At 42.4% G+C, this 45,770-nt stretch carries 40 protein-coding genes and 1 riboswitch (1 of these 41 cut by a window edge); of the genes, 16 read left to right on the top strand and 24 right to left on the bottom strand.

Going from position 1 to position 45,770, the window contains the following annotated elements; genetic code table 11:
• Window positions 1–146: 146 nt before the first annotated feature.
• Window positions 147–1,334 carry an LL-diaminopimelate aminotransferase gene (locus ACQKL6_RS14745; RefSeq protein WP_427651383.1) on the bottom strand — a complete coding sequence of 396 codons (1,188 nt, stop codon included), beginning with the start codon at window positions 1,332–1,334 and terminating at the stop codon, window positions 147–149.
• Between the two features lie 336 nt (window positions 1,335–1,670).
• On the opposite strand from ACQKL6_RS14745, the gene ACQKL6_RS14740 reads away from it, so the two are divergent.
• Both ACQKL6_RS14740 and ACQKL6_RS14735 read left to right on the top strand, forming a co-directional pair.
• Window positions 1,671–2,741 (top strand): SPFH domain-containing protein, encoded by a 1,071-nt coding sequence (locus ACQKL6_RS14740; protein ID WP_427651382.1) that lies wholly within the window; start codon window positions 1,671–1,673, stop codon window positions 2,739–2,741.
• Window positions 2,738–3,652 carry a TIM44-like domain-containing protein gene (locus ACQKL6_RS14735; RefSeq protein WP_427651381.1) on the top strand — a complete coding sequence of 305 codons (915 nt, stop codon included), beginning with the start codon at window positions 2,738–2,740 and terminating at the stop codon, window positions 3,650–3,652. The genes ACQKL6_RS14740 and ACQKL6_RS14735 overlap by 4 nt, the downstream gene beginning before the upstream one ends.
• 48 nt (window positions 3,653–3,700) lie before the next feature.
• Here ACQKL6_RS14735 and ACQKL6_RS14730 read toward each other — a convergent pair whose 3' ends face one another.
• From ACQKL6_RS14730 to ACQKL6_RS14715, 4 genes are all read right to left on the bottom strand, one after another.
• Window positions 3,701–4,870 carry an MFS transporter gene (locus ACQKL6_RS14730; protein ID WP_427651380.1) on the bottom strand — a complete coding sequence of 390 codons (1,170 nt, stop codon included), beginning with the start codon at window positions 4,868–4,870 and terminating at the stop codon, window positions 3,701–3,703.
• 255 nt (window positions 4,871–5,125) lie between these two features.
• Entirely contained in the window at window positions 5,126–6,190 is a 1,065-nt protein-coding gene (locus ACQKL6_RS14725) for a C45 family autoproteolytic acyltransferase/hydolase (protein ID WP_427651379.1), read from the bottom strand.
• A gap of 304 nt (window positions 6,191–6,494) precedes the next feature.
• Complete coding sequence (locus tag ACQKL6_RS14720; protein WP_427651378.1) at window positions 6,495–6,647, bottom strand: hypothetical protein; 153 nt, start codon at window positions 6,645–6,647, stop codon at window positions 6,495–6,497.
• A 30-nt stretch (window positions 6,648–6,677) separates the two neighbouring features.
• A complete protein-coding gene (locus tag ACQKL6_RS14715) occupies window positions 6,678–9,761 on the bottom strand; it encodes an efflux RND transporter permease subunit (protein WP_427651377.1) in 3,084 nt (1,027 codons plus the stop codon).
• A gap of 95 nt (window positions 9,762–9,856) precedes the next feature.
• Here ACQKL6_RS14715 and ACQKL6_RS14710 point away from each other — a divergent pair, with 95 nt between their 5' ends.
• From ACQKL6_RS14710 to ACQKL6_RS14695, 4 genes are all read left to right on the top strand, one after another.
• Window positions 9,857–10,687 (top strand): TetR/AcrR family transcriptional regulator, encoded by an 831-nt coding sequence (locus tag ACQKL6_RS14710; protein ID WP_427651376.1) that lies wholly within the window; start codon window positions 9,857–9,859, stop codon window positions 10,685–10,687.
• Between the two features lie 271 nt (window positions 10,688–10,958).
• Entirely contained in the window at window positions 10,959–12,359 is a 1,401-nt protein-coding gene (locus ACQKL6_RS14705; RefSeq protein ID WP_427651375.1) for a hypothetical protein, read from the top strand.
• A 140-nt stretch (window positions 12,360–12,499) separates the two neighbouring features.
• Window positions 12,500–13,090 (top strand): TetR/AcrR family transcriptional regulator, encoded by a 591-nt coding sequence (locus tag ACQKL6_RS14700; RefSeq protein WP_402959052.1) that lies wholly within the window; start codon window positions 12,500–12,502, stop codon window positions 13,088–13,090.
• 138 nt (window positions 13,091–13,228) lie between these two features.
• A complete protein-coding gene (locus ACQKL6_RS14695) occupies window positions 13,229–14,449 on the top strand; it encodes an MFS transporter (protein ID WP_402959050.1) in 1,221 nt (406 codons plus the stop codon).
• A gap of 45 nt (window positions 14,450–14,494) precedes the next feature.
• Here ACQKL6_RS14695 and ACQKL6_RS14690 read toward each other — a convergent pair whose 3' ends face one another.
• Window positions 14,495–15,055, bottom strand: coding sequence for a thioredoxin family protein (locus tag ACQKL6_RS14690; RefSeq protein ID WP_402871568.1), 561 nt, complete (start codon window positions 15,053–15,055; stop codon window positions 14,495–14,497).
• A 208-nt stretch (window positions 15,056–15,263) separates the two neighbouring features.
• On the opposite strand from ACQKL6_RS14690, the gene ACQKL6_RS14685 reads away from it, so the two are divergent.
• Together ACQKL6_RS14685 and ACQKL6_RS14680 are read left to right on the top strand one after the other, a co-directional pair.
• Window positions 15,264–16,115, top strand: coding sequence for a GRP family sugar transporter (locus tag ACQKL6_RS14685; RefSeq protein WP_427651374.1), 852 nt, complete (start codon window positions 15,264–15,266; stop codon window positions 16,113–16,115).
• A 19-nt stretch (window positions 16,116–16,134) separates the two neighbouring features.
• Window positions 16,135–16,920, top strand: coding sequence for a glucose-1-dehydrogenase (locus ACQKL6_RS14680; protein WP_402988958.1), 786 nt, complete (start codon window positions 16,135–16,137; stop codon window positions 16,918–16,920).
• A gap of 42 nt (window positions 16,921–16,962) precedes the next feature.
• Here the strand turns inward: ACQKL6_RS14680 and ACQKL6_RS14675 are convergent, their stop codons facing one another.
• The 4 genes from ACQKL6_RS14675 to ACQKL6_RS14660 all read right to left on the bottom strand — a co-directional run bounded on the left by ACQKL6_RS14675 (window position 16,963) and on the right by ACQKL6_RS14660 (window position 21,207).
• Complete coding sequence (locus ACQKL6_RS14675) at window positions 16,963–17,898, bottom strand: SDR family NAD(P)-dependent oxidoreductase (RefSeq protein WP_427651373.1); 936 nt, start codon at window positions 17,896–17,898, stop codon at window positions 16,963–16,965.
• 53 nt (window positions 17,899–17,951) lie between these two features.
• Window positions 17,952–18,521: a TetR/AcrR family transcriptional regulator gene (locus ACQKL6_RS14670; RefSeq protein ID WP_427651372.1), complete on the bottom strand. Its 570-nt coding sequence runs from the start codon at window positions 18,519–18,521 to the stop codon at window positions 17,952–17,954.
• A 122-nt stretch (window positions 18,522–18,643) separates the two neighbouring features.
• Window positions 18,644–19,603 carry a hypothetical protein gene (locus ACQKL6_RS14665; RefSeq protein ID WP_427651371.1) on the bottom strand — a complete coding sequence of 320 codons (960 nt, stop codon included), beginning with the start codon at window positions 19,601–19,603 and terminating at the stop codon, window positions 18,644–18,646.
• 215 nt (window positions 19,604–19,818) lie between these two features.
• The gene (locus tag ACQKL6_RS14660) at window positions 19,819–21,207 is read right to left on the bottom strand and encodes an amino acid permease (RefSeq protein ID WP_427651369.1); all 1,389 of its coding nucleotides are present in this window, start codon (window positions 21,205–21,207) and stop codon (window positions 19,819–19,821) included.
• A 290-nt stretch (window positions 21,208–21,497) separates the two neighbouring features.
• Between ACQKL6_RS14660 and ACQKL6_RS14655 the strand changes: the two genes are divergently transcribed.
• The 4 genes from ACQKL6_RS14655 (at window position 21,498) to ACQKL6_RS14640 (ending at window position 25,762) form a co-directional block, all read left to right on the top strand.
• Entirely contained in the window at window positions 21,498–22,040 is a 543-nt protein-coding gene (locus ACQKL6_RS14655) for a GNAT family N-acetyltransferase (RefSeq protein WP_427651393.1), read from the top strand.
• Between the two features lie 223 nt (window positions 22,041–22,263).
• A riboswitch (glycine riboswitch) is annotated at window positions 22,264–22,343 on the top strand.
• Between the two features lie 193 nt (window positions 22,344–22,536).
• Window positions 22,537–23,874: an amino acid permease gene (locus ACQKL6_RS14650; RefSeq protein WP_403079902.1), complete on the top strand. Its 1,338-nt coding sequence runs from the start codon at window positions 22,537–22,539 to the stop codon at window positions 23,872–23,874.
• A 209-nt stretch (window positions 23,875–24,083) separates the two neighbouring features.
• Window positions 24,084–24,284 carry a DUF3311 domain-containing protein gene (locus ACQKL6_RS14645; protein ID WP_402871609.1) on the top strand — a complete coding sequence of 67 codons (201 nt, stop codon included), beginning with the start codon at window positions 24,084–24,086 and terminating at the stop codon, window positions 24,282–24,284.
• The gene (locus ACQKL6_RS14640; protein ID WP_403079904.1) at window positions 24,281–25,762 is read left to right on the top strand and encodes a sodium:solute symporter family protein; all 1,482 of its coding nucleotides are present in this window, start codon (window positions 24,281–24,283) and stop codon (window positions 25,760–25,762) included. The genes ACQKL6_RS14645 and ACQKL6_RS14640 overlap by 4 nt, the downstream gene beginning before the upstream one ends.
• 77 nt (window positions 25,763–25,839) lie before the next feature.
• Here the strand turns inward: ACQKL6_RS14640 and chbG are convergent, their stop codons facing one another.
• The 5 genes from chbG to ACQKL6_RS14615 are packed head-to-tail and all read right to left on the bottom strand — an operon-like array spanning window position 25,840 to window position 29,915.
• Window positions 25,840–26,547, bottom strand: coding sequence for a chitin disaccharide deacetylase (gene chbG / locus ACQKL6_RS14635; protein WP_427651368.1), 708 nt, complete (start codon window positions 26,545–26,547; stop codon window positions 25,840–25,842).
• The gene (locus ACQKL6_RS14630; protein WP_427651367.1) at window positions 26,540–27,886 is read right to left on the bottom strand and encodes a 6-phospho-beta-glucosidase; all 1,347 of its coding nucleotides are present in this window, start codon (window positions 27,884–27,886) and stop codon (window positions 26,540–26,542) included. The genes chbG and ACQKL6_RS14630 overlap by 8 nt, the downstream gene beginning before the upstream one ends.
• Entirely contained in the window at window positions 27,883–28,230 is a 348-nt protein-coding gene (locus ACQKL6_RS14625) for a PTS lactose/cellobiose transporter subunit IIA (RefSeq protein WP_402871619.1), read from the bottom strand. The genes ACQKL6_RS14630 and ACQKL6_RS14625 overlap by 4 nt, the downstream gene beginning before the upstream one ends.
• 16 nt (window positions 28,231–28,246) lie before the next feature.
• On the bottom strand, window positions 28,247–29,602 hold the full coding sequence (locus ACQKL6_RS14620; protein WP_402871622.1) for a PTS sugar transporter subunit IIC: 1,356 nt from the start codon (window positions 29,600–29,602) through the stop codon (window positions 28,247–28,249).
• A 4-nt stretch (window positions 29,603–29,606) separates the two neighbouring features.
• On the bottom strand, window positions 29,607–29,915 hold the full coding sequence (locus ACQKL6_RS14615) for a PTS sugar transporter subunit IIB (RefSeq protein ID WP_402988978.1): 309 nt from the start codon (window positions 29,913–29,915) through the stop codon (window positions 29,607–29,609).
• 261 nt (window positions 29,916–30,176) lie between these two features.
• Between ACQKL6_RS14615 and ACQKL6_RS14610 the strand changes: the two genes are divergently transcribed.
• Entirely contained in the window at window positions 30,177–30,905 is a 729-nt protein-coding gene (locus tag ACQKL6_RS14610; protein ID WP_402871628.1) for a GntR family transcriptional regulator, read from the top strand.
• Between the two features lie 141 nt (window positions 30,906–31,046).
• On the opposite strand, the gene ACQKL6_RS14605 is transcribed toward ACQKL6_RS14610, so the two are convergent.
• The 3 genes from ACQKL6_RS14605 to ACQKL6_RS14595 form a co-directional block, all read right to left on the bottom strand.
• Window positions 31,047–31,583 (bottom strand): TetR/AcrR family transcriptional regulator, encoded by a 537-nt coding sequence (locus ACQKL6_RS14605; protein WP_427651366.1) that lies wholly within the window; start codon window positions 31,581–31,583, stop codon window positions 31,047–31,049.
• A gap of 151 nt (window positions 31,584–31,734) precedes the next feature.
• Entirely contained in the window at window positions 31,735–32,373 is a 639-nt protein-coding gene (locus tag ACQKL6_RS14600) for an FMN-dependent NADH-azoreductase (RefSeq protein WP_427651365.1), read from the bottom strand.
• A 284-nt stretch (window positions 32,374–32,657) separates the two neighbouring features.
• The gene (locus ACQKL6_RS14595; RefSeq protein WP_427651364.1) at window positions 32,658–33,257 is read right to left on the bottom strand and encodes a hypothetical protein; all 600 of its coding nucleotides are present in this window, start codon (window positions 33,255–33,257) and stop codon (window positions 32,658–32,660) included.
• A 619-nt stretch (window positions 33,258–33,876) separates the two neighbouring features.
• Here ACQKL6_RS14595 and exaC point away from each other — a divergent pair.
• Window positions 33,877–35,397 (top strand): acetaldehyde dehydrogenase ExaC, encoded by a 1,521-nt coding sequence (gene exaC / locus ACQKL6_RS14590; protein WP_402871640.1) that lies wholly within the window; start codon window positions 33,877–33,879, stop codon window positions 35,395–35,397.
• Between the two features lie 21 nt (window positions 35,398–35,418).
• Window positions 35,419–35,781, top strand: a complete 363-nt coding sequence (locus ACQKL6_RS14585) for a DUF779 domain-containing protein (protein ID WP_402871643.1) — start codon at window positions 35,419–35,421, stop codon at window positions 35,779–35,781.
• A gap of 300 nt (window positions 35,782–36,081) precedes the next feature.
• Here the strand turns inward: ACQKL6_RS14585 and ACQKL6_RS14580 are convergent, their stop codons facing one another.
• On the bottom strand, window positions 36,082–37,671 hold the full coding sequence (locus tag ACQKL6_RS14580; RefSeq protein WP_427651363.1) for an Ig-like domain-containing protein: 1,590 nt from the start codon (window positions 37,669–37,671) through the stop codon (window positions 36,082–36,084).
• A 420-nt stretch (window positions 37,672–38,091) separates the two neighbouring features.
• Window positions 38,092–39,555 (bottom strand): protein adenylyltransferase SelO, encoded by a 1,464-nt coding sequence (locus tag ACQKL6_RS14575; RefSeq protein WP_427651361.1) that lies wholly within the window; start codon window positions 39,553–39,555, stop codon window positions 38,092–38,094.
• Between the two features lie 240 nt (window positions 39,556–39,795).
• Between ACQKL6_RS14575 and ACQKL6_RS14570 the strand changes: the two genes are divergently transcribed.
• A complete protein-coding gene (locus tag ACQKL6_RS14570; protein WP_427651360.1) occupies window positions 39,796–41,217 on the top strand; it encodes a LysM peptidoglycan-binding domain-containing protein in 1,422 nt (473 codons plus the stop codon).
• A gap of 76 nt (window positions 41,218–41,293) precedes the next feature.
• On the opposite strand, the gene ACQKL6_RS14565 is transcribed toward ACQKL6_RS14570, so the two are convergent.
• The 4 genes from ACQKL6_RS14565 to ACQKL6_RS14550 all read right to left on the bottom strand — a co-directional run.
• The gene (locus tag ACQKL6_RS14565) at window positions 41,294–41,803 is read right to left on the bottom strand and encodes a YfiT family bacillithiol transferase (protein ID WP_427651359.1); all 510 of its coding nucleotides are present in this window, start codon (window positions 41,801–41,803) and stop codon (window positions 41,294–41,296) included.
• 219 nt (window positions 41,804–42,022) lie between these two features.
• Complete coding sequence (locus ACQKL6_RS14560; RefSeq protein ID WP_402871656.1) at window positions 42,023–43,684, bottom strand: catalase; 1,662 nt, start codon at window positions 43,682–43,684, stop codon at window positions 42,023–42,025.
• 450 nt (window positions 43,685–44,134) lie between these two features.
• Window positions 44,135–44,860 carry a 3-ketoacyl-ACP reductase gene (locus ACQKL6_RS14555; RefSeq protein WP_427651358.1) on the bottom strand — a complete coding sequence of 242 codons (726 nt, stop codon included), beginning with the start codon at window positions 44,858–44,860 and terminating at the stop codon, window positions 44,135–44,137.
• A gap of 717 nt (window positions 44,861–45,577) precedes the next feature.
• Window positions 45,578–45,770: the final stretch of a cytochrome P450 gene (locus tag ACQKL6_RS14550; RefSeq protein WP_407407152.1), read on the bottom strand. The gene runs 1,040 nt beyond the window's last position; only the last 193 of its 1,233 coding nucleotides appear in the window; the start codon falls outside the window, past its right edge — the gene reads right to left on this strand; it ends in the stop codon at window positions 45,578–45,580.

The following is a 45,770-nucleotide window of genomic DNA, read 5'->3' as shown; positions in this document are numbered from 1 at the left end:
TTCAGTAAATTATTATAGAAATAGAAAAACAGGTGGAGAAAAACAACTCGTTTTTCTCCACCTGTTTTATTTTAGGGACTTATTAGACAGCCCCTGGAAATACCTAATCCGAAATAACAAATGACATTAGGCTTAGGATCTTCCATCTAATCCTGCGCCACTATTTGATAGTCTATCAAAAACGCCCCTATCCGTTCGGCCGCTTCTGTCAATCTCTCAACCGGCTGGACAAGGGCCATTCGAACATATCCTTCACCCTGTTTTCCAAAAGCATCTCCTGGGACCACGGTTACACCCGCCTTTTCAATCAGTTTATAGGCAAAGTCGCGTGACTTCCATCCAGCCGGAATGCGGGCCCAAATGAACATTGTCGCAGCAGTTTTCGGCACGTGCCAACCGGATTTTGCGAGACCCGATACCAAGGCGTCACGACGGGCTTCATATACGTTCACCTGATCGGACAACAAGGAAAGGTTGGAGGTAAGTGCCATCTCGGCCGCCTTTTGAATCGGGTAAAAGACCCCATAATCGATATGGGACTTCAAAGTCCCTAAGATGTTCAGTACCTCTTGATTTCCGACTGCATACCCAATACGGCAGCCGGCCATATTGAACGTTTTTGAAAGCGAATTGAACTCGATCCCAACCTCCTTTGCACCCGGGATGGATAGGAAGCTGATCTGAGGATGATCATCGAAAATCAGTTCTGAATAGGCAAAGTCATGTACGACCAGAATGTCGTTCCTGTTTGCAAAGGAGACGACCTCGGCAAAAAAGATTTCATCCGCAAGGGCCGTGACTGGATTTCCTGGATAACTAAGGATCATCAGCTTCGTCTTGGCCAAGATATCTGCCGGAATATCACTCAGCTGGGGCAGAAAATGATTCTCTTGCGTAAGCGGCATCGGATAGATCACGCCACCTGCAAGATTCACACTTGCTTCATATATCGGATAGCCCGGATCGGGCACCAACACATAATCGCCCGGGTCAATCATCGCAGTCGCCAAATGGGCAAGTCCATCCTGCGATCCCATCAGCTGCAATACTTCCGTATCCGGCTCAAGATGCACCCCGTAACGCTGTTCATAAAAAGAACAAACAGCATCATGGAATTCCGGTATTCCCTTCAACGTATACCCGTATGCAGTTGGATCTTTTGCATACTTTACAAGTGTATCTCTTACAAAGTCCGGCGGAGGCATATCCGGACTTCCGACACTCAAATCAATAACATCCTTGCCTTCCCTCAACGCCTTTTGTTTACGGTTCGCCAGCTCCGAAAAGATTCCCGTTTCGAAATTCCCTACTTTTGCAGATGGAGTAATTTTCATGATAAGTCCCCTTCACCTCGTGTTTTTTATCTAGTGCTTTAGTAAATGTCCTGTTCCTAGCTTGTCAACTTTATAGGTGGAATTTGTTCTTTACATTATCTAAACAGTTCGTGGTTTCGTTCACGAATCCCTCCAAAACCTTCATTATAAAAGGATATCTTGAATATTGAATAAACCAACAGGTAGACTCATAGATTCCCCTTAATCATTTACACCATTTACCATTTATTATAAAATGTAATGGGAAATATTATCAATATATGAATATATATAGAAATGCGATCGGGACGTACTACATGTTGAAATGAGGATGACACTATGGGTTTTAAGGATTTTATGGGTAAACAATTTCTTGATATTATCGAATGGGAAGACGCCACCAACGATACCTTGGTCTATAAGTTCCCCATGAAAGATAACGAGATTCAAAATGGGGCACAGTTGACCGTACGCCCAGGCCAAAACGCCGTTTTCGTTGAGGAAGGAAAAGTGGCTGATGTATTTAGCGAAGGAATGTATAAGCTTGAGACGAAGAACCTGCCTATCTTAGCAGACATTAAAGGCTGGGCTTTCGGATTTAAATCCCCGTTCAAAGCCGATGTGTACTTTGTAAACACCAAAAAATTCATCGATCAGAAATGGGGGACATCCAACCCGATTTGGATTAATGATCCAAAGTTTGAACAAGTGGAAGTCAAGGCTTTCGGAACCTTTGGTTTTCGGATTGAAGACCCCAAGATGTTCATTCATACCGTCAGTTCCACAAACAAGATCTATAAGTTGAATGAACTAAAAGGGCAATTGAAGGAATATGTCTTAAGCGAATTTTCCAATGTCGTTGCCAAACAAGGAGTGACGATCACTGAGTTATCCCAGAACTATCGAGTGATGAACGATGCGATGAAACAGGAACTGGAAAACGAATTCACGGATATGGGACTTGAAATCGTTTCCTTTACCGTCACCAACATTTCCTTGCCGGAAGATTTAACGAAGTTCTTGAAAGAAAGAACGCGCATTAACATGATGGGTGGCATGAACAACTACAAAGATGTCAGAAAGCTTGATGCCTTAGAGAATGTTTCTGAAAAGGAAGGCTCTGCCGGTGATATGATGCAAGCCGGGATGGGACTTGGTGCCGGCCTCGGTTTTGGGCAACTCATTTCCCAATCTCTTCAAGGCGGCAACCAGAACAATGAACCATTTCACACGGAGAAAACGGCACCGTCTGAACAAACCGAAAAGTGTCCTGAGTGTAATCATGACAATCAAAAAGGCGCCAAATTCTGTGGCAATTGCGGGACGAAAGTAGAACGAAAGGCTGTTGCCACCTTTTGTACGGAATGTGGCCATCCCAATACGCCGAATTCTAAATTCTGTGCAGAATGCGGGAATAAATTAGGATGATGAATAAATGGAACATTCAATGGATCATCACACTGCTTCTCTGTTTCACCTCCCTCCTCATCTTTCCCGTCGATGTCACACTAGCCGATGTGGGGAATGGTGTATCGCATAATGAGGAACCGGAAGACGAATTCGTCAATACTTCCACGGCTTCAGGGGAAGGCATCGACTTATGGTTTTTGTTTTACTTTCTAAAAAAATATCCCGTATTGGGAGTCATTTTGATCATCGCTTTCTTCGCCTATAAAAAATTCGGCAAAAGCAGCCAACAAAAACAACGAAGAACCACCACATCCAATAGGAATACCGTAAAAAGCCCAGAGCCTGCCTACCGGCCTATAGACGCTAATCTTGCAGGATTGAAATCGAAAGATCCTCTGTTTCATGATGAAGTGTTTTTATCGAAAATCAATAATATGTTTCTCCAATTACAGCAAGCTTGGATGGAGAAACAGTGGAACAGCATCAGACCGTTTGAAACCGATTCATTATTCAATATGCATAACCGGCAATTACAGTCCTATATTGACCAGCATAAAACGAATGTGGTTGAAAATATCGCCATCCTTGAATCAAAAATCGTTCGCTATGAAAATGACGGATCCAATGACGAACTCGATGTATATATCAAAGCCCGGATGAATGATTACGTAATCGATGATCACACCAAGAAAGTCCTCAAAGGCAATCCTGACCGGGATATTCACATGTCTTATATCTGGACACTGATCCGTAAGGAAACAGTATTGACCGAGACTCAAAAAGAGAAATATGATGTGACGCAATGTCCAAACTGTGGAGCGAATGTCAGTATCAACGCATCCGGACAATGCGAATATTGCGATAGCGTAATTTCAAGCGGGGAATACGATTGGGTGCTCTCCAAGATCAAAGTCATCAGCCAAAAATAAAAACGAGTAGGAATTTCCTAACTCGTTTTTTCTTATTTATGTTCTTGATTAGCTGCTTGTTTCCACTGATCGTTTCCTTGCATGGAACACTTGATAAAGGACCAATGCAAACAGCGATAGGATCGCACCGGATATAAAAGGTAAACCGATGTAGATGGAGAATAACCAACCACCTATAGGAGGGCCCGCAATCCTTCCGAATGAATCAAAGGAAGAAAGTAAGCCCGTGACCCCACCATGGCCGGATGTTGAACTTTTAGTGACCAGTGCCGAGATGGCAGGGCGGATGACACCGTTCCCCAATCCGAAAATCGTCAGGAAAATCGCCGATGTCCAGAAATTAGTGGAGAACAAGATGAGCACAAATCCAATCGCCGATACGACAATTCCGATTCGAATGACGTTTCCTTCCCCGAACTTCTTGGTCATCGGTCCGATTAATCCACCTTGAACAATCGCACTACCGAATCCCATGATCATAAAGATATAACCTAATTGAACAAGACTTATATCAGCCTTTTGGGCTGCAAAATAAGCAAACGTCGTCTCTAAGCCTGCCATGGAAAGGGTAATGATCAATTGCAGAATAAACAGGACGCTCATCGGACCTTTAAAGGATTTCCACATGGACACCTTTTCTTCCGTCCGATGGGATCTTTTTTCTTCAGTAAGCGATTCTTTCAGTAATATCATGACTAAGATCAGGGTAATGATGGATGAAATGCCGGCGATGTAAAACGGCATATTCAAACTCGTCTCCGAGAATATCCCACCAATGGCCGGACCGAATATGAAGCCAAGTCCTGTAGCGGCCCCAATGATTCCCATCCCTTTTCCCCGTTCTTCGGGTGTCGTAATATCTGCTACGTATGCCATGGCAGTTGGCATATTCGCTGATGATAAGGCACCCCCGATAATCCTGGCGATGAATAGCACGAGCAAAGAATCCGCCGATGCCATGATAAAAAACGAAACAGCCAAGCCTGCAATCCCGATCATCATGACCGGCTTCCGGCCAATCCTGTCAGACACGCGGCCCCACATTGGTGCGAATATCAATTGCATGAACGAATAGACAGCCATCAAAAGACCAAGCTCCGTCGGGCTGCCTCCCACTTTTTCAGCCAGGAAAGGCATGACGGGAATGATGATTCCAAACCCAACCATGACTAAAAACATCACTAAGAAAAGAACCGGTAATACTCTTTTTGTTTCCATGAATTATCTCCCTCTATTCCCCATTTGGTAGAATCTTCTGTTACATTTTATATGTATCCACTTTACCATCCACTCTATTATACAACTGTCCCTTTACACAGCATTGGTTCATACTATGTTTGTTCCGTTAATCTAAGAATAAATGATATCATCATCCCTCCATATTATCCCTCATCATGTAAAAATACACGCAATTTTGCAGACACGAATAAATAAAGAAGCCCAATCCAAAGATCGAGCCTCCATTATCCACTCTTACTCACGGAACCAATTCGCCCCTTCATCCATATGTACAAATGGGATGGTGGTATCAATCACACCCATGATTCTTTCTTTTTCAATATCTTCTCCTGCAAGCCATTTTGCAAAGTCCAGAACCGTAGGCTCTTGATTGCCGCCCAGTGCAATCCATGCTTTCATTTCACGCGGCAAATAAACCGACGTATGGATCGTCCCTGCCCAGCTGCTATACAAATCGGAAAAAACACCCTGATTGGTGTCGTTAAACAAACGAAATGCTTCATATGTATCCGAGATGCTATCCTGTTGTTGATGGATAGTATCCAATCTCCGTTTCGAATCCACAAGATGATGACGGTTTTCATGCTTCAGGATCTCAAAATGATTGGTGCAGGCAGTCGCTGTCCGGACCTCCACATTTCTTGGGGACGTTTCTATTATAAAACTCTTCCCACTTCCATCATGAACGACGTATGTGAATGAATGTCGATGCGGAATTTCCTTCAGCATCGCAACGGCTTCCTCGACATTTGCACAAGACTCCAATATCAATCGGCCAATCATGCAGCAAATGAATCCATCGCCAGGATTTTTCCGATTCATGAAATTATATCCCATCGATAGCCCTTTTTCGTTCATCCCATCCATCCGTCCAGTCCCGCGTTGGCTCGGACCGATGCTCGCATATCCCTGGTCCGTCGGCTGGAATAGCACATAACGTCCCTCATAGGTTTTCGGATGGTAATCATAATTACGCACCAAATACGAATCGCCGGTCATGATCGAACAACCTGATCGAACATAATCCAATCTATAGCCGCCGAACTCCTGAAGAACACGTTCGATGGGCCATTTTAATGCTTCTTGGAACCCGAGTATTTCTTCCCATACGCCAGGTGCGAATGAAGTAATCGCCTTTTTGACCTCTTCCTCTTCAACCGTAAAACGTGGCTGTCTTACTTTCCACTGATCTTCACGATTTTTAACAGTGAGGGAATCCTTTAACTTCTCCCCCTGCATGAATCCAAAGTCATAATGCGTACCCCTAAATTGTAGTATTTCACTGTATAGGTGCTTCACGAATTATCCCTCTTTTATCCTAGTGGTTATCTCCCATTAAGAATACTCGATGTATAGTTGAAAATAAAGAAACTAATGCTTTTTATTTTGAAATTCCTCACTGATTCGGTGGGATATGGTTTTAAAACCATTCAAAGGGATGACGGCCTCTATGAGAATGACCCCTATTAATATAACAAGTGGCGTGGAAATAATTCTGTAAATGTAAGAGTATTTCGGTATAGTAAAAAAAGGTTACTATGAATCTGAAGGAGATGACTATTTATGGCTTGCCCAATAACGATTAATATTAAATGATAAGCTTTTATTTGAAGCCATCCGTTTTCTGAGCGCGGACCATTTCCTTAGCATTATGATTAGCCGTTACCAACTCTTCTTCTAGAAAAGGGACTGTAACAATACTTTCATTGAGGTCAGCATCGAAAATATCTCCTGGAAAGCCGCAAAAAAACCCCACAAGATGATTTTCATCCTGCAGGGCTCTCTTTTAGTTTTCGTCTATTTCATTACGTTTTTTCTTGAATAGTTTTGATAATACTTCGTAAACGATTGGAACGATAAGCAATGTTAATAATGTTGAACTTGCTAATCCACCAATTACGGTAATACCAAGACCTTTTGATATTAAACCGCCGCCGCCTGAGCCGAATGCTAATGGCATTAATGCTCCGATGGTTGCAATGGCCGTCATCAGGATTGGACGGAGTCGTGTTGCGCCAGCTTCTAGAATGGCTTCACGCATATTCATGCCATCACGTTCCATATGAATGATCCGGTCTACAAGTACGATGGCATTTGTTACAACGATACCAATTAACATGAGAAGTCCCATCATGACTGATACCGAGATCGTTTCACCAGCGATTAATAAACCAACAAACGAACCAATGACCGTAAACGGTAAGGAGAACAGGATAGCAAATGGTGCGACACCCTCACGGAATGTGACAACAAGGATGAAGTACACGATTGCGATTGCTGCAATCATGGCTAAACCAAGTTGGGTAAATGTTTCTGACATATCCGCTGCTACACCGGCTACACCGATTGTCACGCCTTTTGGTAAGTCTAATTTATCAATGTCTTCATCTATTTCAGAAGTAGCCTTTGAAATATCTTTATCGGTGATGGTTCCTGAAACAGTGGCGTAGTATTCACCTTTACTACGAGCCAATGTATTCAACGTGGTTCCTTCTTTAACCGTGACCAATTCAGAAAGTTTCATCGTCGTACCTGTTGCGGTTGGTACTTTTTTATCTAACATATCATCAATTGATTTTGGCTGTTCGTCTTGATCTTGCTGAACGATGACTTCTACTGACTCACCGTCTTTTTCAATGGTTGTTAATACTTCTTCTTGGGTAGAAGGGCTTAACATCCCAATGATTTGAGCTGTAGTTAATCCATACTTCAATAATTCATCTTGTTCTACTTTGAATGTATATTCCACATAGGCATCCTCTGTACTAGAAGAAACGTCCTTTAAGCCGTCATTTTTCTTCATAACGCCTTCTACTGTTTTTACAGCGTCATTTAATTTACCTAAATCTTCACTGTAGAACGTGTAGCTGACTTCATCACTCGCCACAGACATAGACGAGAAGTTCTGGCTCTTCCATTCGCCTGATTGACCAATATTGAAGACATATTCTTCAATCTCTTCCCGTACTTCCGGGAAGTTTTTCATGTCTGGGTCAAAGATCAGGTACATGAGGGCACCGCTTCCGCCCCCGCCCATCATTGCGGCCATGGAGTCGCCATCCTCTGTTACGGATAACTGAACAATATCAATCTCGTCACGTTTCAGTAACTTCTTTTCCACCACTTCAAGGTTCGCTAATGTTTCTTCTTTAAGCTCCCCTGGTTCTGGTGTGTAGGTTAAGTACATCACTTTTTCTTCTTCGCTACCTAAGAAACTAAAACCGATTAATGGCGTTAAGGCCAAACTGCCGGCTAATAGAACCACAGATATGATGGAAGTGATCACTTTATGATTCAATGTCCATCTAAGAACACGTTTGTATCCCTTAGCTAATTTGCCAAGCTCTTTATGATTACTCTCGGTCTTCTCACCATATAATTTTTTCTTAAATAAGAAGTGAGATAATGCCGGTACAATCGTTATGGCAACGACTAACGAAGCCAAAAGGGCAAATGTCATGGTTAATGCAAATGGTGTGAACAGTTCGCCTACCATACCGCCAACGAAGATAAGCGGAGCGAATACCGCAACCGTTACTAATGTTGATGACATGATTGGCTTGAACATTTCGATTGTCGCTTCTCGCACCAATGCACGACCTGTTAATTTTTCATCTTTCAAATGCATGCGTCGGTAAATATTTTCAACAACAACGATCGAGTCATCGATTACCCGTCCGATGGCAACCGTAATCGCACCCAATGTCATGATATTTAATGTGATTCCCAAGCCATTTAAGATTAGGAAGGCCATAAAGATCGAAACAGGAATCGAAATGATCGAAATGATGGTCGATTTAATGTCCCTTAGGAATAAAAGGATGATTAATATCGCAATTAAACCGCCGAATAGCGCTTTTTCTATCATCGTCGATACGGATTCCTCAATTGGTTCCCCTTGGTCAAGACTGACATCGACAACAAGGCCATCAATCTTTTTCTCTTCTTCTTTAATTAGATCTTTCACATCGTTAACCACGTCAACTGTGTTTGCTTCCTGCCCTTTGACAATTTGAATGGCAATCGCATTTTCACCGTTCGTACGTGATACGGATTCTTCTTTCCCAACTAGCTCAACTTTAGCAATATCGCTAAGTTTCACAAAAGGTGCTGGATTGCTAGCTGATGGTGTTACAGGAATAAGCATTCCCTTCAATTCTTTAGCTGTCATGAACTTACCGTCTACTGAAACGGCCTGTTCCCCTTCTTCGAATTCGTAAAGGCCTAATGATACAGCTAAATCACTTGCCTGAATCATTTCCTTTACCTTATCTTCCGTAAGGTCCAGTTTAGCCATCTTTGCTTCGTCATACGTTAATTCAACTTCTTCTATATGCTGGCCAGTGGTAGTGGCCGAAGCAACCCCGTCGATTTTCTCGATTTTTGGAAGTAAACTATCTTCCACGGTTGACGTTAATTCAACAATATCCTCTTTTGTACTGCTTACACTCAATGCCATAACAGGCATCATGTTTAAGCTGATGGCTGTAATCGTCGGCTCTTCCGCTTTCTCCGGTAACTTTACTCCGTCAATTGCCGATTCAAGAGCACGCTTCGCCTCATCCATATCGATCCCATATTCATATTCCACTTGAATATTGGACATATTGGAATACGAATTGGAATAAACGGCTTTCACGTCCTCAAGCCCTTCAACCGCTTCCTCTAATGGTATCGAGACCTCATCCATCACTTTCTCTGGAGTAGCACCAGGATATACACCCATCACCGTTAAATAGGGAATTGTAATATCCGGGATTGTCTCCGTTTTCATTTGCGTACCCGAATAAATACCAGATACCGTAATAATAATTGTAAGGAGCCACACTGCTAGTTTATTCCTTAGAACAAAATTGACTAAACCTCTCACCTTTACACCTACCCTTAATTGACTTATCAAACATATTTACTTATACTAATGACTAATTAGTCATTTGTCAACAATATGACCTAGGAGCGAATGGAATGATTAAAAAGGAACTCATAATGGAAACGGCCATCGAACTCTTTGCAAAACAAGGGTTTAACGCTACCTCCGTACAGCAAATCACCGATCACTGTGGCATTTCAAAGGGTGCCTTTTATTTATCTTTTAAATCCAAAGATGAATTGATTATAGCGCTGGTCGATTATTTTATGATACAGCTCGTCTCAGATATTGACCACGTAGTCAAAAACACAGCAAATGAAGACCTTTTATATGAATTTTTCTATACCTCATTTAAATCTTATCTGAACCATACAGACTTCGCTAAGATTATTTTTAAAGAACAAGCACAATCATTAAATGAAGAACTCATAACACGAATTCAACACTATGAAAGAATCAATGAAACGAGTATCCTCTCATTGGTTGAACGACTATATGGGGACGATATCATTCAAACAAAATATGATTTAACCTATTGTATAAAAGGATTCTTACAACAGTATGCTGTTTTATTTTTATTCTATAATATACCGTTGGATTTAGTCCGACTCTCGCAATCTCTTGTGGAAAAAACGAATATACTGGCAAGGCATTCAACCATTCCTTTTATTTCACAAGAATTGACGGAAATAATCAGTCCTGTCATGTGCGAAGAAATGACAAAGGAACAGCTACTCGATCTTATGGATAATAAGATTGAGGAAATCGAAGAGTCCATTGAAAAAGAATCCTTACTCCTGCTCAAGGAGCAACTGATTGAACAAACTTATGGACCGGCCATCATAAAAGGATTGCTCGAGAACCTTCACGCTCATCCACATTGTAAGTACCTAGCTTATTTACTACGCCAATATTATAATTTTTAACTCTAAAGAAGGGGAGAACGCTTTGAATTAAGCTTTCTGCCTTTTTTCTATGCACTTACTCTTTATATTCACCTCTAGGTACAATTATTAACACCCTCCATTTATTTTATCATGTGTTTCTAACTTTCTTTCATTTGAATGTTCTCATTCTTGTCTTTTTTTCAACAATTGCTTGGACAGCTTTCCAACAAGTCCGATTTATGACTTTTTTTAAAACAACTCACCATTTGGGCTCCCCTTCATAATCTGTATCAGGAAGATTTTGAGGGAGATGGATTATGGGATGGGATTGACGGCTCTCCATTGGATTTATGTTTTATTCATCGTGTTGATCATCGGGTTTATGGTAAAGCGTCGGGATACCACCCTCATTTGCATCGTTGGCATCTTCATTTTGGCGCTCGTCTCTACAGGCAGTTTGGCTTCCTCCATCAGTGGCGTATTCAATAGTTTCGCTTTCGCCATTACCGAGTTAATGTCGACCATTTTAATCATTTCCATCATTGTTGCCATGAGTACAGTCTTAACGAGATCAGGTATCAATGATGTCATGATTGCACCTTTTGCTAGATTCATTAAAAACCCCACACTCGCTTTTTGGGTGATTGGAATCGTCATGATGGGCATCTCCTGGTTTTTCTGGCCATCTCCTGCCGTCGCTTTGCTTGGTGCCGTGCTGCTACCGGTCGCATTGCGGGCCGGATTGCCTGCACTAGGCGTAGCGATGGCGATGAATTTATTTGGCCACGGCATTGCGCTTTCGGGTGATTTCGTCATTCAAGCGGCACCAAAACTCACGGCTGATGCGGCTTCGATTCCGGTCGGTGACGTCATTTCAGCCAGCATCCCGCTCGTCATCACAATGGGCGTCGTGACTACGGTTTCTGCGTTCATCTTCTTGAAGCGGGATATGCGGCTTGGTCGCATTCAGCCTACCGTACAAGAAGCAATCGACGAAGACCAGGATGGGATGAATGAAGAGTTACTTACGATGGGACAGAAGAGGTTTTTTGCGATATTCATCCCATTGGCCTTTTTACTGGATGTCGTCGCTCTTTGGCTTCTGAAATTACAAGGCGGCGAAGCAACAGCATTGGTTGGCGGAACCGCCGTTTTTATCTTGCTGATCTTATCTCTCGTGGCCCATGGCCATCCTGGCCTTGAAAAATCAACGAGCTACTTGATTCAAGGGTTCCAATTTGGCTTCAAGGTTTTCGGTCCGGTCATCCCGATTGCCGCTTTCTTCTATTTAGGCGATTCCGGCTTCACTAAAATCATCGGGGACTACTTACCGAAAGCCTCTCTCGGCATCGTCAACGATTTGGGTGCAGCACTCGCCGCCTCGGTTCCATTGACGAAAGAGATAGCTGCCGTCACACTGACAGGCATCGGTGCGATTACCGGCTTGGATGGTTCCGGGTTTTCAGGTATTTCCCTGGCCGGTTCGGTCGCAAATCTATTCGGGACGGCGATTGGAAGCGGTACTGCGACGTTGACTGCCCTCGGCCAAATCACGGCAATCTGGGTCGGTGGCGGTACCTTGATTCCATGGGCACTTATCCCAGCGGCGGCCATTTGTAACGTCAGTCCCTTTGAACTCGCCCGCCGAAACTTGCTTCCGGTATGCATCGGTTTATTCGTGACGACGATCGTAGCGATGTTTTTGATTTGATCCATATAACTAAGCCAGTGCGCATCCATTTAATGCACACTGGCTTTTTTGAATAACAAAACATCATTGACAATTATAGGAAATTACGATAGTTTAATTATAGACCGAACGTTCAGTTTATCATTGGAGGCTTATCTGACATGAAACAACAAAGTACCCCCTCTCCCACTAAGCTTAAGATAGCTAAAGAAGCAGAAAAATTGTTTGCCCAAAAGGGATACGCCGCTACGTCAATGGAAGACATCACAAACGTCTCCGAAAGCAGTAAAGGGAGCATTTATTATCATTTCAAAAGCAAGGAAAAACTTTTCTTGTACATCGTCGAGAATAACGCCGACGAGTGGAAGCGCGCCTGGAACATCAAGCAAAAGAACTACCGCACGAGTGTAGAGAAATTATATGCATTGGCAGACCATTATCTTGAAGATCTGCAAAGTCCATTAATTAAAGCCGCTGAGGAATTTGGCGGAAGTGAAACGGCTGACCCTGAGATTTTTGCGCATATTTTAGAAATTTATCGCAGTCAGTATTATGACACGTATGAAGCCGTCATTGACCAGGGAATTAAAGAAGGGGCGTTCATCGAAGATAATCCCAAAGACCTTATGTACATTCTCTTTGGCATGCATGCCGGATTACATGCCACCTATTACGAGATGGAATTTCCTGAAATCAGGAGACTATATCACAAAAGCGTGGACGTCTTTTTAAAAGGCATTTCGAAACACTAAGAGGAACAACATCCCTTTCTTATCCTTTTCCCAAGAAAGGATGTTCCTCGATTATTTAACGATAGTCCTGTAGAACGATCTTTTTTAGGAATTTATTAAACCGAACGGTCAGATTAATTAAGAAGGAGCTGCTTGTGGATGAACCAATTATTGAAAAATAAGGTTTTCTGGATCATGTTGAGTTCGGATATGCTTGATCAAATCAGCATATGGATTCGAAATATGGCCGTTTTGTTTTACATTATCGAAAAAACGAATCAGGATCCGGTCGCGATATCCCTTATCACTGTCATCGAGTACGCCCCCATCTTCTTATTTTCCTTTATAGGCGGAACCTTTGCCGACCGTTGGAATCCAAAGAAGACGATCATTAGCGGCGGGCTGCTCAGCATCGTTTCGATTCTAATCATTTTAGGTTTCATCTCATTCGGGATGTGGGAAGCCGTTTTCTTTGCCACATTCGTCTCAGCAATCGTCTCCCAATTTTCACAGCCTTCTTCCGCGAAGATTTTCAAACGGCACATCCCTGAAGATCAAGTCGGTTCGGCGATAGGCATCGTGCAAAGCCTAGGTTCCCTGTTCTTGATTCTGGGACCCATCATCGGTACGGCCGTCTATTCGAATTTTGGCATTTCGGTTTCCCTTTCCTTGTTAATTCTTACATTTGGATTATCCACGGTCATCACGCTCTTTTTACCGAAGGATGCCAAAAAGGAAAAACAGGCTGACTCGACGATCGTTACAGAAATTAAACAAGGCTTTCACTATGTACTCCATAATCACAATTTGAAAAGAATCGCCCTGACCTTTTGTTTCTTGGGTCTTGGAGCAGGCCTGGTACAACCGCTCGAGGTTTTTCTGATCACGGATAGGCTACAATTGCCAAAAGAAGCCCTTCAATGGTTATCCGCTGCAGCAGGGGCTGGTTTACTGATTGGGGGAATCATCGCGGCCACTTTAGTTAATCGTCTTCATGTGAGGGTGACGTTTGTTGGTACGTTTTTATTGTTAGCCCTTTCCACCGTTATCGAAGTACTGTCCACTTCCTTTATTTTAACGGCATCGATGAGATTCATCACCGCCTTCATGATGGCGTTCATGCAAATACTCTTAAGCACCATGATGATTAAACTTGTGGAAGAAAAATTCATCGGTAGAACAAATGGCATTATCACGCCCATCTTCATTCTATTCCTCTTAATTGGAACGGCTTCATCCGGTCCATTACTGAAAATAACTTCGCTATTCACGGTTTTTAGTTTATCCGCTATCACCGTTGCTCTGGCAGCTATCCCGGCTTTGGGCATGTCGGTCGCATCACATACTGAAAATAAAGAGGAAAGAATCAAAACTTTGTAAGGTTAAGAAAAAAACATCCCCGCTAAAAACGGGGATGCAAGTGGTTTACGCCTTCGTCAATGTTTCTTTAATGCTGCTGTACACTTCTTGCCAAAGCTGTTCGTTTTGGGCATAAGATTCCCCGATTTTCTTAAAAAGCTCCTTTTGTGCCGCTTCAAAATGTTCGTCTTCCTTAGCTGGCAAATCCTTGCGCAATTCCATTACGAACTCCTGTACTTTAGGTGCTCGAGGGCCCCAAACTGCTTTTTCCTTCCCTTGATTATCGATGAAAATAAAGATGGGAATCGATCGTGCCGTTCCATTCGTTAAGTACTGATCCATCAGCTCAAGGTTTTGATCCCGCAGAATCATCCGCGTATCTATATTCGCTGCCTGTGCGATGTTCAAAAGGATCGGGATATTCATCATCGCGTCGCCACACCAATCTTCTGTAATGACAATCGCTCTCAGCTCTTTCCCTTTTACTTCTTCGAAAAATGCACGGTCTTCTTCCGAAATGGAAAAACGCTCGTATACGGATTGCAAGCCTTCCTTATTCACTTTCATCGACTCCACAAATTCCTTTGCAGGTATCCCCTTTTCAAACCATTCATGTAATGTCGTCATGTTCCCACTCCTAACTAATTTTAATTAAAAATACCATAAACCGGTTTATTTTTCAGCCCATTGATTCGGGAGAAACGAATCATGTATCTAAATTAATATATTAAAAAAATGTTTTCATTTTAGAAAACGAGGGAAATTTATTAGTAGCTAACTAAATAACTAGTACTTTTCATTAATACAAATGTTTGTAACTTAGGAGATGGATTTTGTGGAAGGTTTTCTCTATGCACTTATCCCCGCATTAACGTGGGGAAGCTTGGTACTTGTTTCCGAAAAACTCGGGGGCAACTCATATAACCAAACACTCGGTATCACCATCGGCTCTTTATTGTTTGCCATCGTGATGTCGGTCATCAATCCCCCCGAATGGACGAGCCTCATCTGGATTGTCGGAATCATTTCAGGGATTGGCTGGGCGTTCGGTCAACTTTTTCAGTTCAACAGTGTCAAGGAAATGGGCGTTTCCAAAACCGTTCCCATTTCAACCGGATTGCAAATACTAGGAAATACATTTTTTGCGGTTATCGTCTTTAAGGAGTGGAACACCACTTCGACGATCATCCTTGGCGTGATTGCCATCATTTTCTTGATTGCGGGTGTATTGCTGACAAGCTATGAAGGTAGTAGAGGAAAAAATGAAGGCAGCATGAAAAAAGGAATCCTTTACTTGATCGTCTCCACTCTTGGTTTTGTCACCTATGTCATCGTCGTCAGATGGTTTGACATTGACGGGTGGTCGGCTATCTTGCCACAAGCGATCGGAATGTTTATTGCAGCTTTCCTTCTATCCATTAAACATAAACCATTCAACAAATATGCCGGACGCAACATCTTAACTGGGATCATGTGGGCGACCGGGAATATCGGTCTCCTTCTCGCTAATCCAAAAGTGGGCGTTGCGATTGCCTTTTCATTCTCGCAAATGGGTATCGTCATTTCCACTTTAGGCGGCATCTTCCTATTAGGAGAGAAAAAATCAAAGAAACAAATGACCTATGTCATCATCGGTTGTATATTAGTCATCGCCGGTGGCGTCATGATTGGATTCACAAAAGAATAAATAAGGGAGAGGATATAGTATGTATACAGATTTAGAGAACAAGGTAGTCGTAATCACAGGGGCCGCAACAGGATTAGGTAAAGCAATGGCGGAACGCTTCGGAAAGGAAAAAGCACGAGTTGTCTTAAATTATCATTCGGAAGAGAACGACTATAAGGAAATCATTCAAACGATTGAAGCTTCAGGCGGGAAGGCCGCAGCCATTCAAGGCGATGTTACAAAAGAAGAAGATGTGAAGAAATTAATTCAGTTTGCAGTGGATACATTCGGTACCATCGACATCATGATCAACAATGCAGGCATTGAAAATGAAGTGCCAAGCGAAAAACTGACGCTAGAAGATTGGCAAAAGGTCATCGACGTCAACCTTACCGGCATGTTTTTAGCAAGTCGGGATGCAATCAGTTATATGTTAGAACATGATATTAAAGGAAACATCATCAATATGTCTTCGGTTCATGACAGAATTCCATGGCCACATTTTGTTCACTATGCAGCAAGTAAAGGTGGCGTCAAAATGATGACCGAAACACTTGCCCTTGAATATGCGCCAAAAGGAATCCGCGTGAATAACATTTCCCCTGGAGCGATCGATACACCGATTAACGCCGAGAAATTCAATGATCCAAAGGCGACACAAGAAGTCATCGACCTGATTCCGATGGGCTATATCGGAAAACCGGAACAAATCGCTGCATGTGCGGTTTGGCTCGCATCCGAGGAATCCAGCTACGTCACCGGCTTGACACTATATGCGGATGGCGGCATGACCAAATACCCTGGATTCGAAGCTGGGAAAGGTTGATTATAGGGATTACCGACACGGCGTTCTTACGCCGTGTTTTTTTCATGCATGGCTTTTCATATACTCCACCGTCTCGATCAACCCTTCACGATAAGAAGTCCGAGGCACCGGTCCAATCAGCTTTTCGTATTTTTCCCCGTTCAATACAACCGGTTCTTCATTCAAATAATACATCTCGACCGCTTCACGCATCTGGGAGTTGAAGATCCCCAAGAATTGAATCATCTTCTTTGAAATGGTGGATACTCCTTTTTGATAATCCGTTATGTCGCGAATGATCTTGATTAGTTCTTTTCCAGTAATCACTTCATGACCGGGTATATTCCAGTTCTGACCGTACGCTTCTTCGTTAAGGGACAATTCAACGATGGCTTTTGCTCCGTCCGGGGTGTATATGAATTCCCTGGCAATGTTTTGGTCACCCACATAACTGGCCTTCTTATTTTTAATGACATTATTAAGCGTATAATGCAGTAAAGAACTTTCCGCATTAGGACCATAGAAATCAGGAAAGTGAACAATGATTGCAGGAATGTTTGATTCCTTAATCAGGTTTTCGACATTCAGGCGGATGCTTCCTTTTTTCGTGTGGGGATGTTTAACCGTCATTTCAGTCACGCTTTTCCCTGAACTGCGTCCATAGGCATAAATATTGTCGACAAAGGCAAGTTTCGCTTCATTCTTTTTTGCCACTTCCATAATATTGGACATCATGACCACTAACTTCTCATCCCATTCTGAATAGGGAATGTTCGCTGATTGGAATATGACGTCAACACCTTGGGCTGCTCTTTCTAAATCCTCCACTTGAAATAGATCTCCCGTATGGATCGTCACATTCGAATCATTTCCGAAAAGTTTTTCCAGCTTACTGCGGGTGCGTGCAAAGGCCGTCACCGAGATCCCCCTGTTTGATAATTCCTTGACGATCGAATACCCCATTCCTCCTGAAGCTCCTACTACCAATGCTTTTTTCATAATGGACGCCCTCCCTTTTATTTAACCACTGGTCAATACATGGTAAAAAAAAATCAGCTAATTGATTTTGTTAAAAATTTCACGTGCAACACAGCTAGATTCTTTACTTCCTCATACGTCGTGACATGACGGCAATAATGCGTGACAAAACCATGCAAGGATAAAAAGATGCTGTAAATATGCTGGATGGAAACTTTGTTCTCACATAAAGAGAAAATAATCTGGGCGAATTTTTCATAGGTTTTGTGTGGCCCTTGATTGATGAAGTTCTGTACTTCTTCGTCCTTGATCAAAAACATGATTTCATAATGGCTTTGGTATGTCAGCCCGAATTCAATGAAGCCCAAAAGAATGTTCTCTAGCTTTTCCCCATTTGGGATGGCTTGGTGCATCACATCATCCAGTTTTTGATCGAGCATGGCGAAATGTTCTTCCACTAACGCGTAAAACAACTCCGCTTTATTCTTGAAATGATAGTAAAGAGCGCCATGGCTGTACCCTAATTCTTTCGCAATCTGCCTCATGGAAACATGCTGATACCCTTTCGCCACAAAGAGATTCCGTGCTGCGTCCATTATCATTTCACGTGTTAATTCCTGTGTAACGGATTTTCTTGGTGACATGATATCCCCCTTGTTGACCACTGGTTAATTAAAAGTATAATTCATATTTTTACCATTGTCAATAAGTACCAATTAATAAAGGGAGAGCCGATGATTATACTCTCCCTAAGTTTTCCCACACATCAATTACAACTTGGATAGACCGTGACGATCTTATCAAATAATGGGTTCGATTCGGATGTAATGTCCATTTCGCTAAAAACTTCTTGGTAATGTTCTACCCATTCCACAGAACCGGTAGGTATATGGGTATCATCTTCAAGAAAATTCACAAGGACCAGCCACGTTGGAATCCCCATTTTCTCATTCAATATATATAAAAAAGCCAAACGATTCGCCAACTGATAATAACGGTTCAGCCAGACTTCCATAGGGGCCCGGGAACCCATGGCCTCCATCGTTTCCTTCATGGTACTCTCTATCAGGAATCTACTGTCCAGATCCTTTGCCCGTCTCGATGAAGTCATTTCTTTCAAATGGGCCTTCGCTTCCACTAGCAAAAACCCTTTTTGACCATCTTTCCCTGCCACCGTGGCATATCCATCCCATTGCGGCCCCATCCTTGGCCAATATTTCTCCAGCTCGATTCGTCTGCCCCGCCTCACACTTTCAAGCTCCAAAAATTCATTTCTGTATTCTTGGTAACCCGTTTCCCGCAATGGGGACTTCCACTGGATGGTCCGCTCTTTGGCAAGGAAAGTCAGCAAGGAAGGCGAACTCATCAAAATAAGATGGTTCAATTCCCCTTGCCTGTTATTTACGAATTGCTGAATCCAATGTTTACTCCCTTTTTCAGCCTGAACCTTCTCAAGCCTAAGCCTAGTCTCAGTATCCTTTACCAACTGCAATAAAAACTGCTCTAACAGCTCGTCCTCAAGATAAAATAAATCGATATAAGAAAAAGGCTCCTCGGCTTGATATGAATCCCGTTTGAACAAATTTCCTTGCCCAAATCCCCCATTCTGTTTCGAGTACTCCGATTCTATCCAATCCAACAATTGAAGGAATCTCATATCCGGCTGGCTTTCCCATAATTCCTTAACCAGAGAGTTAATGCTAAAAATCCTCTCCACTTTTCTCAATCGAATCACCTTCTTTTATGTATATTTCTTCTCTTCATCTTATATTCAAGCGCCCAACATTACAATAAATTACATATATCAGTCAATTTCTCATTTTATCGGTCAAGTTGGAAGGTTTATCGGTCAAATGGCCACTTTTATCGGTCAATCCCCTCACTATATCGGTCAAACAAAAAAAGCTATGCACGAAGCATAACTTTTTCCGACACTCTATATTACGCAGATACATCCTCTTTCGCCTTCATGTCTAACGGTACCCGCTTATCCATTTTCAGTAGGTAGTAACAGGCTACAACGATTGCTAGGAAAACGATGCCCACAATCAAGGAAAGTCGCGTACTCGGGTTAAACCACATGCCGACCAATACCAATAGTAAGAATGCAATCGTTGCATAGTTGGTATACGGCGCAAAAGGCATTTTGAATGGATGGTTTTTCATTTCCTCAGCTCGTACCTTCCTGAACCTAAGCTCACTAATAAGAATCACGAACCATGGAATCATCCCTGGCAGTACACTGGCACTGTACACATACAGGAATATTTCCGGTGGAGCCAGGTAGTTCAGGACAACACCAATGGCCAAGCCCAACATGACAGCGATTGTACAATAGGCCGGCACTCCGCTTTTCGATATTTTTGCAAAGATCTTTGGCGCTTGCCCGTTCAAGGCAAGGGTATAAAGCATGCGCCCTGCACTGAAAATCCCACTATTGCATCCTGACATCGCCGCCGTGATCACGACAAAGTTGATGATGCCCGCGGCTGCGGTAATGCCTATTTTGGCAAAGGTCGATACAAACGGGCTTCCAAGTTCATCTAATTGATTCCAAGGAAATACCGTGACGATGACAAAAATCGCGCCGATATAGAAGATTAATATACGCCAAATGATCGTTTGGATCGCTTTTGTAATGGTCCTCTTCGGATCCTTTGCTTCACCTGCAGTGATCCCGATAAGTTCAACGCCTTGATAAGATGCCACAACAAGGGAAAGGGCAAAGAAGAAACCTTTCCATCCCCCCGTAAAGAAACCGCCATTAGCCCATAGGTTGGAAAGGCCGATTGCCTCCCCACCATTCCCTATCCCGAAAAAGATAAGACCTAGACCGGCAATGATCATCAAGATGATGGTAACGATCTTGATCAGTGCAAACCAGAATTCGAATTCACCGAAGGATTTGACGGAAATGAGGTTAGCGGCGCCAAGGATGACCATGGCCACTACTCCCGGAATCCAAGCCGGCAGTTCAGGGAACCAAAAATTCATATATAATCCTACGGCAATGATTTCAGACATGCCGACCAACACCCATAGGAACCAGTTGCTCCAAGCAGTTACAAATCCTGCTAATGGATGGATATAATCACTCGCAAACGTTGCGAATGAGCCCGTAGTAGGCTCCAGGTACAGCATTTCCCCCATCGAACGCATGATAAAAAAGATAAAAAGTCCCGCGATGGCATAAGCCAGCATGACAGAGGGGCCCGTCCACTTAATTGTGCTGGCAGATCCCATAAATAACCCAACACCGATCGTACCGCCCAAGGCAATCATCTGAATATGACGTGCCTCCAGCCCTCTAGTTAATTCTTTATTTGACATGATAACTCCCCCAGATGTACAAGCATAAAATGACGATTCTCTAATCCTTATTTAAGATAAGTAATTTAATAGATTTACAATGCTTCCTAAAGTACTCTACCCACAAAAGCATTTCCTTATCTTATAATAATAAATATTCCGTAGAAATACAAATGTACTTTTAGGAAAAACACTTTTGGCCGTCTAGAAGTAATGGATAGGAGGACATGATTGGTAATTGTTCTTTCCCTATACGGGTGAAGGAATCCTATGTACTATTGATAGTAAGTATCGACGGAGGTGAAAAGAAAATGAAATTAATAGGAGAAAGAATCTATCTCCGTTATTTAAAAGAATCGGATGCACCTATCCTTTTAGAAAATACAAAGGATGAAGAAATACGGTATATGACAGGAACAAGATCTATATTCACTTTAGAGCAGCTTCAATGTCATATAAAGAATGTACGTGAAGATCTATCACGCCATGATCTAGCCATTTGCTTAAACGAAAGCGATCGAATGATCGGGGAATTATCCATCTCTGATATGGACGAAGAGGACAAAAAGGCAGGATTTAGAATTTCGATGAATGCCATTGAATTAACGGGTAAAGGGTATGGTACAGAAGCTATCCGACTTGTTTTAGCATTTGTTTTTGAAGAATTGGCTTTAAATCGTCTGCAACTGGAAGTATTCAGCCATAATTTACGTGGAATAAGAGCCTATGAAAAAGTTGGCTTTATCAAAGAGGGGATTTTACGAGAGTCTTTATACTTCAACGGAAAATATTCGGACGAAATCATCATGGCCATTCTTAAAAGGGACTATGAAAAAATGTCCTTATCAAACTGATTCGGGGTTCGCATCGTTTCTTGGCATCAAAGTTAGCATATAGATTCACCCCCACCACATTTACAATATATCCCTTTGACCCAAAATCAAAATAGTGATAGAATTCCATTATTATTTTAAAAGAGTAAATGAGTTGCTAAAAAGAATTTCATCTTTAACAGTGGCCATTTATTGACAACCACATACTAAGCAAGCGATGAATGCTATGGATCACACTATAGCAGGAGCAGCTTCTGGAGAGACTGTACACACGTGCAGCGCCGAAGGATTCACAATCTCAGGCAAAAGGACAGAAGAGTAACGAATATTTGTTATTCTTTAACCTTTCGAGATTGGTAGCTTCCAATCTCTTTTTTTATTGTCTTTTTTCAATCATCACTAAAAAAACGAAGTGAAATCGCTACTAAACTGGACAGATTCATTGCCCTGGTGATCGATTGGAATCAACGGACCATGCACTTCACATTCAAGAATTATAACAACGGGGGCGCACAAATTGGCTAAACAAGAATTGAAAAGGGATTTGAAAAATCGACATGTACAACTCATCGCCATAGGAGGAACCATCGGGACCGGGTTATTTTTGGGATCCGGAAAAGCCATACAGTTGGCGGGACCCTCCATTATCTTTTCGTATCTGATTATCGGGATTGCCTTGTTTTTCGTCATGAGGGCTTTAGGGGAATTGCTGTTGTCCAACGCGGGATATTCCTCATTCACCGAATTCGCCACGGAATACATCGGACCGTGGGCTGGTTTCGTGACTGGCTGGACCTACTGGTTCTGTTGGATCATGACGGCCATGGCCGATATCATCGCTGTCGGGGTCTATATGCAATATTGGTTCGACATTCCGCAATGGATCCCTGCACTTGCCTGCTTGGTGATTCTACTAGGATTGAATTTGTTGACCGTGAAGCTATTCGGAGAATTGGAGTTCTGGTTCTCCCTCATTAAAGTCATCACGATCGTCGCCTTGATCGTTGTGGGAATCGTCTTACTCATCATTGGTTTCCAAACCGATACAGGAACCGTTTCCCTCAACAACCTTTGGAGTCATGGGGGCATGTTCCCGAACGGCGCATCCGGCTTTTTGCTTTCCCTACAGCTAGTCGTCTTCTCCTTTGTTGGTGTCGAAATCATTGGGGTGACAGCGGCCGAAACCGCCAATCCGAAAAAAAATATCCCGTCAGCGATCAATAAGATCCCTGTCCGGATATTGCTTTTCTATATCGGTGCCATCACCGTCATCCTTTGCGTCAATCCATGGACACAGCTCGATGCCGCAAGCAGCCCATTCGTGGAGGTCTTCGCCTTGATCGGGATTCCGGTTGCTGCAGGGATTATCAATTTCGTCGTGTTGACATCTGCCGCTTCTGCCGGGAATAGTGGATTGTTTTCAACAAGCCGCATGCTTTATACCTTGAGCAACAATAACGAAGCACCTGCTAAACTTAAGAAATTAAATAAACGTGCTGTTCCGAGTAATGCATTGGTTACGTCCACCATCGTCGTCTCCATTGGGGCATTATTAAGTAAAATCATACCGGAGCAAGCTTTCACCATCGTGACAACGATTAGTGCAATCTGCTTCCTATGGGTCTGGAGCATCATCTTGATTTCCCATATCAGGTATACGAAAAAACGTCCGGACTTAAGGGCTACGTCCACTTTCAGGGCTCCCTTAACACCTTTCATCAACTATGTAATATTAGGGCTGTTTGTCTTCATCTTGATCGTCATGCTGTTTGCTGAGGCGACCAGGCCGTCATTATTGCTGACACCGCTTTGGTTCATTCTTTTAGTTGTCATATATAACTATCGAAAAAAATGAACGAGGAATTTTGGGATACGGAAGTCTACCTTCCTATCCCATTTTCCTGTGATTAAATGAGAGAGTAAAATGAAGCGTGACGAATATTTTTTTCTGCCACACTATTAATTTTTTTATCGAATTAGTGTAAGGTACTAGGTATTACGGAAACATTTTTTTAGAAAAACATCATAATCTGTGAAACATATTTAGAATGGAGGGGTTGCTTCATGAAAGTATTATATATTCTTACACTCGTTCCTTTTATCGGCATATTAGGGTTTCTTCCTTTTGTTAATAAAGTAGAACCTTATGTATTGGGGATGCCTTTTTATATGTTTTGGATGGCGATGTGGGTCGTGCTCACTTCCGTCACTCTAGCCGTCATGTATAAGTTGGATCCTAGGAACCGGGAAGGTGAAGAAGAATGAATATTGCTCTTATCATTATTTTAGCATTTTTACTTTTATCGATTTTTCTTGGGATCCGTTCGACAAAAGGAAAAGACATGAACCTGGAACAATGGACGGTGGGCGGCCGCGGTTTTGGCGCCATATTCGTCTTTCTATTGATGGCAGGGGAAATTTACACAACCTTCTCCTTCCTTGGAGGAAGCGGCTGGGCTTATGGAAAGGGTGCTCCCGCTTTATACGTCCTCATTTATATTACCTTGTCTTATGTATTATCCTATTGGCTACTTCCGGCCATTTGGAAATACGCAAAAGAAAATCGGCTTATGTCACAATCCGATTTCTTCGTAAGCAAATACAAGAGCCCAACTCTAGGGATTCTTGCTGCCCTTGTCGGCGTGGTATCGATGATTCCGGTCGTCGTCGTACAGCTCAAAGGCTTAGGGATCATTGTTTCCGAAGCATCATATGGCGCCATTTCCATGTCCACCGCTGTGTGGCTTGGAGCTATCAGCCTGACCATTTATGTCATGATTTCAGGCATTCACGGATCAGCCTGGACAGCCGTCATCAAGGACATCATGATGATCGTCATCATCGCATTCCTGGGCATTTATCTTCCAATTCATTACTTTGGTGGTCTTCAACCGATGTTCGAAACCATAAATGCCGCCAAACCAGGTTTCCTGACGCTGCCCGAACAAGGTCTTAGCGTTTCGTGGTTCATCTCGACCGTCATCTTGCTCGTATTTGGTTTTTACATGTGGCCCCAAGTATTCAGTGCCGTCTATACGGCCCGGAGCGGAAAAACATTTCGTAAAAATGCCATCATCAGTCCACTGTATACGCTCATGTTACTATTTGTCTTTTTTGTAGGATTTGCCGCTATTTTGAAAGTGCCTGGACTGGAAGGCGCCGATGCGGACCTTTCTTTATTGCGCCTTGCGATACAGACCTTTGATCCATGGTTTATAGGAGTCATCGGTGCAGCTGGCATGTTGACGGCATTAGTACCAGGATCGATGCTGTTGATGAGCGTCTCTACGCTCCTTGCGAAAAATGTCTATAAGGAACTCCATCCTGGAGCATCAGACCGGCATGTGGTACGTTTGGCCAAGTTACTCGTTCCCGTGATTGCACTCATATCCGTTTACTTCACCTTAAACGGCGGAGAAACGATGTCTGCTTTGATCTTGATGGGATATAGCTTCATTACACAACTATTCCCGTCCCTGTTATTCAGCCTGAAAAAGAAGAACTTTATCAATAAATATGGGGCAATAGCGGGTATCATCTGTGGATTGGCCATCGTCACCTATATCACCATCAGCCAATCGACAATCGGCACGCTGTTCCCATCCTTGCCACAAGCAGCGAAGGATCTGAATGTCGGAATCATCGCCTTGGCTGTGAACTTTATCGTGATGATGGTTGTCAGCCTCGCATTCAAGAAGCTGGTAGTTGCCGAAGTTAAACCCGTAGTGGTTAAAGAAGTATAAAAAAAAGCAATCGGACCTCAGTGAAAACTGAGATCCGATTGCTTTTTTTGTCTTAATGGGCCTTCCTGAACCGATCATTACCGGAGAATGAATCCTTCCGGCAATGTGGCTTTCATCAAGATGGCCGTTTCCTTGAGCCTTTCTTGATTGTAGGAGGAATGCTGGAGCAAATCATCATCCAGGTAGGCTGGGTGGGTCATGACCTCCACGCTTTTGCCCTCACTAATCCGCTCGTTAAGGGTTTGAAAGTAATCGACGGCCGCCTTTTCCCCATAAAAATCGTCAAGGAATGTATCGGTCACTGTTTCAATGTCCTGAAAATGGGGTCCCGCTTTTCGGACTGGTAGCCCATAATGGGCGGAAAGCTTTTTCACGACCGGCCAAAAGGCCGGGATCGCATGGACATGATGATGACTGTCAAAATGGGTCGGCATCATCCCCAAGTCGATGAATTTATCAATCTGGGCAGACCATTCCCTCTCCAACTCTTCCAAGGAAATACTACCCGGGTTCCCATATACCTCAGCTTGCTTTTTGAAGTTTCCCTCTCTGTCTACAAGGCTAAGCACATCATGTAGCAGCGGCCGTCCCCATGTCAGGACAAGATGGATGCCCACCTTAAGCGTGCGATGATCTTTGGCAATTCTGATGGCATGATCGGTCGCTTTTGCATTCATCATCATGGTCGCCGAATTGACTATTCCATTTTTGTGGCTATTCAATATGCCGTAATTCACAGCCCGTGAAAACCCGAAATCATCAGCATTGACCAGCACTTCAATCATGAAAGCTTCCTTGTAATTCCTTATTCCGGAAGAACTGCGGCAAAAATTCCTTATGCGCCAAGAGCATTTCGTCCAGAATCAATTTCCCCACCCGGTCACTTGGAACTAGTGGGTTGATGGTCATCGCAAGCAAGGCCGTATCATAGTTGCCTGTTACGGCAGCCTCGATAGCCACCCTTTCAAAGGACTTAATTTGCTGGACGAGTCCGCGAACGGCTACCGGTAATTCACCTACCGTGATCGGTTTTGGACCATCCTTCGTAATCACACAGCTCACTTCAACGGCTGAATCGTACGGGATGCCTTCAATCGCACCATAATTCATCGTATTGACCGCCTGTATATCACGTTTATCCGTATACATGGAATGGATCAACCGAACCGCGGCATCACTGTAGTAAGCGCCGCCCCGTTCTTCAAGTTGTGGTGGCTTGATGTCTAGATCGACGTCTTTATATAGTTCAAATAGTTCCGTTTCCAGCTTTTGTACGACCTCAGCCCTTGTTTCCCCATTTTCTGCATCCTTCAGCTCTTGAGCCAGGATATCTCCCGTTTTGTAGTAATAATTGTGATATGGGCAAGGAAATAAATTCAATGCACGAAGGAATTCTGGCTCCCATCCCATCGCATGGATATTCTTCATCGTCACCGCTTTATCCGGGTCTGAAATCATATCGATAATTTCCTCTTTCACGCTCTTTCCATCCACGAATACATCCAACCCGTATACCATATGGTTCAATCCGGCGAAATCAATCCGCACCCGGTCCGGTTCCACCTTCATCAACTCGGCGACACCACGTTCCATCCCGATCGGCACATTGCATAGACCGACGATTTTAGTGATGTTGCTATGACGAAGAACGGCTTCCGTGACCATGCCGGCAGGGTTCGTGAAATTGATCAACCAGGCATTCGGGCAAATCTCTTCCATCTCCCGGGCGATGTCAAGAATGACAGGAATCGTCCGAAATGCTTTGAACAACCCGCCTGGTCCATTCGTTTCCTGACCGATGACCCCATGCTTCAGCGGGATTTTCTCATCAAGTGCCCTCGCAGCCAGCTGCCCGACCCGTAATTGGGTCGTGACATAGTCGGCACCCTCTAGAGCTTTCTTACGGTCAAGCGTTAAGTGAATATCAATCGGCACTCCCGCTTTTTCCACCATCCGTCTTGCCAGCCCGCCGACGATTTCAAGCTTTTCCTTGCCAGCTTCTATATCCACGAGCCAGATTTCACTTACAGGAAGCTCCTTGTAATATTTAATGAATCCTTCAATCAGTTCCGGCGTATAACTTGAACCTCCGCCTATCGTAACGATTTTCAACCCCTTACTCATTCCGCTGTCCCCTCCTTGATCTTGTTGGCTCCAAGAAACTCTTCTCTCATCTCAATCATTTCAACCGCCAAATCCTTCAAAGTCATCGCCGTCATCAAATGATCCTGTGCGTGTATCAGGATAATCGGGATATCTAATTTCTCGCCACCCGCTTCCGCATGAATCAACTGAGTCTGAAATTTATGTGCCTGCAATAATTCCGTCTCCGCCTCCGCTATTTTCTGCCTGGCTGCTTCGAAATCTTTTTTCTTGGCTTCTTGCAAGGCTTCCATCGCAAAGCTCCGTGCATTTCCACTGTGTAAAACAAGTTGGAAAGATAACTGATATAATTCTTCTTTTTCCATGTTCCCCACTTCTTTCTTAAAGACTTACTGATTCTGATTCCGAATCCTTTGTAAGCTCCGTTTTATTTTTCGAGTCAATTTTCACTTGGGCATACACGAACGGCAAGTAGATTACGGTTGAAATGACGAGATTGATTCCTGCCAGGACAGCCCCCGAAACATGGCCACCTGTCGCCAAGAATCCTCCGACAATCGGCGGGGTCACCCATGGGATTTTGGCTACAATCGGGAAGACCAGACCGCTGCTCACCGCTAAGTACGAAATGACTGTAGTAATGATAGGTCCTAGAACGAATGGAACCAACCAGATTGGATTCAATACGATGGGAAGCCCAAAAAGAATCGGTTCGTTGATTTGGAAAAGTCCCGGGGCCCCACCAAGCCCAATCATCTGTTTATACCGCCTTCTACCGGCTATGATCATCGCAATGATCAAGCCCATCGTTCCGCCCGATCCACCTAGATAAACAAAAGCATCAAGAAACGAGCCGGCCAAGACGCCATATTGGTCCATATCTGTAATGCCTTTTGCATACAGATCAATATTCTTTACGCCAGAACTTTCAAAAAGCGGTGTCGTGATTCCACCAAGGATGTTCGGTCCATGAAGACCCACCATCCATAAAATATGAACGAAAAAGACAAGAAGGATGGCGAATGGCAGTGAATCCACGGCCCCTTGCATCGGAGATACAATCACTTTACTTAACCAGTCATTCACGATCTGGCCATTCGTTGCGATACGGAAAAGCAATCCGAACACCCCGATGATGAAAATGGTTGCCATGCCTGGAATCAATTTGGCAAACGAGCGCCCTACTGCAGGAGGTACACCCTCCGGCATGTTGATCACCAAGAATTTGAGTTTGGAAAGCCTTACAAAAATCTCCGTCGCAATAAGGGAAACGGCAATTCCCGTAAAGAGAGCGGTTGCATTAAAGTAATTGGTACTGATGAAGCCAGCTGCCTCGCCTGATACGACTTTGTTATCAACCGTCAGCGAGACCAATCCCATCTGTGGAAGCAATAAGAAGAAACAGGCCGCCGAAATGAGCATCGCCTCGAATCCATCGTCTCCATAAGATTTAGCAAGTTTATAAGATATACCGAAAACGGCAAAAATGGTCATGAATGCAAAGGTACCGAATGAAATGTCATTGCCAAGCGTCGTCCAGGTAGGACCGAAAATGGCTTCCATCATTCTTCCGTATGGCTTGATGATTTGCCCTAGATTATTCAATAAAACCGCGAACGATCCGATAATTGTAATCGCTATCATTCCAATCAACGTGTCACGAATGGCCAACAGATGTCGGTTATTCCCCAACTTGACTGCAGCCGGCATAATGTACTTATCAATGAAAGTCATCATATCCTTATTCTCCTTTTATCAAAGTAACAGCTTGTTTGAGCACTTCTTCCCCGTTGCACAAACCATAGAACATCGGATTGATTGTATCGACTGGAATGCCTTTTGCTGTGCCTGCTTGCTTCATCTTAGAAAGCAGGAACCTAACCTGTGGCCCTAGTAAAACAACATCTGCCTTATCCATTTCTCTGTCCACCTCAGTAGAAGACACTGCCCATATGTGGCAATCTATGCCTTGTTCCTTCGCACTTTTCTCCATTTTCGTCACTAGTAAACTCGTAGACATTCCCGCAGAACAACATAATAAGATATTCATAGATTTCTCCCCTTTTCATTTCTAAATATTCTGTATTTTTGATGTAAATAGGTGCTTCCTTTTCTTATTTCACCTTTTACGAATGTATCTCCTCCTTTTTGAGTGGAACATTGGTCATTACCTATATATTCCATTGTATAGTCATTTATATCTAATTTCAATACAAATTTTAAATTTGTTACTACAAATAACTTTATAGTTGATTCTTGTTGTAACAAGATATACTCTAGAAGTAGCGAAAAATGTCTAGGAGGAAGCATGTTGAAAACCACGAATAAAGTGACAGCCCTTCATTCTGCCGTAAAGGAATCCATCGTTCAAATGATAAAGAATGGGGATTATCAGCCAAACACTAAATTACCGACCGAAGCAGAATTCTGTAAATCATTCGAAGTGAGCAGGACGACCGTCCGAACAGCCCTCCAACAACTTACCGTGGAAGGGTATGTGTACCGGATTCAAGGTAAGGGAACCTTCGTTTCAGAAAATAAAGTACGCCAAACACTTACCAGCACAGTTGAAAACTTTTCCGATCAGGTCATGATGCAGGGGAAAAACCCCTCCACCAAGGTCTTGGGTTTAACGGTCATTGAAGCAAACGCATCCCTTGCCAAACGATTCGACCTTGATATTGGTGATCCCATCAATAAACTCGTTCGGGTGCGTTATGTAGATTCCGTCCCCCTTCAATACGAAGTCGCCTACCTACCGTGGCATAAAACACCCGGTCTTGATATGAAGGCCTGTGAAACATCCCTTTTCCGACTGCTTAAAAACCAGTTTAATCTCAAAGTCCTGAAGACCATCGAACATCTGGAACTGGCCCTCGCCGACGAGTCCATTGCAGAAAAACTGGAAATTCCCAATGGATCTCCCTGTTTCTCGCTTGAAACCCATACGTACGAGGCCGACCAGAGCGTCATCGAATACTCCAAAACCTACTTCAGGGGAGACCGTTCCCATTTCGTAATTGAAAGGAATTATGAATGATGCAAAAAGAACTGCCCATCATGACATGGACAGTTCTTTTTGTATCAGAAAACATCATAAGAAAAACTCCGGTGAATGATGGCTTGAAGAATTGATTGCCTCTGTCTTTTCTTAACCCGTTCTATATGGGTGACCTTCACACTAGCCTAAAATCATAGTTGTCAAACGGTTTACCGCCGTATGCAAAGTTTCTTTCCCCTCTACACATGCCATTGCCACACCATAAATGCCCCAACTCCAAAATGTAGCAAGTAAATAATGTTCTTCCTTCACACCATACTCTTTATCTAATAAGGCTTGTAAAGTTTCCGTCAATCGTTGTTTAATTTCATGGTCCATTTTCGATTTAAATTCTTCAAGAGCATGTTGACATTGTAGGGATAAATCTATTTGAGAACTCATAATAGCCTGTAGCGACATAATAATCGTTTGTTCATCGATGACTTCTTGTAATGCTACTTCTTTAAAAATTTCTTTCGTAAGAACTTCTCTTTGAATCTCATCGATTAAATCGTATTTATCCATAAAATGATAGTAAAACGTTGAACGGTTAATCTTTGCTTCTTGTGTAATATCAGCAATGGTAATATCACTAAATTCCTTTTGTTTAATCAGTCTCATAAAACCATTCATTATACTTTGCCTTGTCCGTTGGATTCGTGGATCTTGTTTTTTCATTCGTACCCACCTTCTCAAAACACTATAATTTCTAATACTTGTTGGATGAATTGAATGACCCGATTATAACAGAAGAATTTCCAGAAAAAAAATAAGCAATTCGTGGTCCATTCATATGAACCACGAATTGCAATATAAAGATAATAGACGATTAGAAGGTTTGGGCTAATTGCTTTGCACGCTCGATGCCTGCTGCTTTAATTTCCTCCGCTTTATTTCGCATTGCATCATGACCTTCTATAAATAAACCTTCAAATTCAGTAATGCCCATGATGGCCATCAATTGTTTTAAATAGCGATTGCCTAACTCTAAATGAGCTAGAGGATGTCCTTCTGAATAAAAATCACCACGGGCTTGAATGTGAAGCACTTTCTTACCTTGAAGTAAGCCTTCAGAACCTTTTTCTGTATATTTAAACGTTTTACCAGGTACTGCTACGGCATCAACGTATGCTTTCAGAACTGCTGGGAATAAGTAATTCCATAACGGCGTTACGAAAATCATTTTATCTGCTGAAACAAATTGATCGAGAATCTCGTTTAAGCGACTAACTTTCGCTAATTCCTCAGTTGAAAGAGCGTCCATTGGCTGTCCTGCACGAAGTTTTCCCCAAGCACTGAAAACATCTGCATCTAAATTTGGAATTTCTTCCTTAAATAAATCTACGGTCACGATTTCGTCCGTAGGGTTTGTATCTTTATATGTTTCAATAAATGCTTTTCCTGCTGCCATACTAGCCGAACGATTTTCATCATTTGGATTTGCTGTAATGAATAACACCTTAGTCATAATAATTACCTCTAATTCTTTTAAATTTACAACAACTGTTGTGAAACTTAGTGTAAAATGATTGATTAACTAAACAAACCATCAATTTTATCGGCTTGTTGCAAATCCAACATTTAGCTGATATTGACTAAAAAGTGAATAATCAAAATAATCATCAATTAGGTGACCTCATATAAAAATACGGATATTAGCCTTTGTACATGTAAAAAGGCATGAGATGTATGGATTTCTCCTGTACTCTCATGCCTCTTATCTTCATATCATACTTTTTAACACGCAGGAAGTTACTTGGCTTCTTCCTCACCCTCTAAATCATCCGGGTAGACGACTTCGTCAAAGACTTTTTGAGTCGCCGCATCTTTAACCGATATCGTAACTTTATACTCATCCGGGCTTGCTCCATTAAAAACTTGATAGTACATGCCAGTTATCCCTAGTCCCATGGCGGCAAAACCGTCGAAACCATTCTCATATGTTTCTTTATCCACTTCTAAAGTAAACTTTGAAAACGCCTTGTTATGGGAGACCTCTTTAATGGATGGATAATCTTTGCCATTCTTCATCTCTTCCATTGTCTCTTCCGCATTCTTTTCTAAGTCTTTCATCATTTCCTTATGCTTAGACTTCGGCATTTTATACATTAATGATCCGTCCTCGTTTTTCGTCACTTTACTTACACCATCTTTTTTGGCTTCAGCAATGACGCTATCGATGTCCTCACCTTCAAAGAATGAAGCAGGCAATGTCACTTCTACATTTAGGAGGCCTTTATCGACCTTCAATGCCCCCTCTTCATCTTTTTTCGATGCATTATCATCATCAGATGAGCAGGCTGCAAGCATCGCCATCATTACCATTAAAAAGATAAACCCAAATTTCTTCATACCGTATCCCTCCTATATATGTATGATCGATCATAATTCTTCAAGTAAAAAAATCATTTCAAATCACTTTAACATTATATAAGAAAAGTATTGATCCAGTATAAGTATTTTTCGATCTTTAGCGATAGTTCGATTAGTTTCCTTATTCCCAGTATGGTTTCTTCCAGATAAGAAAAGCTAAGGGAAAGGAAGGTTGGTTACTACTCAATCTATTTGTCATTCATTAAAATCATAAGGCTCCTGATACTATTTCCGAAATCCCCTTGCTTTCCTAGTTAGATGGCTCTGATTTAATGACAATGGACAGCCCCTTCGGGAGAATTGATCGGCCAATAATAGGAAATATTCCGAAATAACTTTCTTTTTTCAGTGTTTCTAAGAACAGGAAATATCGAGAAAATTATGGAATAATTAGGGCGATTCCCTTTCAAAATTAGCCACATTTTTACAAAAATGCTATTAGTAATCTATTTTTCTAGTTCTTATTGCTTGTGTTTTTGTCGAAAAAAGACGATTATAAAGATAGAAAGCAGACCTGGATGATTCCTCTATCATTGTTCAAGCAATCGTGTTCATCGGGGTTAGTTTTCTAAACCAATTAAAGGGGAGAAATACAACTATGATTTATGCTAATCCTAATACAGAAGGTTCTGTCGTACAATTCAAAGAAAAATACGATAACTTTATTGGTGGAGAATGGGTTGCACCCGTTAAAGGCCAATATTTCGAAAATAAATCACCAGTAACTGGTAAAGTATTCACAAAAGCTGCTCGTTCTACTGTTGAAGATATCGAATTGGCATTAGATGCTGCACATGCTGCAAAAGCTGCTTGGGGAAAAACTACTCCTGCTGAACGCGCTCGCATTTTAAACAAAATCGCTGACCGTTTAGAAGAAAACTTAGAAATGATCGCTGTTGCTGAAACTTGGGACAACGGTAAAGCTGTACGTGAAACATTGAATGCCGATATTCCATTGGCAATCGATCACTTCCGTTACTTTGCAAGTGCCATTCGTTCTCAAGAAGGACGCACAACTCAAATAGATAATGATACAGTAGCATACCACTTCCAAGAGCCACTTGGTGTTGTTGGACAAATCATCCCTTGGAATTTCCCAATCCTAATGGCTGTTTGGAAAATCGCTCCAGCTCTAGCTGCTGGTAACTGTATCGTCATGAAACCAGCTGAACAAACTCCAGCTTCTATCATGGTGTTGGTTGAATTAATTCAAGATATCATCCCTGCTGGTGTTCTTAACATCGTTAATGGTTTCGGTATCGAAGTTGGTAAACCACTTGCTACGAACCCACGTATTGCTAAAATTGCTTTCACTGGTTCAACTGCAGTTGGTCGCCAAATCATGCAATATGCAACTGAAAACATCATCCCTGTAACACTTGAACTTGGTGGTAAATCACCTAACGTATTCTTTGAAGATGTAATGGATAAAGATGATGCTTACCTAGATAAAGCAATCGAAGGTATGGTTATGTTCGCATTGAACTCAGGCGAAATCTGTACATGTCCTTCACGTGCTCTTATCCAAGAATCAATCTATGACAAATTCATGGAACGTGCACTAGAACGCGTTAAACAAATTAAAGTTGGTAACCCACTTGATACTGAAGTAATGATGGGTGCTCAAGCTTCTAATCAACAAAAAGAAAAAATCCTTTCTTACATCAAGCTTGGACAAGAAGAAGGCGCTGAATTACTTATCGGTGGAGAAGAAAACAAATTTGATGGAGAACTTGAAACTGGTAACTACATCAAACCGACTGTTTTCAAAGGAAACAATAAAATGCGTATCTTCCAAGAAGAAATCTTTGGACCAGTTCTTGCTGTTACTACTTTCAAAGACTTCGATGAAGCAATGGAAATCGCAAACGATACTCTTTACGGCTTAGGAGCTGGAGTATGGTCTCGTAGCGGAGATATCGCTTACCGTGCTGGTCGTGGAATCGAAGCTGGTCGTGTTTGGACAAACACATACCACCAATATCCTGCTGGCGCAGCATTCGGTGGATACAAATTATCAGGTATCGGCCGTGAAAACCACCTAATGATGCTTGATCACTATCAACAAACAAAATGTCTATTAGTAAGCTACGCTAAAGACGCTCAAGGATTCTTCTAAATCGAAAGGATACGATCAAACATGGTAGAACGTGTTATTGCAACGAACGAAGCACTTACATTAATAGACTCTATTAAAAAAATACATGGCTCTATCATGTTTTATCAATCCGGCGGCTGTTGTGATGGATCTTCTCCGATGTGCTATAGAGAAGGAGATTTTCAACTGGGGGATGCAGACATCCATCTCGGTGCGATTGGCGATGTACCCTTCTACATGCATAAAAGCCAATACGATTATTGGAAGCACACGCAACTGATCATCGATGCAACTGAAGGACGAGGCCCGGATTTCTCACTTGATAGCGTGGAAGACCAACATTTCATCACACGCTCGCGGGTTTTTTCAGAGGAAGAATACCAAGAAGTGAAAAAAGTTTTATAATAAAAAAAGAGCTGTTCCTAAAAGTCGAATTCGGCTATTGGGACAGCTCTTTTTTTATTATGATTTAGAGTGAATGAAATCGTTCCCCTTAACAGCCACAATCTTTATCAGCTTTAAGTAAAGAAATTGTCGGCAAGTTCAGTGTCATCTTATCTTTGGATAACGATTTAATAATTCTGATTGAGGATCACGAATACATCATTTATCTACTCTTGAAAACAAAACAGGCGGAGAAAAACCAACCGTTCCTCTCCACCTGTTTCTCTATTTTTATAAAGACTCACACGTTTAAAATAGATCTTACTTTTTAGTGAAAACCACTTTGTCTAAACCTGATATGTTAATTTGATCCCCCGCTTTTAGTGTCTTAGTCACACTTTTAACAGTATATTCATCAGCGTGTTTTGAAAGGATCTCGTTTACCAGAAGATTGCTTCCCCTGTAGATAACCAAATTCCCTGCTTCGCTAGACGTTGTCATTTTGTACTTTCCGGCTTTGATATCCTTTCCGACTGTATGGTAACCGGCAGTCAGAGTATTTGATAGAACGTGTGAAACACGCGTGAATTTCACATTATTCAAACCCATGATTTTAATTTTGTCCCCGGACTTAATATCGGTCGTAATAACTTTTACTCCAAAGCCATCATCTTCGCCAGTTAATATATCATTTATATCACGATTTAAGTAATAGTCTTTTCCGGATATGAACAAGTTTCCATTGCCTGAATTTGTCGTGATTTTGTACCGTCCTGCTTTAATATCCGTGCCTGCTTTCCAAGTTCCTGCATGTAAGTTTTTCACGTAAGGTTTTGCTTTCACTTTGATCGTTGCCGATGTCTTTTTGCCATTTGTAGTGGTAGCCGTAATTTTTGCTGTCCCTACACCAACGGCTTTAACTATCCCTTTGCTACTGACAGTTGCGATTTTTTTATTGGAAGTCGACCATTTCACTGTTTTGTTTACCGCATTACTTGGACTCACTGTTGCAGATAAGGTTAATGTCTTTCCTTGAACGATGGTAGCTGAAGTCTTATTTACCTTTACAGACTTTGCCACAATTGGTGATTTAACCGTTACTTTCACCTTAACCGCTTTAGCATCTTTAACATTTGCTGTAATGGTTGCGGTTCCTTTCGCTTTGCCCGTAACCTTACCTTTGCTGCTAACCGTTGCGATTTTTTTATTCGAGGTTGTCCATTTCACTGTTTTATCCATACTATCGGATGGGGAAACAGTTGCGGTAAGCTGTCCTGCTTTACCTGCTGTTACAGTTAAGCTTGTTTTATTTACTTTTACAGTTTTTGTAGAGACCTTCACCTTTACTTGTTTCACAACGTCACTATTATCTTTTGCGGTCGCCGTAATGGTAGCAGAACCGTTCGCGATTCCTTTGATATTACCTTTTGAATCTACTTTTGCCACCTTAGTGTTGGAGCTTTTCCATACAACTGTTTTATTTGTAGCATCCGATGGAGCAACGGTCGCCGTTACTTTTACTGTTTGTTTCTTTGTGATATTTAAAGATGCTTTGCTCAACTTCAAACTTGTTGGCACTTTTAATACAGTTACTGTGATACTTTTCTTAATAGATGGATTGCCGTTTGCTGTAGCAGTAATAGTAGTGGTACCTGCATTAACCGGTTTAATTTTCCCACTTACATCTACTACTGCAATTTTAGGGTTTGCACTAGTCCAGTTTATGCTTTGATCAGTAGCATCAGCGGGGTTTACAGTCGCTGTTAACTGAGCCGTTTTATTTAACTTGATTGATACAGTTGATTTGTTTAGTGTAATGCTTTGAGGAGCCACACTCTCCTCAACTAATGAATCTGTGTTTTCCGCTTGAGCTGTACTGCCTAATGATACCGATAACGCTAACATCAGCATGAAAATAACTTTTACCCAAATATTTCTTTTCAAATACAAAACCTTCTTTCAATTTTTCATTATTCACGACTAATCATCATCAAACAACTTTCTTAACACAAAATTATAATATAAAAGTGCTCTATTTCATCGAAAAGACTTTCACACTACGAAATTACCTTGATTAGATTATTCGATAAATTATATCCAAAGTTAAATCTATCACTTTAATAAATACTTTGCCTTATAAATCTATTAATTTTCTAAAGTTTTATTCGTCACCCATATACCAAAAGTAACAATTCAGGATTTTTTTATTCCAAAATGATAGGATAATGTATCTAAAAAGTTTTTAACAGAGGTCGATTCTTCTTCAACCCGAATACCTATAGAAAAAAAGATGACTCCAATAGGAATCATCTTTTCGAGTTATTTTTTTCATTAAGTACCACAAAAAGTCTGGTACGGGCCGCATGATTCAGGTACTGTTGCGTATGCTTCCTGATCTCTCGTATGCGCGTATGGGTGTGAGAGTACTTCCAGAAGTCGTTCCAACACACTGTAATCGCCTTTTTTCACCGCAGCATCCAATGCTTCTTCCACCCGGTGATTTCGTGGAATCACCGCAGGATTACTTTCTTGCATCAGCTTCTTCGAAGAGTCTTTCGATTCCTGTTGACGCCCTACTCGCTCCTGCCACAACTTATGCCACTCTTCAAACTCCGGAGAATCGAAAAGGGCTGCGTCCCCTTTTGTTTCAAACGTTAAGGCACGGAAGGTATTCGTATAGTCTGCCCGATGCTTCTTCATCATGTCGAGGAGTCCTTCGATCAGCGCTTCATCTTCTGCCTCTTCATTAAAGATGCCCAACTTCGCCCTCATGCCCTTGAACCAATGTGTATGATATAACTTATTGAATTCCGAGATTTCATCCTGCGCCAGTTGAATGGCCTGTTCCTGATCATCATGCAACAGTGGCAGTAGGCTTTCCGCCAATCGGGCTAGGTTCCAAGCGGCAATGTACGGCTGATTTCCATAGGCATAACGGCCTTGAACGTCAATGGAGCTGAATACCGTTTCCGGATCATAGGTATCCATGAAGGCACATGGGCCGTAATCGATGCTTTCTCCGCTAATGGTCATGTTGTCAGTGTTCATCACCCCATGTATGAAGCCAACCAACTGCCATTTTGAAATAAGCTTGGCCTGTCGTTTGATGACCTCCCTTAGCATCAATTGAGCTTGGTTTTCAGCAGCTTCCACCTCTGGAAAATGACGCTTGATGGTATAGTCGACAAGGGCCTGCATTTCCTCGATTGTCCTCCACTTAGCAACATATTGAAAAGTTCCGACACGAAGATGGCTGGCAGCCACTCGCGTTAAAACCGCACCGGGTAGCACAGTTTCCCGATAGACCGGGTCGCCTGTCTTCACTACAGCCAAACTACGTGATGTGGGAATCCCCAGCGCATGCATGGCTTCACTGATGATATATTCACGTAACATCGGACCCAGTGCCGCGCGTCCATCCCCCCCGCGTGAATAGGGTGTTCTTCCTGGACCTTTAAGCTGGATGTCCATCCTTTCCCCCTCTGGCGTAATCTGCTCACCCAAGAGCACCGCTCGCCCGTCACCTAGCATTGTGAAATGACCGAATTGGTGACCCGCGTATGCTTGGGAAAGGGGCAAGGCTCCTTCAGGAATCTCGTTTCCAGCAAGTACTTCCACACCCTCATCGCTTTCTAAATCTTCCGCGGACAACCCTAAAGTAGCAGCCAGCTTTTCATTGAGAATGATCAATTCAGGTGCACTTACTGGAGTCGGGTCGGTAAGGGTGAAAAGAGCTTTTGGAAGTCCAGCATAGCTATTTTCGAAGTTCCATCCTGATTCATTATTTTTTGTCATAGAATCCCCTTTTCTTTAGTCATGTTTGTACTGGTTTTTCCTCATATTTAAAACAAAAATAGTCATTTGCATGGTCCTTATGCACGTTTTTAATGTCTGCATATACCCATTTATTATACCGCTTCCACATCAAGATGACCCTTTTTAAGCAATCGCGTTTGAAAAACTCCATAGGTAAATACACATTTAAACGGCTATTACATAGAATGCATGAATGAAATGACTTAAGGGGGAGTTCTGTTGATTATCTATGTAGTAAGCAGTGGCGATTCGTTATGGAAAATTGCAAACCGCTATGGAGTAACGATCGATTCAATTGTTAAATTAAATGCATTATCCGACCCAAGCCAATTAACGCTTGGCCAGTCATTGGTTATTCCTCACATCGGGACCTCTCACATCGTTGAAGCCGGAGAAACCTTATGGTCGATTGCCCAGCAATATGGACTGACCATTCAAACACTCATGCAAGCCAATCAACTTACCGATCCAAACGTACTTTACCAAGGCAGTGTTCTATATATCCCGCCCATTACACACGTCGTTCAGTCGGGACAAACGTTATGGGACATTTCCGTTTGGTATGGCACGACCGTTCAGGCCATCTTGAGTGTCAATCAAATCGAAGACCCAAACACGATTTATGTAGGAATGAACCTCATCATCCCAAGGTCGAAACGAGCGATAGAAGTGAATGCTTATACCTATCAATCAAGTGATGCAGCCGTCCAATCCATCCAAGATATCGGCCAACTACTTACTTACCTCAGCCCCTTTGCGTATAAAATCAAGGAAGATGGCACATTAGAAGGACTGAATGATGAAGATATGGTCGACGCCGCGATTTCAAAAGGCATCGTCCCCATGATGTCGATTACGAACTTCACTTCAACGGAAGCTGGATCCAACCTAGCCCAAGTCATTTTGTCCAATTCTTCATTAAGGGAAAAGGTCATTCGAAATGTGCTTGAAGTGATGGATGACAAAGGCTATACCGCACTAAACATCGATTTTGAAAATGTATTGCCCGAGAATCGCGAGGATTACAACCGATTCCTGCAACTGGCGGTTGAGCGTCTTCATGCTAGAGGCTATTTGGTTTCCACTGCCCTTGCGCCCAAGACGAGCGAAGAGCAAGCTGGTGTGTTATATGAAGCACATGATTATGAAGCGCATGGACGGATTGTCGATTTCGTCGTGCTCATGACGTATGAATGGGGATATCGGATGGGTCCCCCTCAAGCCATCTCTCCCCTCGACCAAATGAGGAAAGTCGTGGAGTATGCCTTGACGGTGATTCCTGCAGAAAAGATCTTTTTAGGGTTCCAAATATATGCACGGGATTGGCTCCTCCCACATGTTAAAGGCCAGGAAGCGGAGACATTCAGCCCACAAGAAGCCGTAAGGAGGGCCGTTAAGCACGGAGCACCCATTCAATATGATCCGGTCGCCCAATCACCCTTTTTCCGCTATACAGACGAAAAAGGGAAAACGCATGAAGTATGGTTTGAAGATGCACGGAGCGCCCAAGCCAAGTTTGAACTCGCAAAGCAAAATAAGCTCCGCGGCATCAGCTACTGGGCACTAGGTTTCCCTTACCCCCAAAACTGGGCTTTATTAGAGGACAATTTTTCAATCAAGAAATTGAAGACATTTAGCTGATTTGCTACACCCTTTAGTGGATACCCGTTTTAAAAAATGGCTTATCGACATTCGATAAGCCCATTCTATTCAATTGTTATTTCGATAAGGCAATTTTTATATGGGCTAAGTGGTGCTTTTCGTGCCAAGCTAATTTTGCGATTTTTTTTGCCACTGTTATTTCACCATTTTCCTGGTGAGTGAAAGTCCGACGTACTTGCTCTTCGGTTAAACTATGCCCTAAAGCAACGATACGCTCATTTATCCCCTCTAGCATTTTAATGGAACTTTCTATGGGAAGTTCAGTGTCCGGTTGAATGGCCCACTTTTCTTGGTCAAAACCTGGTACCGTTGGGTTCTCATCTGTCAAAGCCAGCTTCAAACGTTGATACATGTTCAACTGGGAATCTGCAATGTGATGAACAAGCTGACGAATATTCCAGCTACCCTCACGATATGTTTTCCTTAATTCCTCATCACTTAATGAGTCAACAGTTTCTCTTAATTGAACGGTGTATGTTTCGATATCCTTTAACCATTCTTGAATGTTTTCTAGTGTTACTTGTTCAGGTACTTGTAATTCCCCAATTGGAAATCTCACATCCATTTTCATTCCCCATTTCCCTATTCGTTATTTCTTTTACATATTGATCAGGAGATTATAATCCCCTTATATTTTAACATATTGTATCCAATTTCCGACATTTATTGGTACCAATAAAGGGGACACCGAAATAACAAGAACTCTTTAACCAAAGACTAAAAAAAAGCTGCCCGCCCGTCAGTTTTCACCGACTTCGGGACAGCTGCTTTGTTTTATTGCCTCTTAATAAGGATCGGCTTCGTGGCTTTTCTTCACGGCATCTTTAGTCGCTTCATTTGCCGCTAATGTACCTTGGCCATATTTCGACTTACCTGATTCACGGCCTGGAATCTTGCCTTCTTCCTGTTTTTCCTTGATTTCTTTCATTTTCATTTCGATGCCTTCCTTCACACGGCGGCCATATTCTTCATCGGCTTGTGTAAAGTGCTCAACCATGGCATCTTGAATACGTTTGTCACATATTGCAAGTGCATTGGATAGGTTGTTGATTAATTCATCACGTTCCCAGTCCTCAAAGCTGCGATATGTTTCGCCCGCTTGACCATAGTTATTAGGACGGTCAATCGGCTCGCTCATTACCGCCGCATTATAGCTCGGACGGTGCTGTGGACGCTCTTCTTTGCTTGCTTCCTTGTACCCGCCGATCATCGAAGGTTCATAGTTAATCGATGGATTTTCACCATTCTCTTTCGGGTCACGAATATCCATTTGACCACGATGCTGATTCGTGCGGACAGGCACTTTCGGAGCATTCACAGGCAATTTCAGATAGTTCGGACCTACACGATAGCGTTGCGTATCAGAGTAGGAGAACGTACGGCCTTGGAGCATTTTATCATCGGAGAAATCCATTCCGTCGACAAGGACCCCTGTACCGAAGGCGGCCTGCTCGATTTCCGCATGGTAATCCACCGGATTGCGATCAAGGACCATACGACCGACTGGCAACCATGGGAATTTATCTTCCGGCCAGAGTTTTGTATCATCTAGCGGATCGAAATCAAGTTCTGGATGGTAGTCATCCTCCATGATTTGCACATAGAGTTCCCATTCCGGATACTCGCCACGCTCGATGGATTCATATAAATCCTGTGTCGCATGGGCGACGGTCTTCGCTTGAATAGCGTCTGCTTCTTCTTGGGTTAAGTTGCGGATGCCTTGCTTAGGCTCCCAATGATACTTTACAAGCACAGCTTCGCCTTTGTCATTCACCCATTTATAAGTATTCACTCCAGAACCCTGCATATGGCGGTATGTAGCTGGAATGCCCCATGGAGAAAATAGGAATGTAATCATATGCGTAGCTTCAGGTGAACGGGAAACAAAGTCGAACATCTGCTCAGGATTCGCCACGTTCGATGCTGGATCCACCTTGAATGCATGAATCATATCAGGGAACTTCATCGCATCACGGATAAAGAAAATTTTCAGGTTGTTACCGACAAGATCCCAGTTACCATCTTCCGTATACATTTTCACGGCAAAACCGCGTGGATCCCGTGCTGTTTCTGGCGAATCCTTCGATCCTGCCACGGTAGAGAAACGGACCATGAGTGGTGTTCGCTTCCCAGCACCCGAAAATACTTTCGCCCGTGTATATTTTTCTGGAGGTTCATCTCCGACTTTTCCATATGCTTCAAAATAGCCAAATGCTCCAGCACCACGTGCGTGAACCACACGCTCCGGCACTTCCTCCCGGTCAAAGTGGGAAATCTTTTCGATGAAATGATAATTCTCAAGTGTAGCGGGACCGCGATTACCTACTGTTCGGATATTCTGGTTATCCGTCACAGGGTGACCTTGACGCGTGGTCAACGTATCGCGTTTCACATCTTTTTCTTGATCCTGTCCTTTTGGAGCATTCATATCTTTGTTCTCTGCCAAAATGAAAACCTCCTTAAAAATAGTGGCCCTTACTTCACTAGTATTCCAGTTTATAAGGGGAATTATCACTTATATTAAATATTAAATGATAATTATTATAATCAATATAAAACCATTATAGGGTATGCACGTAAAGAATGCACGTAAAATGAATTACATATTTCTTTCTCAATAAATATCATATATTCTCAGTAATGAGGATTACTAGATAACCGCTCATCTATCTATTAGGGGCCGTCCCTTAATTTCTTAAAAGTCGTTTACTAACTAATTAGACAATACTTCTTCTATACCTTCGTTTTGAAAAAAGAAAACCTATAATTGATAAATTTCTCCAGAAAACCAGAAATTATTCTCATTAACTTAGATGCCTTCATAACAAAAAAAGAGTCAATTATCCTTTTGGATAACTAACTCTTTTAGTTCTTTATTTATTGAAAATAAATGGCATTAAAATGGGTTCGTTGCGATGAAGCTTGCTGTTTTGACATACATACGTGGATTGATCTTTAATTGGTCCACGATGAATTCTGCAATATCTTCAGGTTGGATGAATTTTGTATCGTTATTTTCCTTAATTAAGCTTAGGTCAAGCGCAAGATCTGTTGCCACCGTACTTGGTGTCAAAGCAGACACGCGAATATTGTTGCGGCGAACTTCTTGTGCCAAGGATTCTGTAAAACCAATCACCGCAAACTTGGATGCACTGTATGCACTTGATGTAGCGGCTCCACTCAATCCATTTGTGGAAGACACATTGATGATGTCCCCACCATTTTTCTTGATTAATTGAGGCAGTACAGCATGTGTGACATAATAGGTGCCCATTAAGTTTGTATCAATGATTTGTTTCCATTCTTCTGGATCCATTTCCATAACCGTACCGAATGTTCCGATACCCGCGCTATTAATTAGAATATCCGCATTCCCCAACTCTTTTGTTAAAGATTCAATCGCTGTTTCCACTTGTTCCTTTGATGAAACATCAGCCGCTGCATAGGCCACTTTAACGCCTAACCCTTCAATTTCGGTAGCCGCCTCTTTTAGAGTTGCCTCTGTTCTTGCAAGTAAACCGACGTTTACTCCTTCTTTAGCTAGTGCGATAGCCGTTGCTTTCCCGATTCCTCTTGCCCCACCGGTAACAATTGCTACTTTATTTTTTAATGATTGTGCCATAATAGTTAGCCCCTTTCTAAATCAACTTTCATATACGTTCTATTATACTATTTTGGATTGGATATTCCTAAAAGCCTGCTTGGTCTTTTGCAGAAACCATTTATAAGTATTTTCTTGATTAGGTTTTCGTAAATTTTGTTTTATATTCCTAAAGCTCTCTTGCTATGCAAACAATTTAAAGGAATCATTCATGACTATTTTTAGCACATGAACAGCATTAAGGAAGTTTTCTGATAGTTGATTCTCCAGCTAAAAATCATGGAAAAAAGGACATCAGAAGTATTCTGATGCCAGACTGTAGACAAACTCTATAAAAATCGAGTTTGTATGGCTTGTACAATGTGGACGTTGATTTCCACTCCAGGCACTCGCTTTCCGCGGGCGGTCCGCGAGCCTCCTCGGCTTTCGCCTGCGGGGTCTCCCGTAGACACGCTTTTCCCGCAGGAGTCTCGTACCTTCCGTTCCTATCAACTATGTTTTAACTCATAGATAAAACCCTATTTCCTAAGTCATGATTGTTTCACAATAGAATTATTAGTTCTTAAAATGGAGCCTGCCCTGAATGTATAGAAGATGGCAAATTGGACACGGCAAGTTTAGGCGAAGATTCGAAAGGAATTTCAAAAGGGGATCGGAACTTAATATTTCCGACCCCCTTTTGTCTAAACTCTGACATCAGAGTATTCTGATGTCCCTAAAGCATTGCAATTTCCTCTCTTACTTATAGACCTTGACCGGTAAATACGTTAAGGACTGTCCAGTAGCGGATTCGGTTAAGTTTTGTTCTAAATCAAACCCTTCGACAGGTTCGATACGAGAGAATTTCTTGACGAAAAGCTCCAAAGCCAATTTCATTTCCAATCGTGCAAGCGGTGCACCTAAACAGAAATGTGGCCCGCTTCCGAAGGTC

This window comes from Peribacillus sp. NPDC097197, assembly GCF_050278025.1.
Classification (GTDB): Bacteria; Bacillota; Bacilli; order Bacillales; family DSM-1321; genus Peribacillus.
Note: the sequence above shows the minus strand (reverse complement) of the source record. Positions and strands in the feature narration are given on the sequence as shown.

What these genes read in the sequence shown, in the direction of transcription:
- ACQKL6_RS14745 (WP_427651383.1), bottom strand. Translation starts at nt 1,334, where the DNA reads ATGAAAATTACTCCATCTGCAAAAGTAGGGAATTTCGAAACGGGAATC.
- ACQKL6_RS14740 (WP_427651382.1), top strand. Translation starts at nt 1,671, where the DNA reads ATGGGTAAACAATTTCTTGATATTATCGAATGGGAAGACGCCACCAAC.
- ACQKL6_RS14735 (WP_427651381.1), top strand. Translation starts at nt 2,738, where the DNA reads ATGATGAATAAATGGAACATTCAATGGATCATCACACTGCTTCTCTGT.
- ACQKL6_RS14730 (WP_427651380.1), bottom strand. Translation starts at nt 4,870, where the DNA reads ATGGAAACAAAAAGAGTATTACCGGTTCTTTTCTTAGTGATGTTTTTA.
- ACQKL6_RS14710 (WP_427651376.1), top strand. Translation starts at nt 9,857, where the DNA reads ATGATTAAAAAGGAACTCATAATGGAAACGGCCATCGAACTCTTTGCA.
- ACQKL6_RS14705 (WP_427651375.1), top strand. Translation starts at nt 10,959, where the DNA reads ATGGATTATGGGATGGGATTGACGGCTCTCCATTGGATTTATGTTTTA.
- ACQKL6_RS14700 (WP_402959052.1), top strand. Translation starts at nt 12,500, where the DNA reads ATGAAACAACAAAGTACCCCCTCTCCCACTAAGCTTAAGATAGCTAAA.
- ACQKL6_RS14695 (WP_402959050.1), top strand. Translation starts at nt 13,229, where the DNA reads ATGAACCAATTATTGAAAAATAAGGTTTTCTGGATCATGTTGAGTTCG.
- ACQKL6_RS14690 (WP_402871568.1), bottom strand. Translation starts at nt 15,055, where the DNA reads ATGACGACATTACATGAATGGTTTGAAAAGGGGATACCTGCAAAGGAA.
- ACQKL6_RS14680 (WP_402988958.1), top strand. Translation starts at nt 16,135, where the DNA reads ATGTATACAGATTTAGAGAACAAGGTAGTCGTAATCACAGGGGCCGCA.
- ACQKL6_RS14675 (WP_427651373.1), bottom strand. Translation starts at nt 17,898, where the DNA reads ATGAAAAAAGCATTGGTAGTAGGAGCTTCAGGAGGAATGGGGTATTCG.
- ACQKL6_RS14670 (WP_427651372.1), bottom strand. Translation starts at nt 18,521, where the DNA reads ATGTCACCAAGAAAATCCGTTACACAGGAATTAACACGTGAAATGATA.
- ACQKL6_RS14660 (WP_427651369.1), bottom strand. Translation starts at nt 21,207, where the DNA reads ATGTCAAATAAAGAATTAACTAGAGGGCTGGAGGCACGTCATATTCAG.
- ACQKL6_RS14655 (WP_427651393.1), top strand. Translation starts at nt 21,498, where the DNA reads ATGAAATTAATAGGAGAAAGAATCTATCTCCGTTATTTAAAAGAATCG.
- ACQKL6_RS14645 (WP_402871609.1), top strand. Translation starts at nt 24,084, where the DNA reads ATGAAAGTATTATATATTCTTACACTCGTTCCTTTTATCGGCATATTA.
- ACQKL6_RS14640 (WP_403079904.1), top strand. Translation starts at nt 24,281, where the DNA reads ATGAATATTGCTCTTATCATTATTTTAGCATTTTTACTTTTATCGATT.
- chbG (WP_427651368.1), bottom strand. Translation starts at nt 26,547, where the DNA reads ATGATTGAAGTGCTGGTCAATGCTGATGATTTCGGGTTTTCACGGGCT.
- ACQKL6_RS14630 (WP_427651367.1), bottom strand. Translation starts at nt 27,886, where the DNA reads ATGAGTAAGGGGTTGAAAATCGTTACGATAGGCGGAGGTTCAAGTTAT.
- ACQKL6_RS14625 (WP_402871619.1), bottom strand. Translation starts at nt 28,230, where the DNA reads ATGGAAAAAGAAGAATTATATCAGTTATCTTTCCAACTTGTTTTACAC.
- ACQKL6_RS14620 (WP_402871622.1), bottom strand. Translation starts at nt 29,602, where the DNA reads ATGATGACTTTCATTGATAAGTACATTATGCCGGCTGCAGTCAAGTTG.
- ACQKL6_RS14615 (WP_402988978.1), bottom strand. Translation starts at nt 29,915, where the DNA reads ATGAATATCTTATTATGTTGTTCTGCGGGAATGTCTACGAGTTTACTA.
- ACQKL6_RS14605 (WP_427651366.1), bottom strand. Translation starts at nt 31,583, where the DNA reads ATGAAAAAACAAGATCCACGAATCCAACGGACAAGGCAAAGTATAATG.
- ACQKL6_RS14600 (WP_427651365.1), bottom strand. Translation starts at nt 32,373, where the DNA reads ATGACTAAGGTGTTATTCATTACAGCAAATCCAAATGATGAAAATCGT.
- ACQKL6_RS14595 (WP_427651364.1), bottom strand. Translation starts at nt 33,257, where the DNA reads ATGAAGAAATTTGGGTTTATCTTTTTAATGGTAATGATGGCGATGCTT.
- exaC (WP_402871640.1), top strand. Translation starts at nt 33,877, where the DNA reads ATGATTTATGCTAATCCTAATACAGAAGGTTCTGTCGTACAATTCAAA.
- ACQKL6_RS14585 (WP_402871643.1), top strand. Translation starts at nt 35,419, where the DNA reads ATGGTAGAACGTGTTATTGCAACGAACGAAGCACTTACATTAATAGAC.
- ACQKL6_RS14580 (WP_427651363.1), bottom strand. Translation starts at nt 37,671, where the DNA reads ATGCTGATGTTAGCGTTATCGGTATCATTAGGCAGTACAGCTCAAGCG.
- ACQKL6_RS14575 (WP_427651361.1), bottom strand. Translation starts at nt 39,555, where the DNA reads ATGACAAAAAATAATGAATCAGGATGGAACTTCGAAAATAGCTATGCT.
- ACQKL6_RS14565 (WP_427651359.1), bottom strand. Translation starts at nt 41,803, where the DNA reads ATGGATGTGAGATTTCCAATTGGGGAATTACAAGTACCTGAACAAGTA.
- ACQKL6_RS14555 (WP_427651358.1), bottom strand. Translation starts at nt 44,860, where the DNA reads ATGGCACAATCATTAAAAAATAAAGTAGCAATTGTTACCGGTGGGGCA.